Genomic DNA, 43,687 nt, shown 5'->3' with positions numbered 1-43,687 from the left:
TGAAACCGGCCTCGGCGAAACAGGAAGTCAGCTTTGTTCCTGCTTGAGCAGGAATGAGCAAGTCTGACGGAACGGTAGGTCTCCACGCACATGTAGGGCGTCAGGCGCGCCGCGGCGGTGCGGGCAAACTGGATGGCGGCGGACACGGCCATGTGGGACAGCTCGGAACCGTCGACGGGCAGCAGGATGTGCTTGAACATAGGGGCCTCGGTAAAGGGAAAACGGAAGAAATGCGGGAGTAGGGGGCGAGTTCAGTTGGCCAGCGCGCGTCCCACGATCAGCGGATCGGGCTGCCCGATGGCGGTGGTGTCCCGGTTGCCGTAGGGGAAGCGCGACAGGATGGAGCGCAGCGCATTGAGGCGCGCGCGCTTCTTGCAGTCCGAGCGGATTACGGTCCACGGCGCATCGGCGGTGTCGGTGTGGGCGAACATTGCCTCCTTGGCCTCGGTGTAGTCGTCCCATTTGTCCAGCGAGGCAACGTCGACCGGGCTCAGCTTCCATTGCTTGAGCGGGTGGATCTCGCGCTCGCGAAAGCGCCGGCGCTGTTCCTTTTGGCTGACCGAGAACCAGAACTTGAACAGGTGGATGCCGCTGCGCACCAGATGCCGCTCGAAGTCCGGCGCCTGCTGCAGGAAGTCCTGGTATTCGCGCTGCGAGCAGAAGCCCATCACGTGCTCCACGCCGGCGCGGTTGTACCAGGAGCGGTCGAACAGCACGATCTCGCCGGCCGACGGCAGGTGCTGCACATAGCGCTGGAAGTACCATTGCCCGCGCTCGGCCTCGGTGGGTTTTTCCAGCGCAACCACGCGCGCGCCGCGCGGGTTCATGTGTTCCATGAAGCGTTTGATGTTGCCGCCCTTGCCGGCGGCGTCGCGGCCTTCGAACACGATCACCACGCGCTGGCCGGTCTCGCGCACCCAGGCCTGGAACTTGAGCAGCTCCACCTGCAGGCGGTACTTCTGCTTCTCGTAATTGCGCCGCGACATCAGGTTCTGGTACGGGTACGCGCCTTCGCGCCAGCCCGCGGACAGCTCGTCGTCCGGATGGCGCTTGCGGCCGGCCTGCCACGTGGCGGGATCGCCTTCGAGGATCAGGCTGCGCAACTGCGCGGCCTCGTCGGGCGCCAGGCCGTCAAGCAGCGTGCGCATGGCGTCGAGCATGTCGGCGCCGTGGCCGGCGCGGCTGGCCAGGATGTCCTGCATGCTGCTGGCCGCCAGCTGCACCGCGGCGTCGACGGCGCTGTCGACTTCATTGCGCTGGGCTGAAAGCGGCGAGTTGGTTGGCAGCACGTCGCCCCTGGCCGTGGCGCGGGCACGTGGCGGGGTGGTGGTGTGGGAGGACGGGATGGTGTCGCGATCGGTCATCTGCGGTCCTCCGTCAGGCTGCGGTGTTGCGCAGGATCGCGTAGAGCTGGTCCTTGAGCAGGAGCTTCTCTTTCTTCAGCCGCTCGATCTCGAAGGTGGAGGCCGGCACCAGCCCCGACTCCATGTTGTGGATTTCCTGGTCCAGCGCGTTGTGGCGGTGGAACAGGCGCGCGAAGCGGGCGTCCTGCGTCTTCAGGGTGGTGATCTGGTCGCGGTATTCGGGAAACATGCTGGCTCTCCTGCTGGATCCGCGCGCACGGGGCGTGGCGCATGGTTTCATTTTGGGGAGGGCAGGGTGGGGCGGCCTTGACGAGGATCATGGCCGTCTGGGGAATGAGAAAGGTCTGCAGTGCAGGGCGCAGCGGCGGGCGGGGCGCACCATGCAAAACGCCCGCCGGGGTGCGGCGGGCGTCGGGGTATGGCTGATCTGGCCGTCAGGCCATGTGCCGGTATCAGGCGGCGGGCTTGGCGTTGTCCAGCGAGAACGGCGACAGCAGGCGCACCATCTGGGCGAACGCCTTGGGGTTGCCGGCCAGCACTTCGCCCTGTTCCATCTGGCGCGGCTCGCCGGCGTAGTTGCCGACCAGGCCGCCCGATTCGGTGATCAGCAGCATGCCTGCAGCCATGTCCCACGGCTGCAGGCCGCGCTCGAAGAAGCCGTCCAGGCGGCCGCAGGCCACATAGGCCAGGTCCAGCGCGGCGGCGCCCGGGCGGCGCAGGCCGGCGCAGCTGCGCGTCATCAGCGCGAACAATTCCATGTATTCGTCCAGGCCTTCCAGATCGCGGAACGGGAAGCCGGTGCCGATCAGGCAGTCGGCCAGCTTGTCGCGGCGCGTGACGCGGATGCGGCGGTTGTTCAGGAAGGCGCCGGCGCCCTTGCTGGCGGTGAACAGCTCGTCGCGGGTCGGGTCGTAGACCACGGCCTGCACGGGCGTGCCGCGGTGCAGCTGGGCGATCGAGACCGCGTATTGCGGGAAGCCGTGGATGAAGTTGGTGGTGCCGTCCAGCGGGTCGATGACCCAGGTGTACTCGTGGGAGTCTTCGCCCTCGGCCCAGGACTGGCCGGATTCTTCCGCTAGAATGCCGTGTTCCGGGTAGGCCGTGCGCAGGATCTCGATGACCGCGGCTTCGGCGGCGCGGTCCACCTCGGTGACAAAATCGTTGTGTTGCTTGCGCGAGACGCGCACCAGATCGACGTCGAGCGACGCGCGGTTGATGATGGATCCCGCCTTGCGGGCCGCCTTGATGGCGATATTGAGCATCGGATGCATGAATCTCTCCAGGCCGGCCACGACGACGCGGCGGGGCGCAAAAGCGCCGCACGCCCGCTCATGGGCAGCTGACAACACAACGGATTGTAGAAGAACGTCGGGCGTCGCCGGTTCTGCTGCAAATGTGTCGCGAGAGTCTCGCGAGCAAGCAAAAACCTGGCGCCGCGCCAAAGAAGAACCCCGAATTGTATATGAACCCGGCAATTGATACGAGCCAGCCCGCTGCCGATGGCAACAGCGGCGACACCGGCGGCGACGCCTTCGGCCGCGTGCGCTTCGTGCTGGTCGAAACCAGCCACCCGGGCAACGTGGGCTCGGTGGCGCGCGCGGTCAAGACCATGGGCTTCGGCAGCCTGGTGCTGGTCTCGCCACGCGAGCCGGATGTGCTGCGGCACCCCGACGCCATCGCCATGGCCAGCGGCGCCGACGATGTGCTGGCGGGCGCGCTCATCGTCGACCAGATCGACGCGGCGCTGGCCGGCGCCGCGCTGACCGTGGCAATGACCGCGCGCCACCGCGAATTCGGCCCGCCGCGGCTGCTGCCGCGCGCGGCCGCGGAACGCGCGCGCCAGACGCTGTCCGGCAGCGGCGGCGTTGCCTTCGTGTTCGGCAACGAGCGCTATGGCCTGCCCAATGAAGTGGTCGAGCGCTGCAGCGCCGTCACCCATATCCCCGCCAATCCCGCCTATACCTCGCTCAACCTGGCGCAGGCGGTGCAGCTCATCGCCTACGAGATGCGGCTGGCGCTGCTGGAGGCGGCCCCGGACGCCGGCGCCAATATCGGCTATGCTGGTGAGCCGGCCACGGCCGAGCAGGTCGAGGCCATGTTCGGCCATCTGCAGACGGGCCTGGAGGCAATCGGCTTTCTCGATCCGTCCAACCCGCGCAGGCTGATGACCCGGCTGCGCCGGCTGCTGGCACGCAGCGGCCTGGAGCGCGAGGAAGTGAATATCCTGCGCGGCATCGCCAAGCATATGCTGATCGCCGCGCAGAACCAGCCGGGCCCGAACAAGGACCGGTGACAGGAGCAAGGACAGTGGCAGCAAACCGGAGCGATTCGATGCAGGGCGATGCAGGCACGCGCGGCAAGCGCGCGTGCTGTCGTCCCGCGGCTGCGGGTTTGCGCAGGCCCGGGCGATGTTGATCGCAGCATCGCCGCAATGTCCCTGACGGATCAGGGGCCAAACACCGGTACCCCAAGCGGGCCCGGCAAATCACTTACACTCCCTGATCCCGTCCCCACCGGCCACTGACCTCGCCGGCGACCCTGCCCCGGGCACCAGCCCGCGTGGCGCGGCGCACGGCGCGGCAACACGACACGACCAAGATGTTCTCTCGCCTGAAGGAAGATATCGACACCATCATGCTGCGCGATCCCGCCGCGCGCAGCCGCCTGGAAGTGCTGACCTGCTACCCCGGCCTGCATGCCGTGGTGTTCCACCGCTTTGCGCATGGATGCTGGAACGCGGGCTTGCACTGGCTGGGGCGCTGGATCTCGCACTGGGCGCGGTTTTTGACCGGCATCGAAATCCATCCGGCGGTCAGGCTGGGCCGGCGCGTATTCATCGACCACGGCATGGGCGTGGTGATCGGCGAGACCGCCGAGATCGGCGATGACTGCACCATCTACCAGGGCGTGACGCTGGGCGGCACCTCGCTGTACAAGGGCCAGAAGCGGCACCCCACGCTGGGCGCCAACGTGGTGGTGAGCGCGGGCGCCAAGGTGCTGGGCGGATTCGTGGTGGGCGACGGCGCGCGTGTGGGCTCCAACGCGGTGGTGCTCAAGCCGGTGCCGCCGGGCGCGACCGCCGTGGGCATCCCGGCCCGCATCATCCTGCCGGATGCGCCATCGGCGCAGCAGGGTGCCAAGCAGGAGTTCTCGGCCTACGGCATCACGCCCAATGCGGACGATCCGGTGTCGCTGGCGCTCAAGAGCCTGATCGACAATGCGGGGCGCCAGCACGACCGCATCGAGGCGGTGCTGGCCGCGCTCGACCGGCTTGGCGAACACCTGGAGAACACGCCGAACGATCCCTTCGATGCGAGCGAACTGCGCAGGCTGATGAAGTGAGCGGGGAAGGGACTGGGCGGGCGCTGCCGCTCAGTCCGTCTGCGGCAACAGGCGGAAGCCGTCGCGATCCAGTTGCAGCACCGCGGCGCGCGGATGGGCGCCGTCCAGGTCCCAGTCAGTGAGCACCCAGCGCACGCCGGCGGCGTCTTCATGCCGTGCCGGGCGGTGCGTGTGTCCATGCACCAGCAGCGATGCACCGGCGGCGCCGAGCAACTCGGCCGCGGCGGCGGGCGCCACATCCCCATAGATCACCGGTACGGACGCCCCTGCGCTCAACTGCCTGGCGCGATTGCCTTCACTGTCTGCCCGCAGCTTGCGGGCGATCGACAGACGCGCGCTCAGCGGCAGCGCCAGGAACACGCGTTGCACCCAGCCCTTGCGGGTCCAGCGGCGGAAGCGGTTATAGCGTTCGTCGTCGATGCACAGCATGTCGCCGTGGCTCAGCACCACGCGCTGGCCGGCACAGTGGATCACGGTGGGGTCGGGCAGCAGGCTGGCACCGGCCGCGCTGGCGAAGCGCTTGCCCAGCAGGAAGTCCCGGTTGCCGTGCATCAGGTACACGGCCACGCCGCGCGCGGCCAGTGCGCGCAGGGCGCCGGTCACGCGTTGCGCGAAGGGCGAGTCGGTTTCTTCGTCGCCGATCCAGAATTCAAAGAAGTCGCCCAGGATGAACAGCGTGCGCGCGTGCAGCGCGGCGCGCTCGAGCGTGCGCTCGAAGGCCGCCAGCGTGCGGGGCATGCCGGGCGTCAGGTGCAGGTCTGAAATGAACCACGCCGGCGCCTGTGCCTCGAAGGGACCGGCCACCGGCGTGTGGGGGATTGCGGTCATGCGCGGTGTCGGAGGGGGAATGCCGGCACGTGGATGCGCGCGGAACCGCAATCGGCAGGCATCGGCTTACTCGACGATGACGGCCTTCTCGATCACCACGTCTTCCAGCGGCACGTCCTGGTGGAAGCCCGAGCTGCCGGTGCGCACGGCCTTGATCTGGTCGACCACGTCGGTGCCTTCCACCACCTTGCCGAACACGGCATAGCCGAAGCCCTGCGGCGTGGGCGACGAGAAGTTCAGGAAGTCGTTGTCGACCACGTTGATGAAGAACTGCGCGGTGGCCGAGTGCGGGGCGTTGGTGCGCGCCATGGCCACGGTGTAGCGGTCATTCTTCAGGCCGTTGCCGGCTTCGTTCTCGATCGGGGCGTCGGTGCCCTTTTGCTTCATGCCGGGCTCGAAGCCGCCGCCCTGGACCATGAAGTTCTTGATCACGCGGTGGAAGATGGTGTTGTCGTAGTGGCCCTTGCGCACGTACGACAGGAAGTTCTCGACCGACTTCGGGGCCTTTTCGGCGTCGAGTTCAATGGTGATGACACCCTGGTTGGTGTGGAGCTGGACCTTGGACATGGGATTTCCTCTGTTCGGTAATGTTATTTGACGACGGTGGCCGACTCGATCACGATCGGCGCGGCCGGCACATTGCGCATGGGGCCGTAGGCCGTGGTCGGCACGCTCTTGATCTTGTCGATCGTCTCCATGCCTTCCACCACCTTGCCGAAGACTGCGTAGCCGTTGCCGTCCGGCTGCGGGTAGTCGAGATTGGAATTATCCACCACATTGACGAAGAACTGCGCGGTGGCCGAGTTGGGGTCGCTGGTGCGTGCCATGGCCACCGTGCCGGCCTTGTTCTTCAGGCCGCCGCGGGCTTCCAGCGGGATCGGCGCACGGGTGGGCTTTTCCTTCATGTCGCGGTCAAAGCCGCCGCCCTGCACCATGAAGCCATTGATCACGCGATGGAAGATGGTGCCACTGTAGAAGCCGCTCTTCACATATTCCAGGAAGTTCGCGACGGTCTTGGGCGCGGCCTCGGGGTAGAGCTCGATGGTGAACTTGCCGGCACTGGTGACGAACTGGACGCGCTCGGCGGCCTTTTGCTGCGCCAGCGCGCTGAACGAGGACAGTGCCAGGGCGCCTGCGGTCAGGCCGGCCAGGACGATGCGACGGGAACGGATCATGTAGGTACTCCGGTAAGTCTGGATGCACATGGTCCGGGCATGCGGCGCCCGGGCCTTGGGATGGGTGGCCGTCAGTTGGCGGCGGGGGCGCTGGCAGGTGCCTGGCGCTGCGCTGGCGTCGCCTTGCGGCCAGTGCCAGCGGGCGCTGCCGGTTTGGCCGGCGCCGCCGGCGACGCGGCATCAGGGTTCAGCTGGCGCAGGCCGGCGTTGGCGCGGGCATCGCCCGGATTGCGGCGCAGCGCTTCGGTGTAGGCCTGCTCGGCCAGGCGGCGGTAGACGTCGCCGAGGTTGGTGTAGCCAATGGCAAAACCCGGCTTGACTTCGGTGGCCAGCAGCAACTCGGTCTCGGCGCGCTTCAGGTCGCCGCGCTTGGCGTAGAGCAGCGCCAGGTTGTTGTGGGGCTCGGGCAGTTCCGGGAAGTCCTGCGCCATCTCGGCAAAGGCCTGGATGGCGGCGTCCTCGCGGCCGGACTGGGCCAGGGCCCAGGCGCGCTGGAAGCGTGCCTGCGCATTGCGCGGGTTGGCGGCCAGCACGCGGTCGAAGCCCTTGATGGCTTCGTCGTAGCGGCGCGCGTTGGCGGCCTGCTGGGCCTCGCTCATGCCAGGGTCGGTCGACTGGATGCCGCCGACCGGCGCCGTCGGCGCGGCCAGCGACAACGGGCCGTTCTGCGCGTAGGCAGGGGCCGCCAGCGCGGCGGCCAGGGCCAGCAGGGGCAGTACGGCGCGATGGCCGCGTCGGCGCGCGGGGGCGGCGAACATGGCAGAAGACGGGGAGGGCAGCGGCAGGCTCATTGAGGACAGGTCCGTTATACTCCGCGGCATTCTAGCAAAGCGGCAAGTCCGGCACGAAGGGCGATGCCATCGGGGCGGCAGGCGCGGCATCTCGCGCGACGCTGGCGGCGCCGTGCCGGAGGCAACCAGCGCACCGCCTTCCGGTAAGATATGGGGCGCGACGGAAATGCGCCAGTGGCCGCGTTGCCGCCGGCGGCCTGCCAGGCGCCGGGCAACCGGCGCCACGGCCCGCGCTGCCTGCTGTGCGAACCCCGGCAGTCTCCTCTCACCACTCACTTCGTTTCATGCAGCTTCTGAACATCTACAACACGCTCGCGCGTGAGAAACAGCCATTCGTGCCAATCGAACCCGGCAAGGTCCGCATGTATGTGTGCGGCATGACGGTGTACGACTACTGCCACGTTGGCCACGCTCGCGTGATGGTGGTGTTCGACATGGTGCACCGCTGGCTGCGTGCCGCCGGCTACGAGGTGACGTATGTGCAGAACATCACCGACATCGACGACAAAATCATCCGCCGCGCGGCCGAGAACGGCGAGACCATTGGCGAGCTGACCACGCGCTTTATCCAGTACATGCACGAGGATGCCGCCGCGCTGGGCGTGATCCGCCCTGACCACGAGCCGCGCGCCACCGACTACGTGCCGCAGATGCTTGACATGATCGGCAAGCTGGAAGCCAGGGGCCTGGCCTACCAGGCCAGCGACGGCGACGTGAACTATTCGGTGCGCAAGTTCGACGGCTACGGCAAGCTCTCGGGCAAGTCGCTGGAAGACCTGCGCGCCGGCGAGCGCGTCAGCGCCAACGACGCCAAGCAGGACCCGCTCGACTTCGTGCTGTGGAAGTCCGCCAAGGCCAGCGAGCCGCCCGAGAGCAAGTGGGACTCGAAGTGGGGCGCCGGCCGCCCGGGCTGGCACATTGAATGCTCCGCCATGAGCTGCACGCTGCTGGGCGAGCATTTCGACATCCATGGCGGCGGGGCTGACCTGCAGTTCCCGCACCACGAGAACGAGATTGCGCAGTCTGAAGGCGCCAGCGGCAAGCCCTTCGTCAACATGTGGATGCACAACGGATTCGTGCGCATCAACGACGAAAAAATGTCCAAGTCGCTTGGCAATTTCTTCACCATCCGCGAGGTCCTGAAGTCGTACGACGCCGAGGTCGTGCGCTTCTTTATCCTGCGCGCGCACTACCGCAGCCCGCTGAACTACAGCGACGCGCACCTGGACGATGCGCGCCACGCCCTGACACGCCTGTACACGGCGCTCAAGGACAGCCAGCCGGGCGGCTGCGCGGTGGACTGGGACGAGCCGCACGCCAGGCGCTTTGCCGAGGCCATGGGCGACGACTTCAACACGCCGATCGCGATGTCGGTGCTGTTCGACCTGGCCAGCGAGATCAACCGCACCGGCTCGACCGCGGGAGCGCGCCAGCTCAAGGCGCTGGCGGGCACGCTGGGCCTGCTCGAGCGCGATCCGCATACCTTCCTGCAAGGCGGCAGGTCCGACGACGGCATCTCGCCGGAACAGATCGAGACCCTGATCGCCGCGCGCAAGACCGCCAAGGTTGAGCGCAACTTTGCCGAAGCGGACCGCATCCGCGCGCAACTGCTGGAAGCGGGCATCGTGCTGGAAGACAAGCCGGGCGGTGCCACCGAGTGGAGGCGTGCTTGAACGCTGCCGCGCGCAAGCCCGCCACCGCCACGCCGCCGGCCACGCCTCCCGCTACGAGGGCCCGGGCGAAGGCAGCCGGTCCGCGCCCGGGCAAGGCTGGCGCCAGCGAGGCGCCGCTGCCTGACGGCAAGGACACGGCCAGGAGCACGCGCAACGCCAAGGCCGTGCTGCCCGAGGCGGATGCGGTGCCGCTGCCGGTCGAAACCGTCATCGATGCGGTGCGCCCCGCCTACTGGGACGAAGCCTGCGCCGACCTGATGAAGCGCGACCGCATCCTGCGCAAGATGATCCCCACCTACGGCCCGGCGCACCTGGTGTCGCGCGGCGATCCGTTCGTCACGCTGGCGCGCGCGGTGGTGGGCCAGCAGATTTCGGTCAAGGCGGCGCAATCGGTGTGGGAGCGGCTGCATGCGCTCTGCCCCAAGCTGACCCCGGCACAGTTCCTGCGCGCCGGTCCCGAGAAGCTGGCAGGCTGCGGCCTGTCCAAGCGCAAGGGGGAATACCTGATCGACCTGGCCGACCACTTCAAGGCGGGCATGGTGCATGTCGCCGAATGGGCGCAGATGGACGACGAAGCCGTGATCGCGGAGTTGACGCAGATTCGCGGCATCGGCCGCTGGACCGCGGAGATGTTCCTGATGTTCAACCTGATGCGGCCCAACGTGTTGCCGCTGGACGATATCGGCCTGATCAATGCGATCTCCGCCAACTATTTCAGCGGCGAACCCGTTACCCGCAGCGAGGCGCGCGAAGTTGCGGCCAACTGGGAGCCGTGGCGAACCGTGGCCACGTGGTATATGTGGCGCAGTCTCGACCCGTTGCCAGTGACGTATTAGGCATCGCAGCAAGAAAATTTAGTGGCAGGTGCAGTCCGGGCTATCTGGCAGGCGCTAAGATAGCGACCAAATTCCGGTAGAATGCGCCCCTTCACAGACAGGTACGTGTGATTTTATGAAAACCACCTTCCTGGATTTTGAGCAGCCCATTGCCGAACTTGAGGCAAAGATCGAAGAACTGCGCTTTGTGCAGGACGATTCGGCTGTTGATATTTCCGAAGAGATTTCGCGGCTGGCCGGCAAGAGCCAGCAGCTGACCAAAGACATCTACGCCAACCTGACCCCGTGGCAGGTTGCGCAAATCGCCCGCCACCCCCAGCGTCCCTATACGCTGGACTACGTGCGCGAGATCTTTACTGATTTCCACGAGCTGCACGGCGACCGCACCTTTGCCGACGATCTTTCGATCATCGGCGGCCTGGCGCGCTTCAACGGCCAGGCGTGCATGGTCATCGGCCACCAGAAGGGCCGTGACACGAAAGAGCGCGCCCTGCGCAATTTCGGCATGCCCAAGCCCGAGGGCTACCGCAAGGCCAAGCGCCTGATGGAGCTGGCGGACAAGTTCGGCCTGCCGATCTTCACCTTCGTCGACACCCCGGGCGCATTCCCCGGCATCGATGCCGAAGAGCGCGGCCAGTCAGAGGCTATCGGCCATAACTTGTACGTGATGGCCGGCCTTAAGGTGCCCCTGATCGCCACCATCATCGGTGAAGGCGGTTCGGGCGGCGCGCTGGCGATTGCCGTGGGCGACGTGGTGCAGATGCTGCAGTTCGCCACCTACGCGGTGATCTCGCCGGAAGGCTGCGCCTCGATCCTGTGGAAGACCGCCGAGAAGGCACCGGAAGCCGCCGAGGCGCTGGGCCTGACCGCGCACCGCCTGAAGGCGCTGGGCCTGATCGACAAGATCGTGAGCGAGCCGCTGGGCGGCGCGCACCGTGACTACAAGGGCATGGCGGCGATGCTCAAGCGCTCGCTGGCCGAGTCGCTGCGCCAGTTCCAGGGCATGAGCGTGAAGGAGCTGCAGGCCCGCCGCTACGAGCGCCTGCTCGCCTATGGCAAGTTCAAGGAAACCGGCACCCAGGACTGACCCGTCCGCCCGGCTGACCGACAAGGTCGCACAGGCCCTACAGGCCGGTGCGGCCTTTGTTGTTTCTGGTGGCGGCGCGGGCGCGGCGACGATCGCGGTGGCCCTGTCGGGCGGTCGCGATTCAGTCGCGCTGCTGCATGCCGCCCGTGCGGCCGCGGCGGAGTGGGGCGTTGGCGCGCGCGTGGTGGCGCTGCATGTCCATCACGGCCTGCAGGCGGATGCCGACGACTGGGACCGCTTCTGCGCAGCGCTGTGCGCGCAGTGGCAGGTCGGCTATTTCGTGCGGCGGGTATCGGTGCAGCCCGAAGCGGGAGAGGGCGTGGAAGCGGCCGCGCGCCGCGCGCGCTATGCCGCGCTGGCGGCGATGTGCGCCGACAGCGGCGCGCGCCTGCTGCTGTTTGCCCACCACCAGGACGACCAGGTCGAGACCGTGCTGCTGCGGCTGTTCCGCGGTGCCGGCGTGGCCGGCATGGCTGGCATGCCAGCGCTGCGCCCGCTGGACGAGCGCAGCGGCGTGACGCTGCTGCGCCCCTGGCTGGATGTGGCCCGCGCCGAGATCGAGGCCTATTGCGCGGCCAACGCACTGCAATGGGTCGACGACCCGTCCAATGCCGATGACCGCTATGCGCGCAATGCCTTGCGCGCGCACCTGCCGGCGCTGGTGGCGGCCTTTCCGGCGTTGCCGGTCAACGTGGTGCAGGCGGCCGCGCATTTCGCCCAGGCAGGCGCACTGATCGACGAACTGGCAGCCGCCTCGCTGGCGGCGCTGGCACGCCCCGGCCGCGATGCCGACACGCTTTCCGAACTCGATCTGGCAGGGCTGCGCGCCTTGCCCGTGGCACATGCCGATGCCGTGCTGCGCTTCTGGCTGCGCGACCTCGGCGTGCGCGCGCCGTCCACCGCTCGGCTGGCGGCGATGCGCGAGCAACTGGTCACCCACGCTGGCGGCGAGCCCGCGATCGCGCATGAGGGGCTGGTCCTGCGCCGTTTCCGCGACCGCGTGCTGGCCTGCACGCCGCCACCGATCGCTGCACCGGCACCCGTGACGCTGGACTGGCGCGGCGAGGCCCGTATCGTCGTGCCCGCCTGGCGCGGCGAACTCCATTTCTTCCGCGATGACACCTTCGGCGTGCCTGAAGCGGTGCTGCGCCAGCCCTTACACCTGGCTGGCCGCAGCGGCGGCGAGCGGATCGTGCTGCGCCCGGGCGGCCCGGCCCGGGCCCTGAAGCAAGCCTGCCAGGAAGCCGACATCCCGGCCTGGCGCCGCGCCTGGCTGCCGCTGCTGTGGTCTGGTGATACGCTGGTACTGGCCGCCGGCCTGGGCATGCACCGCCGCTGGCCGGACGCCGCGGCGGCGCCGCGCTGGCGCGTGGAATGGCATCCGCGGCCGCCGGCAGTGGCGATGCCGCCGCACTGAAGCCCCCGGATCGGCGCCGGCATCACTTCCGATCTGCAGCCGGAACCCCGCTCCCGCCTTGCCTGACTGGGCTTGTTCGTGTATTTTCAAGGGCTTTGCACAATCGCTGGCGTCGACAAGAAGATGGCTCTCATCGTTCACAAATACGGCGGCACTTCGATGGGTTCCTCGGAACGCATCAAGAATGTCGCCAAGCGCGTGGCCAAGTGGCACCGCGCCGGTCACCGCGTAGTCGTGGTGCCTTCGGCCATGTCGGGCGAGACCAATCGCCTGCTGGGACTCGCCAAGGAAATTTCGCCGCAGCCCAATCCGCGTGAACTGGACATGCTCGCCTCGACCGGCGAACAGGCCAGCGTGGCGCTGCTGGCCATCGCGCTGCACGGCGAGGACATCGACGCGGTCAGCTACACCGGCTGGCAAGTGCCGGTGAAGACCGACTCGGCCTATACCAAGGCCCGTATCGAGTCGATCGACGACGAGCGCATCCTGGCCGACCTCGACGCCGGGCGCGTGGTCGTGATCACCGGCTTCCAGGGCATCGACGACGACGGCAACATCACCACGCTGGGCCGTGGCGGCTCGGACACCTCGGCCGTGGCCATTGCCGCCGCCATCGAGGCCGACGAGTGCCTGATCTACACCGACGTCGACGGCGTGTACACCACCGACCCGCGCGTGGTCGAAGACGCCCGCCGCCTGGACCAGATCACCTTCGAAGAAATGCTGGAAATGGCCAGCCTCGGCTCCAAGGTGCTGCAGATCCGCTCCGTGGAGTTCGCCGGCAAGTACCGCGTGAAGACCCGCGTGCTGTCGTCGCTGACCGACCCGCTTATGCCGCTCGAGCAGGAAATGCACTCGGGCACGCTGATCACTTTTGAGGAAGACTCCACCATGGAAGCAGCCGTCATCTCCGGCATCGCCTTTGCCCGTGACGAAGCCAAGATCACCGTTCTGGGCGTGCCGGACAAGCCGGGCATCGCCTACCAGATCCTGGGCCCGGTCGCCGACGCCAACATCGACGTCGACATGATCATCCAGAACCAGTCCGTCGACGGCAAGACCGATTTCACCTTCACCGTGCCGCGCGGCGACTACCAGCGCGCGCTGGCCATCCTGAACGACGGCGTGAAGTCGCACATCGGCGCCGGCAGCGTGTCGGGCGACCCGAAGGTGTCGAAGGTGTCGGTGGTGGGCGTGGGCATGCGCTCGCACGTGGGCATCGCCAGCAAGATGTTCCGCACCCTCTCGGAAGAGGGCATCAACATCCAGATGATCTCCACCTCGGAAATCAAGATCTCGGTGCTGATCGACGAGAAGTACATGGAACTGGCCGTGCGCGCGCTGCACAAGGCCTTCGAACTGGAACAGGCCTGATCCGTTCGTGAACACTTCTGGCGGGGCCGCGATTTTTGTGTTGAGTGATCGATTTTTCGTTGACCAACACGTGTGGCGCCGCTAGAATACGCGCTTCGTTGTGTGGCTCCCTCACACAACGCAAGTTTGGGAGACGTGGCCGAGAGGTCGAAGGCACTCCCCTGCTAAGGGAGCATCCGGGCCAAAACCTGGATCGAGGGTTCGAATCCCTCCGTCTCCGCCAGCAATGGCGGCGAACCCCGGAAGATCGCGGTCTTCCGGGGTTTTGTTTTTTGCGGATCCGGATTTCTACTGTCCGAGCAGATACCCGCCACTTCTCTGCTGCTGCCCGTGTCGTTGCATGGGGCAGCGCCAACGATTCTCCCTCGAAGACCTTATTGCAATCCGGCGACGAGAGTGCGCCAGATTCTGCAGATACTCCCCTCAAGGCCGTTGATCTGATTTCGCAGTCAACGGCAAGCGCTTGCCTGGATAACTCGCGAATTCAGTGTTTACGCTTGCGGCGACTTTCTGCTAATTCACTGCCCCACAACACTGCCACCCCACTTAAGTTGGGTGTTTACGCCGCGATATTCAGGGCCCGTTTTTCCCCGCTTGTTATAGATTGTTAAGACATATAAGAGGCTGGATTCCGAATAGGACCCTAGCCAATAAGTGCACTATTAGCATCAGTCGTTGGTGACGGCCGCTCAGCCGCATGGCTGCCATCGACATCCGGGGGGAAAACAATCTTGCGCCAGACGCTTGCGCGCGCGCTGCGCCCGCTTGGACGCCTTGGGTCGCGCACCATCACCGCGGGCACCTTGCTGCTTGGCGTGATGACGACGGCTGTCGTCTATGCGTTCTGCACCGACCTGCTGGAAAAGGACGTCCGCCTGCGTTTCGAGAACGATACCGGCGACGTGATCCAGCAGATCGATACACGGATCCGCCTCTATACCGATGTACTCGTGACCATGCAGGCGCTGTTCGGCGCCAGCGACCATGTCTCGCGCGGCGAGTTTCGCGATTTCGTCAGCGGCTTGAACCTGCCGCAGCGCTATCCCGGTTTCCAGACGCTGAACTACGCGCCGTACGTGCCGGCGGCCGAGATCGACGCCTTTGTCGCCCGGCAGCGCAGCGATCCGATCCTGCGCGAGGCGGGCGTGACGTTCAACGTGCGGCCCCCCGGCCGGCGGCCGGGCCATTTCGTGCTGACCTATGTCGAGCCGCTCGACATCAACCTGGCGTCGATCGGCATCGACATGGGCGCCGAGCCTCGGCGCCTGGCCGCGCTTGAACGCGCGCGCGATACCGGGCAGTCAGTCAGCAGCGGGCGCCTGATCTTCAGCGAGGCAAAGAACCCGCATGTGGGCATCGCCCTGCGCCTGCCGGTGTACCGCAAGGTGCCCGACCTGGATTCCGTGGAAGCGCGCCGACGCGCCTATGTCGGCTCGGTTGGCGCGGGGATCCGGGTGGATGACCTGCTGAAGGACCTGGTCAGCAATGAGAACCTGCGCCGGATCCGGTTCCGCGTGCATGACGCCGGAGACTTCGCCGAGGCGGCGGTCCCGTCCTCCGCCGCCAACCTGCTCTATGACAGCCTGACCGGCCTGGCGGTCGGGGAGCGCAGCCGGGTCGCTGGCGGCAGCGCCGTCCACGCCAGTGCCGCGCGTGGCGCGACGGCACTGGCGGACGGCCAGGCGGCCCCGGGCCAGCATGACCTGGTCAAGAGCGTGGTGCGGAATTTCGGCGGACGGCGCTGGGTGATCGCGTTTGCTGCCGATGCCAAGGCCATCAGTGGTCCCCAGCGCTACCTGCCGGCGCTGGTGGTGGTTTCCGGCCTGATCATCAGCGTGCTGCTGGGGTGGCTGGCCTATGCGCTGTCGAGTTCGCGGGCGCGCGCCGTGGCCGTGGCCGACCAGATGACGCACAGCCTGCGCGACAGCCAGGCCGCGCTGGCCGAGGCGCAGCAGATTGCCCGCCTGGGCGACTGGCGCATCGACCTGGACAAGGACATCGCGCATTTTTCCCGGGAAATGGCGCGCCTGCTGGGCTTGCGCGGCGACAAACCGACTCCGGAAGCGCTGTTCCAGGCGATCGACGCCGGCCATCGCGCCGTGCTGCAGGAAAGGATGCGGGTAGCCCTGCAGGATCGCCAGCCGTTCGAGTTCGAGTGCCCCTACCATTCGCGGCGCGGGCGGCGGGGCTGGCTGCACCTGATCGGCCACGCGCATGGGGCGGCGGACAGCGCCGTGCTGCGGGGCACCGCGCAGGACATCAGCCAGCGCAAGTCCGCCGAGCAGGCCAGGATGCAGGAACACCAGATTGCCCTGCACCTGGCCACCGCCACCAGCGAAACCGAGGTGCTGGAGGAGATTGTCCACACGCTGCTCGAAGGCATGGACTGGGAGGCGGGTGCCTTCTGGCCGGGCGATGACAGCCAGGGGCTGAAGCTGCCACCGGTCTACCTGGCCCGCGTCAAGGCGCTGCAGCCCTGGTTCGCCGAGCGCCCCGCAGGGCCGGCCGTCGCTGCGGTCTTGCCGGCGCCGCAATGGTATGCAAGCCGCAGCGCGATGGCCCGGCATCCGCAAGCCAGGTGGCTCGACGCGGGCGGCATCCGTACGGTGTTCGCCTTCCCGCTGAGCAGGGGTCACGTGACGCTCGGCGTGGTCGAACTCTATTCGCGCAGCAAGCGCAGCCCCGATACGCATGCGCTCGCGATGGCGGGCGGCATTGCCAATCAGACCGGGCACTTCCTGCTGCGGCGCCAGGCCGAGGAGAACCTGCGCTTCCTCGCCAATCACGATGCCCTCACCGGCCTGCCCAACCGCCTCATGTTCAAGGCCGAGTTCGAGCAGGCGCTGACCCGTGCCCGCGCCAGCGGCCAGGCCCTGCATGTCATTTTCGTGGACCTGGACGAGTTCAAGGTCGTGAACGACACGATTGGCCACAACGCCGGCGACATCGTGCTGCGCGAGATGGCCGACCGGTTGCGCGGGAGTCTGGAGGAGGTGGAGCTGATCACCCGCTTCGGCGGCGATGAATTCGTCGTGCTGCTGGACCCCAAGGGCGATTCGACGCTCCTGGAGCGGACCATCGCCAGGATCCAGGCTGCGCTCGCGCCAGGCTTCGTCGTCAACGAGTCGGAGCTGCGCATGACGGCAAGTATCGGCATCAGCTCCTTCCCCGAGGACGGCAGCGACTGGCAGACCCTGCTCAAGCATGCCGACCTGGCCATGTATGGTGCCAAGCAGCTCGGCAAGAACGGCTACCAGTTCTACTGCCGGGGCATGAGCGCGTCCCTGCAGCGGCGCATCGACATGGAATCGCACCTGCACCGCGCGCTCGAGCAGAACGAGTTCATCCTCTACTACCAGCCGCGCATTGCGCTCGCGTCGGGAGCGTGCACGGCGGTCGAGGCACTGATCCGCTGGCGCCACCCGGAACTGGGCCTGGTCATGCCCGGAGATTTCATTCCCTTCGCGGAGCAGAGCGGCGCCATTGTCGAGATCGGCGCCTGGGCGCTGCGCGAAGCGTGCCGGCAGAATGCCGCATGGCGCGCGCAGGGGCTGCCGCCGGTGCGTGTTTCAGTCAATCTTTCGGCACGGCAGTTTGCCGACAAGTCGCTCAGGCTGACCATTATCGATGCCCTGCGGCAAGCGGCGCTGCCTGGCAACCTGCTGGAGCTGGAGCTTACCGAAAGCATGATCATGCGCGATGCTGAACAGGCTTCCAGCTGGCTCTCGCGCCTGAAGCGCACCGGCGTTCGACTGGCGATCGACGACTTCGGCACCGGCTATTCCTCACTTGCCTACCTGAGCCGCTTCCCGATCGATACGGTCAAGATCGACCGTAGCTTCGTCCGCTACGTACCGGAAAGCCGCAGCGACACGCAGATTACCAGCGCGGTGATCGGGCTCGGCCACCGGCTCGGCCTGGAAGTGGTCGCCGAAGGCGTGGAGAACGAGGCGCAACTCGAATTCCTGCGCCGCGAAGGCTGCGACGAGGTGCAGGGCTACTACTTCAGCCATCCGCTGCCGCCGGCGAAGATCACTGCCTTCCTCGCCAGCCGCATGGAGAACGGCCCCGCTATCGAGCACGGGCCGCAACCACTGCGCGCCTGACTGCCGGCAATCCGGCGCGCGCTTATGCAAGTCCAATAAAAGGCAGTCAAATAAAAATGGGAGCATGAATCATGCAGGTCCGTACTATTGAAATCATGTGGCAGGCCATCGACGCCCTGGACTTTTCCAGGATGAAGGCCAAGCTGCTGCACCAGAAGCATGCGCACTGGTCGCCAGAATCGCTGGAGCAGGCGGAGAGCGGCTACCGGCAATTCCTCAAGCTGGCGGCGAAGCATCCGGACACGCCCGCCGTCCCCAGCGAGCAGGTGGATGCCTTCTGGCATGCCCACATCCTGGACACCAGGCGCTATGCCAGCGACTGCGAGCGCATCTTCGGCTATGTCCTTCACCATGACCCCTACGTTGGCATCGACGGCCCGGAGGATGAGGCCCGCCTCCTGCAAATGGCCGCGGCGAGCGATGCGCTGAGCATGCGCGAATTCGGCAGCCCGCTGACGTCTGCCGCATATTGTGCCCGGGCAGCAGCTGACGAGGCCGCGTACTGTGCGCGCATGGCGAAGGCGGAGGAACCAGCGTACTGCGCGCGCATGGCGAAGGCGGAGGAACCAGCGTACTGCGCGCGCATGGCGAAGGCGGAGGAGCCCGCGTACTGTGCACGGATGGCCAAGGCGGAGGAGCCGGCGTACTGCGCACGCGTGGCCAAGGCGGGGAAACCGGCGTACTGCGCACGCATGGCCAAGGCGGACGATCCCGCGTACTGCGCCCGCATGGCCAAGGCCGGCGAACTGGCTTCGCCCCAGGCCACGGCCTGCTGAAGGCCTGGCATTCGTGGCCGGGCGGGTGTCGTCAGCCTGGCCACGTTGCCCACGCCGGCACTATCGGTTGCCGCGCGGCACAGGTGCTGCATCGCGCATTGGCCGCGGCATCGATGAAATGAAAAATTTCATTTCTGAAATCCGATAGGCTGGCCTCGGAAGAAAATCCTCCACTAAATCAAAGGGATGGTGCCTGAATCGGCCGTGGCCCGCTTCTTGCGGCAGCAGGCCGGGATGGGCGCGTATTTCATCGTGCCTGCAAACCTGCCGTCGCCCTCGCCATCGCGCTGCGTCGCGGGCAGGCGAACCTGGTCTTGAAGAGGAAGGCACCACGATGTACTACGGAAGAAACGGAGCCCGCGGGCACAGCCGCGAGCTTGCCGGAGATGGCGATCAGCCGCTTGCCGGCCAGAATCAAAGCGAGCATGGCGAGCGGGACCAGCCGTCGCCAAAGCGAGCCAACTGGGCATGGGCCGCTGCATCGGCGCACTATGACTGGATGGACTCGCACGCCCCATTTGCCCATTTCGACTAGCGGCCCAGGCAAGCCTCGCGCCCGTGCTGCATCCCTGATCACCTGACCCTGCCGTGGCAGTTGCGCACGGCTGGTTCGTTTCCCTGCGCCCCATGGACTACGCCCCTATCCGTTCCCTGCTGATTGCCAACCGTTCCGAGATCGCGATCCGCGTGATGCGCGCCGCCGCCGAGATGAATGTGCGCACGGTGGCGATTTATTCGAAGGAAGACCGCCTCGCGCTGCATCGCTTCAAGTCCGATGAGAGCTATCTGGTCGGCGAGGGCAAGAAGCCGCTGGCGGCTTACCTCGACATCGACGACATCCTGCGCATCGCCAGGCAGGCAAAGGTCGACGCCATTCATCCGGGCTATGGCTTCCTCTCGGAAAACCCGGACTTCGCGCAGGCCGTGATCGACGCGGGAATCCGCTGGATCGGCCCGTCGCCCGAGGTCATGCGCAAGCTTGGCAACAAGGTGGCGGCGCGCAACGCGGCGATCGAGGCGGGCGTGCCGGTGATGCCGGCAACCGATCCGCTGCCGCATGACCTGGAGACATGCAAGCGCCTGGCCGCCGGCGTCGGCTATCCGCTGATGCTCAAGGCAAGCTGGGGCGGCGGCGGACGCGGCATGCGGGTCCTGGAAAGCGAGCAGGACCTTGAGGGGGCGCTCGCCGCGGCGCGGCGCGAGGCGCTGGCTGCGTTCGGCAACGACGAGGTGTATGTCGAAAAGCTGGTGCGCAACGCGCGCCATGTCGAAGTGCAGGTGCTCGGCGACACGCACGGCAACCTCGTGCATCTCTATGAGCGCGACTGTACCGTGCAGCGGCGCAACCAGAAGGTGGTGGAGCGGGCGCCCGCGCCTTACCTCGACGATGCCGGCCGGGCCGCGCTGTGCGAATCGGCCCTGCGGCTGATGCGCGCGGTCGGCTACACCCATGCCGGCACGGTCGAATTCCTGATGGATGCCGATTCCGGCCAGTTCTACTTCATCGAGGTCAATCCGCGCATCCAGGTCGAACACACGGTCACGGAGATGGTCACCGGGATTGATATCGTCAAGGCGCAGATCCGCGTGACCGAAGGCGGCCATATCGGCATGACCGAGAACACGCGCAATGAAAACGGCGAGATCGTCGTGCGCGCCGCGGGCGTGCCGGTGCAGGAAGCGATTTCGCTCAACGGTCACGCGCTGCAATGCCGGATCACCACCGAGGACCCGGAGAACGGCTTCCTGCCGGACTATGGCCGCCTCACCGCCTACCGCAGCGCGGCCGGCTTCGGCGTGCGCCTGGACGCCGGCACTGCCTACGGCGGCGCGGTGATCACGCCGTACTACGATTCGCTGCTGGTCAAGGTCACCACCTGGGCGCCGACCGCGCCCGAATCGATCCGGCGCATGGACCGTGCGCTGCGCGAGTTCCGCATCCGCGGCGTCGCGTCCAACCTGCAGTTCCTCGAGAACGTCATCAACCATGCCGCGTTCCGGTCCGGCGATGTCACCACGCGCTTTATCGACCTGACGCCGGAACTGCTGGCCTTCACCAAGCGCCTGGACCGCGCCACCAAGCTGCTGCGTTACCTGGGCGAGGTCAGCGTCAACGGGCACCCGGAGATGAGCGGCCGCACGCTGCCATCGCTGCCGCTGCCCGCACCGGTCCTGCCCGCCTTCGACACCAGCGGTGCGCTGCCCTACGGTACGCGCGACCGGCTGCGCGAGCTGGGCGCGGAGAAGTTCTCGCGCTGGATGCTGGAGCAGAAGCAGGTGCTGCTGACTGACACCACCATGCGCGACGCGCACCAGTCGCTGTTCGCCACGCGCATGCGCACCGCCGACATGCTGCCGATCGCGCCGTTCTATGCGCGCGAACTGTCGCAGCTGTTCTCGCTGGAGTGCTGGGGCGGCGCCACCTTCGACGTGGCGCTGCGCTTCCTCAAGGAAGACCCGTGGCAGCGCCTTGAGCAACTGCGCGAGCGCGTGCCCAACGTGCTGTTCCAGATGCTGCTGCGCGGCTCCAACGCGGTCGGCTACACCAATTATGCCGACAACGTGGTGCGCTTCTTCGTGCGCCAGGCGGCCAGCGCCGGCGTGGATGTGTTCCGCGTGTTCGATTCACTGAACTGGGTGCGCAACATGCGGGTCGCGATCGACGCCGTCGGCGAGAGCGGCGCGCTGTGCGAAGGCGCGATCTGCTATACCGGCGACCTGTTCGACAAGTCGCGCGCCAAATACGACCTGAAGTACTACGTCGGCATCGCGCGCGAGCTGAAGCAGGCCGGCGTGCATGTGCTGGGCATCAAGGACATGGCCGGCATCTGCCGACCGCAGGCCGCGGCGGCACTGGTCAGGGCGCTCAAGGAAGAGACCGGGCTGCCGGTGCATTTCCATACCCACGACACCAGCGGCATCTCGGCCGCTTCGGCACTGGCCGCGATCGAGGCCGGCTGCGATGCGGTCGACGGCGCGCTCGACGCCATGAGCGGGCTGACTTCGCAACCCAACCTGTCGAGCATCGCAGCGGCCCTGGCCGGCAGCGAGCGTGATCCCGGCCTCAGCCTGGAGCGCCTGCACGAAGCGTCAATGTACTGGGAAGGGGTGCGCCGCTTCTACGCGCCGTTCGAATCCGAAATCCGCGCCGGCACCGCCGACGTGTACCGCCACGAGATGCCCGGCGGCCAGTACACCAACCTGCGCGAGCAGGCGCGCTCGCTCGGCATCGAGCATCGCTGGACCGAGGTATCGCGTGCCTATGCCGAGGTCAACCAGATGTTCGGCGACATCGTCAAGGTGACGCCGACGTCCAAGGTGGTCGGCGACCTGGCATTGATGATGGTGGCCAACGACCTGAGCGCCGCCGACGTGTGCGATCCGGCCAAGGAAACCGCCTTCCCTGAATCGGTGGTGTCGCTGTTCAAGGGCGAACTGGGCTTTCCGCCCGACGGCTTCCCCGCGGCACTGTCGCGCAAGGTGCTGCGCGGCGAGCCGCCCGCGCCGTACCGGCCCGGCGACCAGATCCCGCCGGTCGACCTCGACGCGGCGCGCGCCGCGGGTGAAGCCGCGTGCGAACAGCCGCTCGACGACCGCCAGCTGGCTTCGTACCTGATGTACCCGAAGCAGGCCGGCGAGTACCACGCGCATGTGCGCAACTACAGCGACACCTCGGTGGTACCCACGCCGGCATACCTGTACGGCCTGCAGCCGCAGGAAGAAGTGGCCATCGACATCGCCGCCGGCAAGACCCTGCTGGTCTCGCTGCAAGGCACGCACCCCGATGCCGAAGAGGGTGTCATCAAGGTCCAGTTCGAGCTGAACGGGCAGTCGCGCACCACGCTGGTCGAGCAGCGCAGCACCACGCAAGCGGCGGCGAAGCGCCACAGCCGTCCGGTTGCCGAGCCCGACAACCCGCTGCATGTCGCCGCGCCCATGCCTGGCTCGATCGTGACGGTGGCGGTGCAGCCAGGGCAGCGCGTGGCCGCGGGCACGACGCTGCTGGCGCTGGAGGCGATGAAGATGGAGACCCATATCGCGGCGGAGCGGGACTGCGAAATCGCCGCAGTCCATGTTCAGCAGGGCGATCGCGTGGCGGCGAAGGATCTGCTGATTGAACTGAAGAATTGACGCTGGCTGGCAGGCGCGGGCTCCGATTCGCATCCCGCAGCGAACCGTCCGCCACTTCCACCACGCCGTGCAGACAGATTCCCGGCTACGTGCAGTTGTCCCGGTACGCCTGCTGCAGTTGCTTGCGCGTCTTGTCGCGTTCGATCTTGGGGATGGTGCGGCCTTGCGCGTTCTGGGTGGCGGGGCCGGATGATTGATAGGAGCGCTTCTTGGAGGTGGCGTTGTATTGCTCCTTCAGGGCTTCGCACTTGGCGCGCGCGGCCTCTTCAGGATCGGGCGAGGCGGCTGACGGGGGGCGATAGGGACTGGCCCCGCCTTGCACCGCTTCCGATATGGCGCCGGCGGCACCACCTGCCGGTGCGGGCTGCGCCAGGGCAGGCGAGGCCCACGCCAGGGCCAGCAGGCCGGTTGCCAGGCATCTCGTCGATATCGGCATCTTGTCTCTCCCCGGTGCAAAGGCATTCCGCTGGGCGCGGGAACCCTGTCGGACTACAGGCTGGCTTGCCAGACCATCATACGTCCCATTACCGGGATTGTCAGAAGCGAATGACCCGGGCGGTTCTTCCCCGTAGCCAGATCGGGAGCGCGGTGCGGCAAGCAGGCAGCATTGCATTGCAGCATCCGAGGCGCTTCGCGGCACCCCGACCAGGGCGTTCCAGGGCAGGCTGATCCACTTCTTTCTTTGATCCGGCGGGGCGGCACCCTCTATAGTCGATGTATGCCAAGGAGATGCCCCCCATGGAGCCTCAGAACCTGACTCCCGCCGCGCAGCGCGAAGCCGACAAGGCACCCGGGTGGTTGCGCTGGCTCCCCGGGGTCCAGATGCTGAAGTCATACCAGCCGGGCTGGCTGCCGAACGACCTCGCCGGCGGGCTGGTACTGACCACCATGCTGGTGCCGGTCGGCATCGCCTACGCCGAGGCCTCCGGCGTGCCCGGTGTCTACGGGCTCTACGCCACCATGATCCCGATGCTGGTGTATGCCGTGTTCGGCCCGAGCCGGATCCTTGTGCTGGGGCCGGATTCGGCCCTGGCTGCGCCGATCCTGGCTGTGGTGCTGCAGGTCTCCGGCGGCGATCCGGCGCGCGCCATCATGGTGGCCAGCATGATGGCAATCGTTTCGGGCGTGGTCTGCATCGTGATGGGGCTGTTGCGGCTGGGGTTCATTACCGAGTTGCTGTCCAAGCCGATCCGCTATGGCTACATGAACGGGATCGCGCTCGCGGTGCTGGTCAGCCAGTTGCCCAAGCTGTTCGCCATCTCGATTGAGGACGCCGGCCCGCTGCGGGAGATAATCAGCCTCGGCCGGGCGGTTCTGGCCGGCGAGACCAACTGGTACAGCTTTGCGGTCGGCGCGGGCAGCCTGGTGCTGATCCTGTTCCTGAAGCGCTTCGAGCGCATTCCCGGCATCCTGATCGCGGTGATCATTGCCACGCTGGTCGTCAGCGTGCTGCACCTGGACCAGTCCGGCGTGAAGGTGCTGGGCCAGATCCCGCAAGGCTTGCCGGCCTTTGTCGTGCCCTGGGTGAGCGATGCGGACCTGGTGAAGATCCTGCTGGGCGGGTGTGCCGTTGCGCTGATCTCGTTCGCGGATACCAGCGTGCTGTCGCGCACCTTTGCCGCACGCACCAACACCCGCGTCGACCCGAACCAGGAGATGGTCGGGCTGGGCGCCGCCAACCTGGCCGTGGGCTTCTTCCAGGGCTTTCCGATCAGCAGCAGCTCGTCCCGAACGCCGGTGGCCGAAGCCGCGGGCGCGAAGACCCAGCTTACCGGCGTGGTGGGTGCGCTGGCCGTGGCGGCGCTGCTGATGTTCGCGCCCAACCTGCTGCAGTACCTGCCAAACAGCGCGCTGGCCGCGGTGGTGATCGCGGCGGCCATCGGCCTGTTCGAGGTGAATGACCTCAAGCGCATCTACCGGATCCAGCAGTGGGAGTTCTGGCTTTCCATGGTGTGCTTTGCCGCGGTGGCAGTGTTCGGGGCCATCCAGGGGATCATCCTGGCCGTGGTCATCGCCGTTATTGAGTTCCTGTGGGACGGCTGGCGGCCGCACTATGCCGTGCTCGGCCGCGTCGAAGGCCTGCGCGGCTATCACGACATGCAACGTTACCCGCATGCGCAGCGCATCGACGGCCTGGTGCTGTTCCGCTGGGATGCGCCGCTGTTCTTCGCCAATGCCGAACTGTTCCAGGAGCGGCTGATGGAAGCGATCGATGCATCGCCGACACCCGTGCGCAGGGTCGTGGTGGCGGCCGAACCGGTGACCAGTGTCGATGTCACCTCGGCCGACATGCTGCGCGAACTGAGCCGGACCCTGGACGCGCGCGGCATCGCGCTGCATTTTGCCGAGATGAAGGATCCCGTGAGAGACAAGCTCAAGCGCTTCGAGCTGATGGAAGCGATTGGCGACAAGAACTTCCATCCGACCGTGGGCAGTGCGGTGGATGACTACCTTGGCCTTGATGACGGCCCGACCGGCACGGGCAGCGGAAGTCCGCCTGCGGCGCCGGCCGGCCACTGAAGAGCCCTGCGCCGCATGCTTCGTTGCCGGCGCTGTGCTTACGAGAGCCGGCGGCCGAGCGTTTCCGGCACCATGGCCAACCCGAGCAGCGAGACCAGGCCGCAGCCGATCAGGTAGAACGCCGGCGCATTGGGACTGCCTGTCAGGTGGATCAGCAAGGTCGAGAACAACTGGGCAAAGCCGCCGAATATCGCAATGGCCACATAGTAGGTCACGGACATGCCGGTGGCCCGCAGGCGCTGCGGCAATACCTCGCTCACCAGCACCAGCGTGGCGGGCGAAGTCATGGCCATGGGGATGGCCAGGCACCCGACCACCACCAGCAGGCAAGTCAATGACGGAAAGGTGTTGAGCACGAAAAAGGCTGGATAGGCCATCAGCAGCAACACCACGCGCGACCACCACACCATGGTGCGGCGCCCGACGCGGTCGCACATCCACCCGGCGATCGGGCCAAACACCACCATCATGGCCGCGGCCACGAAGCCGGCCCAGACCGCCTCCCCGCGCGGGATATGCAGCTGGAAGGTGGCGTAGTTCGGCAGATAGTAGGCGATCAGGTGTACCGCCGCCGCGAGGCCGGTCATCAGGAGCACGCTGGCCACCAGCTCGCGCCAGTGCTGACGCATCAGCTGCCATCCGCCGGCAGCGGCCTTCTTGCGCGGCGGCGGCACCAGCGTTTCCTCCAGGCGCCGGCGGATCAGCTGGCCGATGGGGATTACCAGGATGCCGAGCAGGAATGCAGCGCGCCAGCCCCAATGCTCGAGGGCATCGGCGCTGAGCGTATGGCTGAGCGAGAGCGCCACCAGCGCTGCGAACACGGCGGCAATACCCTGGCTGGCCGTCTGCCAGCTGGTGTAGAAGCCGCGCGAGCGTTCGTCCGCGTACTCCAGCAGCATGGCGCTGGCCGAGCCCATCTCACCGCCGATTGCAAAGCCCTGCAGCAGGCGTGCGAGGATCATCAGGACCGGGGCCAGGTAGCCGATCTGTGCATAGGTCGGCGTCACCACGAGGATCAGGGCGCTGAACGCCATCAGCCACATCGACAGCAGCACCGCGGGCTTGCGGCCATGGCGGTCGGCGTACGCGCCGATCACCAGTCCGCCCAGGGGCCGCATCAGGTAGCCCGCGCCAAAGGTGCCGAACGACAGTAGCAACTGGCCGAGCGGATTGCCGACAGGAAAATAGAGGGGAATGATCAGGGTGGCGAAGAAGTTGTACACCCCCGAGTCGTATAACTCCAGGGCACCGCCGATGGTGATGGCGGTGACCGCAGAAGCCTTGGACATGGGCTTGGGGTTGTCCTCGGCCGGCGCGGGCGTGGATACTGGCGACGCCATGGTGGTGGTGGGATCGAGGGGCAAAGCTGTCTCCTGGCGCGGCCATTGCTGGTACGAATGCGGGCAAGACGCCGCCGCGCGCGGTTGTTAGTCTGATGAAGTGAGTCGGTCGAGGCGGGTCGCGGCCTGGCGCCGCCAGGCCGCGCTGCCTTATTCCAGCCGGAACCCGGTCTGCTTGATGGCGAGCGCCCATTTCTTCTGCTCGGCCGCCATGAAGCTGGCAAACTGGTCTGGGGAACTCTGGCTGGCGGGCTCATAACCCCTGCTGACGAGTTGCTGGCGCACGCCAGGCGCATTCAGGGCCTTCTCGATCTCCTTGCCGAGCAGCGCGACGATTTCCTTCGGCGTGCCGGCGGGTGCCACCAGGCCATACCATTCGCTGGCCTCGATACCGGGGAAGCCCGCCTCCGCCATGGTTGGCACATCCGGGAACAACGGCAGCCGCTGCTTGCTGGCCACGGCGATGCCCTTGAGCTGGCCGCCCTTGACGAACGGCATCACCGCCGGCACGCCGTGGAACATCATCTGGATATGGCCACCCACCATGTCGGTCAGCGCCTGCGGTCCGCCCTTGTAGGGCGCGTGCACGACATTGATATGGGCGGTCTCCTTGAACACCTCGGTGATCACGTTTTGCTGGGTGCCCGGGCCGACCGATGCATAGCTGAGCTTGCCGGGCTCCGCCTTGGCGCGTGCCACCAGGTCCTTGACCGAGCCGCCCACGGACGGGTGGATTACCAGCATGTACGGCGAGCTTGCCATCAGCCCCAGCGGCGCGAAGTCCTTGCCCATGTCGAAGGGCAGGTTCTTGTGCAGGCTGGCGTTGATCGCCATCGGCGCGCTGGCGACCAGCAGCGTGTAGCCATCCGGTGCCGCCTTGGCGCCCATGCCGGCGCCGATATTGCCGGTTGCCCCGGGCCGGTTGTCGACCACGACTTGCTGGCCCAGGCTGGCCGTCATCTTCTCGGCCACCGTGCGGGTGACCGCATCGACGCCGCCGCCCGCCGGCCAGGGCACGATGATGCGGATCGGGCGGTTGGGGTATCCGCCTTGTGCCAGCGCGCAGGTGGCGCAGGCTGCAAGTGCGATCGCGCCCAGGGTACGGCCAAAACGGTTCAGTACGGATTTCATCTGTTGTCTCCTCGCTGTCTCTGACGGGCCCCGGTGAAGGTGACGGGGCTTTCGTTGGTTCAGTCTTTGATTTATGCCGCTTCAGTAGCTTTGATTTGTCCCGGCTGCGCGCCTGCTTGCTGCCATTGCGCCATCAGCCGCTCCCAGCGCGTGCGGGTGGCCGCCAGGTTGCGCGCCTTGACGTGGCCGTAGCCGCGGATTTCCTGCGGCAGCCGGGCAATCTCCAGCGCCAGGTCAAGGTTTTGCGCGGAAAGTGCCGGCAGCAAGGCTTCCACGCTGCGCCGGAATTCACCGATCAAAGCCCGCTCTTCCTTGCGCTCCAGGGTGTAGCCGAAGGGATCGAATGCCGTGCCGCGCAGTCCCTTGAACCGGGCCAGTACGCCGAACGCGCTGCGCATCCACGGGCCATAGGCGCCTTTCACCGGTTCGCCGGCCTGGTTCTTCCGCGCAAACAGGGGAGGGGCCAGGTGATGGACCAGCCGGACCTTGCCTTCGAACATCGACTCGATCTGCTGGCGGAATGCGGCGCCGGTATGCAGGCGAGCCACCTCATATTCGTCTTTATAGGCCATCAGCTTGAACAGCGAGCGGGCCACGGCTTCGGTCAGGCGGGTGCCGCCGACGACCGATTCCGCCGCCTTCACGCGGCCGACAAACGACTCGTATTGCGCCGCATAGGCCCGGTTCTGGTAGCCGGCCAGGAAGTCGGCGTGCTTCTTCATCAGTTCCTCGACCGGAACCTTGCGCACGAACTGGATCACCTGCGAGCCGGCCGGCTGCGCGGGTATCTTCGACATATCGTGGGCGCACAGCCGGCCCCATTCGAAGGCCGCCTTGTTGCTGTCGACCTGCACGCCGTTGAGCTCGATGGCGCGCATCAGCGCGGCGTGCGACAGCGGCACCTTGCCCTTCTGCCAGGCGAAGCCGAGCAGCAGCAGGTTGGCGTAGATCGACTGGCCGAGCAGCTGCTTCGCCACCTGTTCAGCGTCGAAGCTGGCGAGCTGGCCTTCGCCGACGGACTGCGCGATCCGCGCCACGGCCTCGCCGGTCTGCGGGTCCCAGTCCGGGTTGCGGACAAAGGCCGCGGTCGGGGTGATATGGCTGTTCAGCACCACATAAGTCCGCGCCGGCGACATCGCAGCCAGCGAGGTCTTGCTGGCGGCGACCACGGTATCGCAGGCGATCACCAGGTCGGCCATGGCCATGTCGACACGGCTCGCATGCAGGGCGTCCGGGCTGGCGGCGATCTGGATGTGGCTCCAGGTGGCCCCGCCCATCTGCGCCATGCCGGTCGCGTCCTGGGTGATCACGCCCTTGCCTTCGAGGTGGGCGGCCATGCCCAGCACGCCGCCGATGGTGACGATGCCGGTGCCGCCGATCCCCGCCACCACGATGCGCTGCGGCTTGCCGGCATCCGGCAGCGTGGGCATCGGGATGGCCGGAGGCGTGGCGCGGCCGCTCGCGGTGGTGGCGGGCTTCTTCAGTTGGCCGCCCTCGACCGTGACAAAGCTCGGGCAGAAGCCCTTGGTGCAGGAGAAGTCCTTGTTGCAGGTGTCCTGGTTGACCTTGCGCTTGCGCCCGAAGTCGGTTTCCACCGGTTGCACCGCCAGGCAGTTGCTTTCCACCGAGCAGTCGCCGCAGCCTTCGCACACCAGCTCGTTGATGACCACGCGCTTGGCCGGATCGACCATGGTGCCGCGCTTGCGCTCGCGGCGCTTCTTGGTGGCGCAGGCCTGGTCGTAGATGATCACGGTCACGCCGGACACCTCGCGCAGCTCGCGCTGCACGGTATCGAGTTCGTCGCGGTGGCGCACGGTGACGCCGGCGGCGAGGCTGCTGACGCCCTTGTACTTGCCCGGCTCGTCCGTGACCACGACGATCTGTCGCGCGCCTTCGGCGGCCAGTTCGCGCGTCATTGCCGGCACGTCGAGCTGGCCGTCCACCGGCTGCCCGCCGGTCATGGCCACGGCGCTGTTGAACAGGATCTTGTAGGTCAGGTTCACGCCGGCATGGATCGACTGGCGCACCGCCAGCAGGCCCGAGTGGTTGTAGGTGCCGTCGCCCAGGTTGGCGAACATGTGGGTGCGCTTGCTGAACGGCGCCTGGCCCATCCAGTGCACGCCTTCGCCGCCCATCTGCGACCAGGAAGTGGTCGAGCGGTCCATCCACACCACCATGCCGTGGCAACCGATGCCGGCGGTCGCGACCGAGCCTTCCGGCACCTTGGTGCTGGTGTTGTGCGGGCAGCCCGGGCAGAACCACGGCAGGCGGTCGGTGGCGCGCGTATCGCCCTGGGCGGTGGCGTGTTCCTTCGCTTCGATTTCCTGCAGGCGCACGTCCATGCGCGCGGCCACGTCGGCCGGCACGCCCAGCGCCTTGAGCCGCTGCGCGATGGCCTTGGCCACCAGCGCGGGCGAGAGATCGGCCTTGGCGCGCAGCAGCCAGTCCTCGGCGGGCTTGCGGTGGCTCCATTCGCCGCCGGCGCCGTCGGTGTGGTGGAACTTGCCGAAGACGGCAGGGCGGGCGGCGGGCGCGTAGTGGTACAGCTCGTCCTTGAGTTGCTGCTCGATCACGGGACGCTTCTCCTCGACCACCAGGATTTCGCGCAGCCCGCGCGCAAAGTCGCGCACGCTGTCGGGCTCCAGCGGCCAAACCACGCTGACCTTGTGCAGCCGGATGCCGAGCGCGCGGCAGGTGGCGTCATCCAGCCCGAGGTCGAGCAAGGCCTGGCGCGTGTCGCTGTAGGCCTTGCCGCTGGCGATGATGCCAAGGCGGTCGCCGGATCCCTCGATCACGTTGCGGTTCAGGCGGTTGGCGCGCACATAGGCGAGCGCGGCCGGCCACTTGAACTCCATCATGCGCGCCTCGGCCGCGAGCGGATCGTCGGGCCAGCGGATATGCAGGCCGCCGTCGGGCAGGGCAAAGTCTTCCGGCAGCACGATGTGCACGCGATCCGAGTCGGTGATCACCGAGGCGCCCGATTCCACCACCTCCTGCACGGTCTTCATGCCGGCCCACAGCCCGCTGAAGCGGCTCATGGCCAGGGCATGCAAGCCCAGGTCGAGGATGTCCTGCACATTGGACGGGAAGAACACCGGCAGCCCGCACGCCATGAAAGTGTGGTCGCTCTGGTGGGCCAGCGTGCTGCTCTTGGAGACGTGGTCATCGCCGGCGAGCGCGATCACGCCGCCCAGCGGCGAAGTGCCGGCCAGGTTGGCATGCTTGAGCGCATCGCCGCTGCGGTCGACGCCGGGGCCCTTGCCATACCAGATGCCGAACACGCCGTCGTAGCGCTTGCTGGCGGCATCGAAGTCCAGTTGCTGCGAGCCCCAGACCGCCGTGACGCCGAGTTCCTCGTTGACGCCGGGTTTGAAGACCACGTGGTTATCGGCAAGATGCTTCTTTGCCTGCCACAGCGCCTGGTCATAGGTGCCGAGCGGCGATCCGCGGTAGCCGGAAATAAAGGCGGCGGTGTTGTGGCCGGCCTCGGCATCGCGCTTGCGTTGCAACAGCGGCAGGCGTACCAGCGCCTGCACGCCGCTCATGTAGGCACGGCCGGAGTCCAGTGCGTACTTGTCGTCGATCGACACGGCTTGCAACGCCTGCCGGGCCGCGTCGGGGAGGATTGGAGCATTCATAAGGGCGGTTTTCAGGCAAACAGGGTTGAACGGGGCCTGCCGGCGTGCCTTGGCACCCGGATTCCAGGCAATACAGGTGATGGAAGCGGCGCTAGCCGGGGAGGGGGATGCCGAGTTCGCGGCCTAGCGCATCCAGTTCCCGCACGACCGCGTCGGGCAGGGCGATGCCTTGCTCGCGGCCTTCGCGTTCGAGCGCTTCGCCACGGTGTCCGGGGAGCCGGGCATCGGCGCCGCCGGCGGCAAGATAGTTGCCGGTCCACTGCGCCATGTAGTCGGCGAACAGCTCCTTGCCGGCAAAGGCGTCCGGCTTGACCAGCCAGACAAAACCGCCCTGGCGGCCGACCGCGCCGGCGCCTGCGACGGTGTTGCGCGCGGGAGAAAGCGAGTCTGCGGTGGCGGCCATGGCGCCGGCCAGGCACTCCACCATCATGGCGATGCCGATGCCCTTGTGCCCGCCGGTGGGCAGCAGCGAGCCTTCCAGCGCGCGTTGCGCATCGGTGGTCGGATGGCCGTCGGCGTCTAGCGCCCAGCCCTCAGGAATCGGCTTGCCTTCACGGGCGGCCAGCAGGATATGGCCGCGCGCGGCGACGCTGCAGGCGACGTCGAACACGATCGGCGCCGCGCCCGGCAACGGGCAGCCGAAGGCGATGGGGTTGTGCCCGATCGCGGCGCGGGCAAATCCTTCCATGCCCAGCACGGGCGGGGTGCGCTGTCCGACCATGCAGAAGGCACCCGCCTCGGCGGCCAGCAACGCCGGGATGCCCAGCGCGCCGAGATGGCCGCACGATTGCACCGCGACCAACACGGACGCGCTCGACTGCAGCGCCTCCAGCCCGAGTTGCACGGCGCGCGGGCCCGCGATCTGGCCCATGGCGCCGTCGGCATCCAGCACGATCCCGCCTGGGAAGGCCTTGTGCGACATCTCGGGACACGGGTTGAAATCGCCGGCACGCAGGCGTTCGACATAGGAGGGGACCCGCGTCAGGCCATGAGTCTTGTAGCCACGCAGTTCGCTGCGCACCAGCGCGGCGGCGGCTTCGCTCGCGTGGTCGGGCGCGACGCCGCACGACTCGAACACGGCGGCGGTCCAGCGCGCAAGGCTGTCGGTGTTCCAGCGGATACTCATGTGGATTTCTCCCGCATGATCATCAGGCGCTCCGCGAACGGGGCGGCATAGATCGACTGGTAGTAGAGCGGCTGGTCGCGCAGCGTGTAGCCGCGCAACTCCATGATGAATGCCGGCGCTTCCGGGTCGAGCCCGAGTTCCTGTGCGGCCACGGCCGGCGCCTGGCCGAAGCGGATCCACTGGTCCACGCGAAGCGTTGGCAGCGACAGGCGCTGGCCGATCAGCTCGCGCAGGTTCTTCTCCAGGGCATCGCGGTCCAGCCCGCCGAGCTGCGCGAAGTCTTCCTCGCGCAGCCAGAACTCGCTGTAGAGGTCGAAGTGGCCGCCGACGCTGATCACGCGCTCGATGCGCACGTAGCCGTCGCCGGCGAGGAACTCCGACCACGGTCCCTTGCGCTTGATCCGCTTTACCGAGCGCGCGTGGACGTAGGACGGCAGTTCGTTCCCCTGTTCATCGCGAAAGCGCAGGTAACGGACATCCGCCGGCGCAACGCGCGTCCCGGAGACAAAGGTGCCCCGTCCCTGTTCACGCGTGATCAGTCCGGAGTGCGTCAGCCGCGCCAATGCCTTCTGGATCGTGCCGACGCTGACCCCATGGAAGCTGGCGAGCTCTCCCTCGGAGGGCAGGCGGTCGCCCTCGCGCAGTGCGCCGGATTCGATGGAGCGGATGATCGCGTCGGAGACGCTGCGAAGTTTGGTCATGGTTGTTCAGAGGCTCAGTGCGAATCGACTGACCGCGGTCTCCCGGATATCGAGCACCTCGCTGGTCAGCCGCGTGCCGGATGCGACGTCCATCGCATAACCAAACAGCTGCTCGCCGAGGTCGGAGATCTTGTCCCCGTTCTGCAGGACTCCGCTGACGTCGAAGTCAATGTTGTCGGCCATGGTGTGCAGGGTATTGACGTTGCCGCACACCTTGACGGTCGGTGCCACCATGCTGCCGATGGGGTTGCCCACCCCCGTGCCGAAGAAGGTGAGCTGGCATCCGCCGGCGGCCAGCGCAGTGAGATTTTCCACTGCTGCGGCCGGCGCGTCCATGAAATGCAGCCCCTTCTTCTGCGGCGCCTCGCCGTAGCGCAGCACGCCCACCAGCGGGCTGGTGCCGGCCTTGGCCATGGCGCCCAGCGCCTTTTCCTCGACCGTGGTCAGTCCGCCGCGCTTGTTGTCGGGCGAAGGCTGGTCCTCGCGCATGTCGACGCCGCGCGAGATCGCCAGGTTTTCCATGTTGCGCACCGCCGTGACAAAGGCCTCGCGCACCCGGCCATCGGCCGCGCGCTCGGCGAACAGGTGCTCGGCGCCGATGAACTCCGAGGTCTCGGAAATGATCACGGTGCCGCCGCCGGCGATCACCATGTCCGCCATGCGGCCGATCACCGGATTGCAGCTCAGTCCGGAAGTGGTGTCTGAACCGCCGCACTCGACGCCGATCACCAGCGATGACACCGGGCACGGCACACGGCGCGCCTTCGACGCGGCCAGCGACAGTCGGCTGGCCTTGCGAGTGCCTTCGGCGATGCATGCGACCGTGCCGTCGGGCTGCAGGTGCACGCATTCGACCGGCTTGCCGGTGCTGCGGATGCGGCGTGCGACCTCTTCCGTCGACGATTCTTCCAGGCCCACCAGCAGCACCGCGGCGATATTGGGATTGCGGCCAAGACCGGCCAGCGACTCGAACGCGAAATCCAGGTCGGCGCCGAACTGTCCGCGCACGAACAGCGTCGTGACCGGGATGCAGCCGCCTACGGTGCGAGCAATGGTGCGGGTGACCGGATTGCAGTTGTCCATCACGGAAACCACCGCGACCCAGTTGCGCACACCGACCGCGCCGTTTTCGCGCGGGTATCCGAGGAAAGTTGTTGTCATCTGCATTACCCCTTTTGCAGGTCGCCGCGGGCACGCGCCGACTCGATGTTGTGAACGTGCATGTGTTCGCCGGCGCGCACCGCGCGGCTGGCGCGGCCGATGACCTGGCCGTACTTCAGGATGGTTTCTCCCTCGACCGTGTCGGCGATGCAGATCTTGTGGCCGAACGGCACGTCTTGCAGCAGCACAAGCCTGCCTTGTCGCTCGCCTTCCAGTGCGCAGGCTTCGCCGGCCTGGCCGGCGTCCAGCAGGGTGGCCACATTGTCGGCCGGGTTCAGTACGATGGCTCGGGGCATTGATCAACTCCTGTATAGGTGTTGGGATCAAATGTAGGGAGCCGACTGCCATGTAGTCAAGGATAAATAGGGGAACTCAGCGAAAACCACTACTCATACAGTGAAAGTCCTATATAGAAGTTTGTTGACATCGACCCGGCCGCTGTCTATCGTCATGTCAACGGCGATGTTGTTTGCGCCGGAGCATCGATGCAGTGAATCAATGGAGAAGGCGGACATGAACGTCATGTCACACAAGGAAAAGATTGCGAAGCTGCAGGCCCTGCGCGCACGCCTGGATCCCCTGGAGGACTTCGGCCTGTGGTTCTGGGCAGGCATGACCGCCGGCACCCATGCCGTCAATGCAGCACTGCACCAGGCCGGCATCACGCTGGCCGACGACCGGTTTCCGACGCAACCCGGCGTCTACCTGGTGCCGCAGCCCGACGGCAGCCTGAAGCCGGCGTTCCAGCCGCTGGGCGACGTCCTGCATGTCGGCCGCCCGAAAGTGGAGGGGCCGGTGCCTGCCGATATCGCCGAGATGATGGAAGCGATGGAGCACATCGAGCACTACCGTGATCCCTGTCTGCGCGAAGGGATGGCGCCCACTGGCGAGATTGCCGCGGGTTGCGACGCCGCGCTGCGCCGCTGCCTGGACTTGCTGGAAGCGCGTCTAGAGGGAGACAGCCATGGACATTGAGCAGCACATGGCGATGGCGCGCAGTCTCGAGGCGTCGCTGCAGAAGTGCACCAGCGCCGACTACGAGATGACTATCGAAGGCGCGATGCTGGCGGGCACGCACTGGCTGAACGCGCTATTGCACAAGCTGGGCGCGACGCCGCCGCAGGCGGATGTGTTCCACACCTACCTGCTGACGGTCAATGAATTCCGGCGGCTGGCGGTGGCGGCGGAGAAGCCGCTGCACGCCCTGGCCGCCATCGAGGATACGCGGGCGCCGTTTGTACGCGGCAACCATCCGGGTGGAGAAGCTGCCGCCGAACGGGCGCTGGAGCTGCTGTCGCTGATCCGCGCGACGGCGCTGGGTAGCGCATAGCAAGTACTGACACAGCAAGAGACACGTCGAGAGACAGGAAAAGGAGACAACAGTGAAGGCAGTCCGTGTAGTGCCGGGCCCCGAGGGCGGCAAGGTCGAAGTGCAGGATATCCCCGTGCCGGTGGCGGCAGCGGGGCAGGTACTGGTGAGGGTGCGCGCTGCGGGCCTCAACCGTGGCGAAATCAACCAGGCGAAGGAGCTGCGCTCGGGCAACACCATCACCACCGGCGTCGAATTTGCCGGCGAGATCGCGGAAGTCGGCGAAGGCGTCAGCGGCTGGCGCAAGGGCGACCGCGTGATGGGCCATGGCCGCGGCTGCCAGGCGGAGTACGTGGTGGCCGACCCGTTGGCGCTGATCCCGGTGCCGGACGGCCTGTCGTGGATCGATGCCGCGGCGTTCCCCAACGTCTTTATCACCGCGCATGACGCACTGGTCACCAATGGCCGCCTGGTGGCGGGCGAGTCGGTGCTGGTCAACGGCGCCTCGGGCGGCGTGGCGATGGCGGCGATCCAGATCGCCTCGCTGATGGGCGCCCGGCCCGTGATCGCGTCCTCGCGCTCGGCGGCCAAGCTGGACAAAATCAGCCAGTTCGGCATGGATGTCGGTATCGACGCCTCGAAGGACGACCAGGTCGAGGCGGTCTTGCAGGCCACCGACAACAAGGGTGTCGACATCATCATCGATACCGTCGGCGGCCCGGTGTTCGAGGCCAATATGAAAAGCCTGGCAATCAAGGGCCGCCTGGTGAACATCGCGCGGCTGGGCTCGGCAACCGCCCAGATCGACCTGGCGCAGCTCTGGCTCAAGCGCCTGCAGCTGATCGGCGTGACCTTCCGCACCCGCACGGAACAGGAGCGGCTGGAATGCATCCAGGCCTGCGCGCGCGACATGCTGCCCTTTTTGCGCGCGGGCCGCGTGCGCCTGCCGATCGACCGGACCTTTGCCATGACCGACATCGACGCCGCGCATGCGTACATGAAGCAAGACCAGCACGTCGGCAAGATCGTGTTGCTGGTCGACTGATTCCACAGAAAGCGATAGATAAGAGGAGACATGATGACAATCCAGATCAAGCCGCTGACCGGCTCCGTGGCCGCAGCCGTGACCGGTGTCGACCTGAACCAGCCGCTCGACGACGCCAGCTTCGAGATCCTGCACCGGGCCTTCCTGGAGCATGGCGTGCTGGTGTTCCGCGGCCAGCAACTGCAGCCGGCCGCGCAGGTCGCGTTCGCCCGGCGCTGGGGCAAGCCGGTGCAGGGCAACCCGCTGCTCAAGGGCCTGACCGAGTTCCCGGAACTGGCCCAGGTCACCAGGATCCCGAAGGAAACCGCCTCGACCGAGGCCTGGCATTCGGACTCGATCTATACCGAGGTGCCGCCGAAGATCTCGATCCTGTCGGCGGTCACCATCCCCATCGGTGGCGACACCATGTGGTGCAACCAGTACGTCTCGTACGACCGCCTGTCGCCGGCGATGCAGCGCATGATCGAAGGGCTGCGGGCCCGCTTCTCGGGGGCGCGGCTGGCCAGGATGACGGGTTCGGACAAGGTGCCGACGGCCGTGCACCCGATCGTGCGCACGCACCCGGAGACCGGGCGCAAGGCGCTTTATGTCGGCCACCCCGACACCGCGCAGTGCATCGAAGGCATGACCGAAGCGGAGAGCCGTCCGCTGCTCGACTTCCTGTATGAGCACTCGGTGACGCCGGACAACGTCTACCGCCATATGTGGCAGGAGGGCGATGTGGTGATGTGGGACAACCGCTGCACCATGCACTACGCCGTGCACGACTATGGCAATGCCGACCGCGTGCTGAACCGCGTCACGCTGGAAGGGGAAGTGCCCCGCTGAGCTGTACCGCCAAGACCGGCGCCGCGCCTTGCCGTTGATCCGGCATGCGGCGCCCGGCACACAGGTTGCCCGTCCACCCCCGACGCACGGAATGCACGGGACCAAAGGAGATTGAAATGCAGATAGGGATCCCGACTGAGACGCGGGCGGGGGAGGCGCGCGTTGCCGCAACGCCGGAGACCGTGAAGAAATACGTGGCACAGGGCCACCAGGTCGTATTGCAGGCTGGCGCCGGCGCGCGTGCCAGCCAGACCGACAGCGCCTATGAGGCCGCGGGCGCGCGCATCGGCAGCGCCGCCGAGGCGCTGGGCGCGCAACTGGTGCTGAAGGTGCGCGCACCGGACGAAGCCGAGCTGGCGCAGATGAAGCCGGACGCCGTGCTGGTCGGCATGCTCAATCCCTTCGACGCCGAGAACAACGCGCGCATGTCCGCCGCGAACATCACCGCCTTTGCGCTTGAAGCCGCGCCGCGCACGACGCGCGCGCAGAGCATGGACGTGCTGTCGTCGCAGGCCAATATCGCCGGCTACAAGGCCGTGCTGGTGGCGGCGCACCATTACCAGCGCTTCATGCCGATGCTGATGACCGCCGCGGGCACCGTCAAGGCGGCGCGCGTGCTGATCCTGGGCGCCGGCGTGGCCGGCCTGCAGGCCATCGCAACGGCCAAGCGGCTGGGCGCGGTGATCGAGGCCTCCGACGTGCGCCCCGCGGTGAAGGAGCAGATCGAATCGCTCGGCGGCAAGTTCCTCGATGTTCCCTTCCTCACCGACGAAGAGCGCGAGATCGCGCAGGGCGTGGGCGGCTATGCCCGCCCGATGCCGCCGGACTGGATGAAGCGCCAGGCCGAACTGGTCCACCAGCGCGCGATCCAGGCCGACATCGTCATCACCACCGCACTGATCCCGGGCCGCAAGGCGCCCACGCTGCTGCACGAAGCGACCGTGCAGCAGATGAAGCCGGGCTCGGTGGTGGTCGACCTGGCCGCGGCACAGGGCGGCAATTGCCCGCTGACGGTGGCCGACGAAGTGGTCGAGCGCCACGGCGTCGTGCTGATCGGACACACCAACCTGGCCGGCATGGTCGCGGCCGACGCCTCGGCACTGTATGCGCGCAATGTGCTGGACTTCCTCAAGCTGGTCATCGACAAGGACGGCCAGTTCACGCTGAACCTGGAAGACGACATCGTCGCCGCCTGCCTGATGACGCGGCGCGAAGAACTGGCGCTGGCCAGCTGAACCGGCAATCAAGGAGATCTCGATGGAAATGGTTAGCCACACGGTGATCAACCTGATCATCTTTGTACTGGCGATCTACGTGGGCTACCACGTGGTCTGGACGGTAACCCCCGCGCTGCACACGCCGCTGATGGCGGTGACCAATGCGATCTCGGCCATCATCATCGTCGGCGCCATGCTGGCCGCCGGCCTGACCGAGGGCTACGTTGGCCGCTCAATGGGGACGCTGGCGGTGGCGCTGGCGGCGGTGAATGTGTTCGGCGGCTTCCTGGTCACGCAGCGCATGCTGGAGATGTTCAGGAAGAAGGCACCCAAGGCGCAGCCCGAAGCCAAGGGGCAGCCTGGCGGCAAACTGGCGGAGGTAGCGCAATGAATGGCCTGTCGATGAATATGGTGACGCTGTCCTACCTGGGCGCGTCTGTTTGCTTTATCCAGGCGCTCAAGGGGCTGTCACACCCGACCACGGCGCGGCGCGGCAATACCTTCGGCATGGCCGGCATGTTGGTGGCGGCGCTCACCACGGTGGCGCTGATCTTCAAGCTGAAGAGCGAGCTGCTGTCCGGCGGGGCGGACCCGTCCGCGCCGGGCACCGGCCTGGCGCTGATCCTGGCCGCGCTGGTAGTGGGCGGGGGCATCGGCGCCTACGTGGCGAAGAAGGTGCAGATGACCAAGATGCCCGAGTTGGTCGCAGCGATGCACTCGCTGATCGGCCTGGCCGCCGTGTTTATTTCGGTGGCGGCAGTGGCGGAGCCCGCTGCCTTCGGCATCACGGCTGCCGGTTCGCATGACATTCCGCTGGGCAACCGCATCGAACTCTTCATCGGCTGCTTCGTCGGTGCCATCACCTTCTCGGGCTCGGTGATCGCCTTCGGCAAGCTGGCCGGGCGCTACAAGTTCCGGCTGTTCCAGGGCGCACCGGTGGTATTCGCCGGCCAGCACTGGCTGAACCTGCTGCTGGCGGTGGCGATGGTGGGCTTTGGCATTGCGTTCTTCCTGACGCAGGCGTGGATGCCGTTCCTGGTCATGCTTGCGATCGCCTTCGTGTTGGGCGTGCTGATCATCATTCCGATCGGCGGTGCCGACATGCCGGTGGTGGTGTCGATGCTGAACTCGTACTCGGGCTGGGCGGCGGCGGGCATCGGCTTCTCGCTGAACAACCCGATGCTGATCATCGCCGGCTCGCTGGTGGGCTCCTCCGGTGCGATCCTGTCGTACATCATGTGCCGGGCGATGAACCGCTCGTTCTTCAACGTGATCCTGGGCGGCTTTGGCAGCGACGCCGCGGCCGCGAGCGGCCCGGCAGGGCAGGCCCAGCGCAACGTGAAATCGGGCTCGGCGGACGACGCCGCCTTCCTGATGGGTAACGCCGAGACGGTCATCATCGTCCCGGGCTATGGCCTGGCGGTGGCCCGCGCGCAGCACGCGCTGAAAGAACTGACCGAAGCGCTCACGGAGAAGGGCGTGACCGTGAAGTACGCAATCCACCCGGTGGCGGGCCGTATGCCGGGCCATATGAACGTGCTGCTGGCCGAGGCCGAGGTGCCGTACGACCAGGTCTTCGAGATGGAAGACATCAACAGCGAGTTCGGCCAGGCCGACGTGGTGCTGGTGCTGGGCGCCAACGACGTGGTCAACCCGGCGGCCAAGAACGACCCCAAGTCGCCGATCGCCGGCATGCCGATCCTGGAGGCCTACAAGGCCAAGACCATCATCGTCAACAAGCGCTCCATGGCCGCCGGCTACGCCGGGCTGGACAACGAGCTGTTCTACATGGACAAGACCATGATGGTGTTCGGCGACGCCAAGAAGGTGGTCGAGGACATGCTCAAGGCCGCCTGAGCCCAATGCAGAGGAGACAAGCAATGAACCAGCAAGAACGCAACCTCGGCCTGTTTGCCGACCTGGAGGGCAAGGTAGCGCTGGTGACCGGGGCCTTTGGCGGCCTGGGCCTGCATTTTGCGCAGACGCTGGCGCGCGCCGGCTGCAAGGTGGCGCTGGCGGGCCGGCGCGTGGCCGAAGGCGAGGCCGTGCTGGCGGACCTGCGCAAGCAGGGCGGGCAAGGCTGCGTCGTAGCGCTCGACGTCAGGGATCCTGCATCGGTCGGTGCGGCGTTCGAGACGGCGCGCCAACAGCTCGGCCCGGTCCAGGTGGTGGTCAACAGCGCCGGCATCGCCACCACCGGGCCGGCCATGGAGGTGGATGAGGACGCCTGGCAAGGCGTGATCGATACCAACCTGAACGGCGCCTGGCGCGTGGCGCAGTGCGCGGCGCGGATGATGCGCGAGGCCGGCAGCGGCGGCAGCATCGTCAATATCGCGTCGATCCTCGGCCTGCGCGTGGCGCAGCAGGTCCCGGCCTACACCGCCGCGAAGGCGGGCCTGATCCACCTGACGCGCTCGCTGGCGCTGGAATGGGCGCGGCACGGGATCCGCGTCAACGCGCTGGCGCCGGGCTATTTCGAGACCGACATCAACCGCGGCTTCTTCGAGACCGACAGCGGCCGGGCCATGATCGGGCGCATTCCGCAGCGCCGGCTCGGCCAGCCGCGCCAGCTCGACGGCGCGCTGCTGCTGCTGGCCTCGGATGCTTCCGACTACATGACCGGTACGGTGCTGCCCGTGGACGGCGGCCATGCGGTCAGCTCGCTGTGAGCCCACCGGCAATCGAGGAGAGCAATCCGATGCAACCAGCCCTTGCAGTTCCCGCCGCCACTGGCGGATCGGGTTTCGACAGCGCAGCCTTGGCGACGCTGCTGCACGCAGAAGGCCTGATCGACCGGCCCGAACTGACCCTGGAGCGCCTTGCCGGCGGCCAGTCCAATCCGACCTACCGGCTGGCCTGCGGCGCGCAGCAGTACGTGCTGCGCACCAAGCCGCCGGGCCAGTTGCTGTCGTCTGCCCATGCCATCGACCGCGAGTACCGCGTGATGCACGCGCTGCGCGACAGCGACGTGCCGGTGCCGCGGGTCTACCTGTACAGCGAAGACACCACGATCCTTGGCACGCCTTTCTACGTGATGGGATTCCTGCAGGGCCGCGTGATCTATGACCAGTCCCTGCCGGGCCAATCCCCGCAACAGCGCGCCGCGATCTACCGCGAGATGAACCGCGTGATCGGCGCCTTGCACCGGGTGGACTATCGCGCCGCCGGCCTGGCGGACTATGGCAGGAGCGGCGGCTACGTGGCGCGCCAGGTTGCCCGCTGGGCCGGCCAGTGCCGAGACACCGGCATGGGCGACAACAAGGCGCTGGCGGCGCTGGCAGAGTGGCTGCCGCAGCACGTCCCGGACGCGGAGCAGACCAGCGTGGTGCATGGCGACTACCGCATGGACAACCTCGTCTTCCATCCCACCGAGCCCCGCGTCATCGGCGTGCTTGACTGGGAGCTGTCCACGCTCGGCCACCCGCTGGCGGACCTGGCCTACCACTGCATGAGCTGGCATATCCCGGCCGACCTGTGGCGTGGTATCGGCGGCCTCGACCTGAAGGCGCTGGGCATTCCGGATGAGGCGACCTACCTGCGCTGGTATGGCGATACCAACGGCACGCACGCGCTCGAGCACTGGGACTTCTATCTTGCCTACAACTTCTTCCGGCTGGCGGCGATCATGCACGGCATCGGGCAGCGCGCCAGGAGCGGCAACGCCGCCGCGGCGGATGCCGTGGAGACCGGCAGGAAGGCGGTGCCGCTGGCCGAGCTGGGGTGGCAATTCGCCAAGCGCTACCGCGCGGCAGGGCGTTAGCGTCGGCGCACGATCCGGCGCCAGCCGGATCGAAGCCTCCGCAGGTGATGGAATCTGCCCTGGGTTCCTTATCGGGAATCAAAGTTTGCCTTCCGATCCAGCCTCGCTTAAAGATAGGAAGGGGAGATGGGCCCGCGGATTCATGGCCGCATCGGAACCGGGCATCCCGAGCCTTCAGGAGACGTCAATGAGTGTGCTGATGCTTGTGAATATCGATACGGCGACAACCGACGAGGAAATCCAGGAGTTCATCGGTCGCTACGGCTTCCCGGCCTGCGATGAGATCGAACGCGTGCCGGGAGACGGCACCCGCCCGGCGGTGTCGCTGCATTTCAATTCGGTCGATGGGGCCGCGCTGCGGCTGCTGCAGCCGCGCATCAACCACCTGTTCTGGAAGCAGCGCAAGGTGGACGCGATGGTGCTGACCGAGCGCTTCGAATAGGCCGCTGGCGCGGCTGGCGGGCATGTGGGTCCGGTGCTTCCTCGCTTGCCCGCCTCGGGGCAGGCCATGGCGGAGGAGGCAAGATGAACAGGCGATACAGGATCCTGCACGCGCTGGCATGCAGTGCCGCAATGCTTGCGGGTGCAATGCCGGCGGGGCCGGCCGTTGCCTATTTTGACCACTACCTTGGCGGCACCATCGTCGGCACGCTTACCCAGGACCAGCTCACGGCGTTGACGGATGTCTTTCGCAGGACCCTGGAGCAGGGCGCCGATGGCGCCCGCATGCCGTTCAGGCTGCCGCCCGACACGCGCGAGCGGCAGGTCGAAGGTTCCTTCACGGCATTGCAGTCCCGGCGCGACCACGGCGACCGCTGCCGGCAACTGCGCAGCGAATTCCGCCGGGCCGGCGAAACCGAAGCCTGGACCGGGTGGTACTGCAAGGAGAAGGACGGCAGCTGGAAGTCGCGCAAGCTGCCGAAGTAGCTAGTACCGCTAGTCCATCGCGTCATTGAATTGGCACCGGGCGAATTCGCCGCGCTGGATCGTCGTACTTCCACTTGATTGGCT

General features: G+C 66.9%; 38 protein-coding genes and 1 tRNA gene. 23 read left to right on the top strand and 16 right to left on the bottom strand.

Annotated elements, in window-relative coordinates:
• The 4 genes from AC07UK_RS36780 to AC07UK_RS36765 form a co-directional block, all read right to left on the bottom strand.
• Positions 1-200: universal stress protein (locus AC07UK_RS36780; RefSeq protein WP_494687987.1), on the bottom strand; the 200-nt coding region annotated here is incomplete at its 3' end.
• Between the two features lie 51 nt (positions 201-251).
• Entirely contained in the window at positions 252-1,364 is a 1,113-nt protein-coding gene (gene ppk2, locus AC07UK_RS36775; RefSeq protein WP_436221238.1) for a polyphosphate kinase 2, read from the bottom strand.
• A gap of 13 nt (positions 1,365-1,377) precedes the next feature.
• Positions 1,378-1,593, bottom strand: a complete 216-nt coding sequence (locus AC07UK_RS36770) for an HP1242/YdcH family protein (RefSeq protein WP_010808971.1) — start codon at positions 1,591-1,593, stop codon at positions 1,378-1,380.
• Between the two features lie 223 nt (positions 1,594-1,816).
• Positions 1,817-2,635, bottom strand: a complete 819-nt coding sequence (locus tag AC07UK_RS36765) for an inositol monophosphatase family protein (RefSeq protein ID WP_035825162.1) — start codon at positions 2,633-2,635, stop codon at positions 1,817-1,819.
• A 191-nt stretch (positions 2,636-2,826) separates the two neighbouring features.
• On the opposite strand from AC07UK_RS36765, the gene AC07UK_RS36760 reads away from it, so the two are divergent.
• Complete coding sequence (locus tag AC07UK_RS36760) at positions 2,827-3,657, top strand: RNA methyltransferase (protein ID WP_494687988.1); 831 nt, start codon at positions 2,827-2,829, stop codon at positions 3,655-3,657.
• A 305-nt stretch (positions 3,658-3,962) separates the two neighbouring features.
• Positions 3,963-4,706, top strand: coding sequence for a serine O-acetyltransferase (gene cysE, locus AC07UK_RS36755; RefSeq protein ID WP_436221241.1), 744 nt, complete (start codon positions 3,963-3,965; stop codon positions 4,704-4,706).
• Positions 4,707-4,736: 30 nt separating this feature from the next.
• Here cysE and AC07UK_RS36750 read toward each other — a convergent pair whose 3' ends face one another.
• The 4 genes from AC07UK_RS36750 to AC07UK_RS36735 all read right to left on the bottom strand — a co-directional run bounded on the left by AC07UK_RS36750 (position 4,737) and on the right by AC07UK_RS36735 (position 7,500).
• Positions 4,737-5,534: a UDP-2,3-diacylglucosamine diphosphatase gene (locus AC07UK_RS36750; RefSeq protein ID WP_436221242.1), complete on the bottom strand. Its 798-nt coding sequence runs from the start codon at positions 5,532-5,534 to the stop codon at positions 4,737-4,739.
• 66 nt (positions 5,535-5,600) lie between these two features.
• Positions 5,601-6,101 carry a peptidylprolyl isomerase gene (locus AC07UK_RS36745; protein WP_340521180.1) on the bottom strand — a complete coding sequence of 167 codons (501 nt, stop codon included), beginning with the start codon at positions 6,099-6,101 and terminating at the stop codon, positions 5,601-5,603.
• Positions 6,102-6,124: 23 nt separating this feature from the next.
• Positions 6,125-6,709, bottom strand: coding sequence for a peptidylprolyl isomerase (locus AC07UK_RS36740; RefSeq protein ID WP_316149024.1), 585 nt, complete (start codon positions 6,707-6,709; stop codon positions 6,125-6,127).
• Between the two features lie 71 nt (positions 6,710-6,780).
• Positions 6,781-7,500 carry a tetratricopeptide repeat protein gene (locus AC07UK_RS36735; RefSeq protein ID WP_436221244.1) on the bottom strand — a complete coding sequence of 240 codons (720 nt, stop codon included), beginning with the start codon at positions 7,498-7,500 and terminating at the stop codon, positions 6,781-6,783.
• 284 nt (positions 7,501-7,784) lie between these two features.
• On the opposite strand from AC07UK_RS36735, the gene cysS reads away from it, so the two are divergent.
• The 9 genes from cysS (at position 7,785) to AC07UK_RS36690 (ending at position 22,900) form a co-directional block, all read left to right on the top strand.
• The gene (gene cysS / locus AC07UK_RS36730) at positions 7,785-9,173 is read left to right on the top strand and encodes a cysteine--tRNA ligase (RefSeq protein ID WP_436221245.1); all 1,389 of its coding nucleotides are present in this window, start codon (positions 7,785-7,787) and stop codon (positions 9,171-9,173) included.
• Complete coding sequence (locus AC07UK_RS36725; RefSeq protein ID WP_436221246.1) at positions 9,170-10,009, top strand: DNA-3-methyladenine glycosylase family protein; 840 nt, start codon at positions 9,170-9,172, stop codon at positions 10,007-10,009. Before cysS ends, AC07UK_RS36725 begins: the two co-directional genes overlap by 4 nt.
• A 115-nt stretch (positions 10,010-10,124) precedes the next feature.
• Positions 10,125-11,096 carry an acetyl-CoA carboxylase carboxyltransferase subunit alpha gene (locus AC07UK_RS36720; RefSeq protein WP_035825182.1) on the top strand — a complete coding sequence of 324 codons (972 nt, stop codon included), beginning with the start codon at positions 10,125-10,127 and terminating at the stop codon, positions 11,094-11,096.
• Positions 11,062-12,513 (top strand): tRNA lysidine(34) synthetase TilS, encoded by a 1,452-nt coding sequence (gene tilS, locus AC07UK_RS36715; RefSeq protein WP_436221247.1) that lies wholly within the window; start codon positions 11,062-11,064, stop codon positions 12,511-12,513. The genes AC07UK_RS36720 and tilS overlap by 35 nt, the downstream gene beginning before the upstream one ends.
• 123 nt (positions 12,514-12,636) lie before the next feature.
• Positions 12,637-13,887, top strand: coding sequence for an aspartate kinase (locus AC07UK_RS36710; protein ID WP_436221248.1), 1,251 nt, complete (start codon positions 12,637-12,639; stop codon positions 13,885-13,887).
• A gap of 129 nt (positions 13,888-14,016) precedes the next feature.
• Positions 14,017-14,110, top strand: a tRNA-Ser gene (locus tag AC07UK_RS36705).
• Between the two features lie 508 nt (positions 14,111-14,618).
• Positions 14,619-17,993: a bifunctional diguanylate cyclase/phosphodiesterase gene (locus AC07UK_RS36700; RefSeq protein ID WP_436221249.1), complete on the top strand. Its 3,375-nt coding sequence runs from the start codon at positions 14,619-14,621 to the stop codon at positions 17,991-17,993.
• A gap of 71 nt (positions 17,994-18,064) precedes the next feature.
• Positions 18,065-18,769 carry a glycine-rich domain-containing protein gene (locus tag AC07UK_RS36695; RefSeq protein WP_494693914.1) on the top strand — a complete coding sequence of 235 codons (705 nt, stop codon included), beginning with the start codon at positions 18,065-18,067 and terminating at the stop codon, positions 18,767-18,769.
• Between the two features lie 627 nt (positions 18,770-19,396).
• Positions 19,397-22,900 (top strand): pyruvate carboxylase, encoded by a 3,504-nt coding sequence (locus AC07UK_RS36690; RefSeq protein ID WP_494687990.1) that lies wholly within the window; start codon positions 19,397-19,399, stop codon positions 22,898-22,900.
• An 85-nt stretch (positions 22,901-22,985) separates the two neighbouring features.
• On the opposite strand, the gene AC07UK_RS36685 is transcribed toward AC07UK_RS36690, so the two are convergent.
• Entirely contained in the window at positions 22,986-23,336 is a 351-nt protein-coding gene (locus AC07UK_RS36685; RefSeq protein ID WP_436221252.1) for a hypothetical protein, read from the bottom strand.
• Between the two features lie 302 nt (positions 23,337-23,638).
• Here AC07UK_RS36685 and AC07UK_RS36680 point away from each other — a divergent pair, with 302 nt between their 5' ends.
• Entirely contained in the window at positions 23,639-25,420 is a 1,782-nt protein-coding gene (locus AC07UK_RS36680) for a SulP family inorganic anion transporter (RefSeq protein ID WP_494687991.1), read from the top strand.
• Between the two features lie 38 nt (positions 25,421-25,458).
• Here the strand turns inward: AC07UK_RS36680 and AC07UK_RS36675 are convergent, their stop codons facing one another.
• From AC07UK_RS36675 to AC07UK_RS36645, 7 genes are all read right to left on the bottom strand, one after another.
• Positions 25,459-26,784 (bottom strand): MFS transporter, encoded by a 1,326-nt coding sequence (locus AC07UK_RS36675; protein ID WP_436221254.1) that lies wholly within the window; start codon positions 26,782-26,784, stop codon positions 25,459-25,461.
• Positions 26,785-26,910: 126 nt separating this feature from the next.
• Positions 26,911-27,891 (bottom strand): tripartite tricarboxylate transporter substrate binding protein, encoded by a 981-nt coding sequence (locus AC07UK_RS36670; protein ID WP_494687992.1) that lies wholly within the window; start codon positions 27,889-27,891, stop codon positions 26,911-26,913.
• Positions 27,892-27,962: 71 nt separating this feature from the next.
• Entirely contained in the window at positions 27,963-31,529 is a 3,567-nt protein-coding gene (locus AC07UK_RS36665) for an indolepyruvate ferredoxin oxidoreductase family protein (RefSeq protein ID WP_494687993.1), read from the bottom strand.
• Positions 31,530-31,620: 91 nt separating this feature from the next.
• Complete coding sequence (locus tag AC07UK_RS36660; RefSeq protein WP_494687994.1) at positions 31,621-32,655, bottom strand: Ldh family oxidoreductase; 1,035 nt, start codon at positions 32,653-32,655, stop codon at positions 31,621-31,623.
• Positions 32,652-33,356 (bottom strand): GntR family transcriptional regulator, encoded by a 705-nt coding sequence (locus tag AC07UK_RS36655; protein ID WP_436221258.1) that lies wholly within the window; start codon positions 33,354-33,356, stop codon positions 32,652-32,654. Before AC07UK_RS36655 ends, AC07UK_RS36660 begins: the two co-directional genes overlap by 4 nt.
• Positions 33,357-33,362: 6 nt before the next feature.
• The gene (locus AC07UK_RS36650) at positions 33,363-34,517 is read right to left on the bottom strand and encodes a UxaA family hydrolase (RefSeq protein WP_013956247.1); all 1,155 of its coding nucleotides are present in this window, start codon (positions 34,515-34,517) and stop codon (positions 33,363-33,365) included.
• Between the two features lie 5 nt (positions 34,518-34,522).
• Positions 34,523-34,813: a UxaA family hydrolase gene (locus AC07UK_RS36645; RefSeq protein ID WP_436221259.1), complete on the bottom strand. Its 291-nt coding sequence runs from the start codon at positions 34,811-34,813 to the stop codon at positions 34,523-34,525.
• Positions 34,814-35,030: 217 nt separating this feature from the next.
• On the opposite strand from AC07UK_RS36645, the gene AC07UK_RS36640 reads away from it, so the two are divergent.
• The 11 genes from AC07UK_RS36640 to AC07UK_RS36590 all read left to right on the top strand — a co-directional run bounded on the left by AC07UK_RS36640 (position 35,031) and on the right by AC07UK_RS36590 (position 43,603).
• On the top strand, positions 35,031-35,492 hold the full coding sequence (locus AC07UK_RS36640) for a hypothetical protein (protein WP_436221260.1): 462 nt from the start codon (positions 35,031-35,033) through the stop codon (positions 35,490-35,492).
• A complete protein-coding gene (locus tag AC07UK_RS36635; RefSeq protein WP_436221261.1) occupies positions 35,482-35,847 on the top strand; it encodes a hypothetical protein in 366 nt (121 codons plus the stop codon). The genes AC07UK_RS36640 and AC07UK_RS36635 overlap by 11 nt, the downstream gene beginning before the upstream one ends.
• A gap of 52 nt (positions 35,848-35,899) precedes the next feature.
• Positions 35,900-36,871, top strand: a complete 972-nt coding sequence (locus AC07UK_RS36630) for a zinc-binding dehydrogenase (RefSeq protein ID WP_436221262.1) — start codon at positions 35,900-35,902, stop codon at positions 36,869-36,871.
• A 33-nt stretch (positions 36,872-36,904) separates the two neighbouring features.
• Entirely contained in the window at positions 36,905-37,699 is a 795-nt protein-coding gene (locus tag AC07UK_RS36625; protein ID WP_436223058.1) for a TauD/TfdA dioxygenase family protein, read from the top strand.
• A gap of 116 nt (positions 37,700-37,815) precedes the next feature.
• Complete coding sequence (locus AC07UK_RS36620; RefSeq protein ID WP_436221263.1) at positions 37,816-38,934, top strand: Re/Si-specific NAD(P)(+) transhydrogenase subunit alpha; 1,119 nt, start codon at positions 37,816-37,818, stop codon at positions 38,932-38,934.
• Between the two features lie 22 nt (positions 38,935-38,956).
• Positions 38,957-39,307 (top strand): NAD(P) transhydrogenase subunit alpha part 2, encoded by a 351-nt coding sequence (locus AC07UK_RS36615; RefSeq protein ID WP_436221264.1) that lies wholly within the window; start codon positions 38,957-38,959, stop codon positions 39,305-39,307.
• Positions 39,304-40,773: an NAD(P)(+) transhydrogenase (Re/Si-specific) subunit beta gene (locus AC07UK_RS36610; protein WP_494693913.1), complete on the top strand. Its 1,470-nt coding sequence runs from the start codon at positions 39,304-39,306 to the stop codon at positions 40,771-40,773. The genes AC07UK_RS36615 and AC07UK_RS36610 overlap by 4 nt, the downstream gene beginning before the upstream one ends.
• Before the next feature lie 23 nt (positions 40,774-40,796).
• Positions 40,797-41,585 carry an SDR family NAD(P)-dependent oxidoreductase gene (locus AC07UK_RS36605; RefSeq protein ID WP_436221266.1) on the top strand — a complete coding sequence of 263 codons (789 nt, stop codon included), beginning with the start codon at positions 40,797-40,799 and terminating at the stop codon, positions 41,583-41,585.
• 29 nt (positions 41,586-41,614) lie between these two features.
• Positions 41,615-42,676 carry a phosphotransferase family protein gene (locus tag AC07UK_RS36600; protein ID WP_436221267.1) on the top strand — a complete coding sequence of 354 codons (1,062 nt, stop codon included), beginning with the start codon at positions 41,615-41,617 and terminating at the stop codon, positions 42,674-42,676.
• A gap of 187 nt (positions 42,677-42,863) precedes the next feature.
• The gene (locus AC07UK_RS36595) at positions 42,864-43,118 is read left to right on the top strand and encodes a hypothetical protein (protein ID WP_010808930.1); all 255 of its coding nucleotides are present in this window, start codon (positions 42,864-42,866) and stop codon (positions 43,116-43,118) included.
• 83 nt (positions 43,119-43,201) lie between these two features.
• A complete protein-coding gene (locus tag AC07UK_RS36590) occupies positions 43,202-43,603 on the top strand; it encodes a hypothetical protein (protein ID WP_436221268.1) in 402 nt (133 codons plus the stop codon).
• The last annotated feature ends 84 nt before the right edge of the window (positions 43,604-43,687 follow it).

It is taken from the genome of Cupriavidus sp. GW821-FHT07C08 (assembly GCF_059419025.1).
Note: the sequence above shows the minus strand (reverse complement) of the source record. Positions and strands in the feature narration are given on the sequence as shown.

Excerpts from the sequence above, each read along its gene's own strand:
- AC07UK_RS36690 (WP_494687990.1), top strand. The coding sequence starts at position 19,397 with ATGGACTACGCCCCTATCCGTTCCCTGCTGATTGCCAACCGTTCCGAG.
- AC07UK_RS36625 (WP_436223058.1), top strand. The coding sequence starts at position 36,905 with ATGACAATCCAGATCAAGCCGCTGACCGGCTCCGTGGCCGCAGCCGTG.
- AC07UK_RS36590 (WP_436221268.1), top strand. The coding sequence starts at position 43,202 with ATGAACAGGCGATACAGGATCCTGCACGCGCTGGCATGCAGTGCCGCA.
- AC07UK_RS36685 (WP_436221252.1), bottom strand. The coding sequence starts at position 23,336 with ATGCCGATATCGACGAGATGCCTGGCAACCGGCCTGCTGGCCCTGGCG.
- AC07UK_RS36750 (WP_436221242.1), bottom strand. The coding sequence starts at position 5,534 with ATGACCGCAATCCCCCACACGCCGGTGGCCGGTCCCTTCGAGGCACAG.
- AC07UK_RS36720 (WP_035825182.1), top strand. The coding sequence starts at position 10,125 with ATGAAAACCACCTTCCTGGATTTTGAGCAGCCCATTGCCGAACTTGAG.
- AC07UK_RS36695 (WP_494693914.1), top strand. The coding sequence starts at position 18,065 with ATGCAGGTCCGTACTATTGAAATCATGTGGCAGGCCATCGACGCCCTG.
- AC07UK_RS36765 (WP_035825162.1), bottom strand. The coding sequence starts at position 2,635 with ATGCATCCGATGCTCAATATCGCCATCAAGGCGGCCCGCAAGGCGGGA.
- AC07UK_RS36595 (WP_010808930.1), top strand. The coding sequence starts at position 42,864 with ATGAGTGTGCTGATGCTTGTGAATATCGATACGGCGACAACCGACGAG.
- AC07UK_RS36650 (WP_013956247.1), bottom strand. The coding sequence starts at position 34,517 with ATGACAACAACTTTCCTCGGATACCCGCGCGAAAACGGCGCGGTCGGT.
- AC07UK_RS36620 (WP_436221263.1), top strand. The coding sequence starts at position 37,816 with ATGCAGATAGGGATCCCGACTGAGACGCGGGCGGGGGAGGCGCGCGTT.
- AC07UK_RS36670 (WP_494687992.1), bottom strand. The coding sequence starts at position 27,891 with ATGAAATCCGTACTGAACCGTTTTGGCCGTACCCTGGGCGCGATCGCA.
- AC07UK_RS36610 (WP_494693913.1), top strand. The coding sequence starts at position 39,304 with ATGAATGGCCTGTCGATGAATATGGTGACGCTGTCCTACCTGGGCGCG.
- AC07UK_RS36740 (WP_316149024.1), bottom strand. The coding sequence starts at position 6,709 with ATGATCCGTTCCCGTCGCATCGTCCTGGCCGGCCTGACCGCAGGCGCC.
- AC07UK_RS36710 (WP_436221248.1), top strand. The coding sequence starts at position 12,637 with ATGGCTCTCATCGTTCACAAATACGGCGGCACTTCGATGGGTTCCTCG.
- AC07UK_RS36615 (WP_436221264.1), top strand. The coding sequence starts at position 38,957 with ATGGAAATGGTTAGCCACACGGTGATCAACCTGATCATCTTTGTACTG.
- ppk2 (WP_436221238.1), bottom strand. The coding sequence starts at position 1,364 with ATGACCGATCGCGACACCATCCCGTCCTCCCACACCACCACCCCGCCA.
- AC07UK_RS36735 (WP_436221244.1), bottom strand. The coding sequence starts at position 7,500 with ATGAGCCTGCCGCTGCCCTCCCCGTCTTCTGCCATGTTCGCCGCCCCC.
- AC07UK_RS36605 (WP_436221266.1), top strand. The coding sequence starts at position 40,797 with ATGAACCAGCAAGAACGCAACCTCGGCCTGTTTGCCGACCTGGAGGGC.
- AC07UK_RS36660 (WP_494687994.1), bottom strand. The coding sequence starts at position 32,655 with ATGAGTATCCGCTGGAACACCGACAGCCTTGCGCGCTGGACCGCCGCC.
- AC07UK_RS36640 (WP_436221260.1), top strand. The coding sequence starts at position 35,031 with ATGAACGTCATGTCACACAAGGAAAAGATTGCGAAGCTGCAGGCCCTG.
- AC07UK_RS36645 (WP_436221259.1), bottom strand. The coding sequence starts at position 34,813 with ATGCCCCGAGCCATCGTACTGAACCCGGCCGACAATGTGGCCACCCTG.
- AC07UK_RS36635 (WP_436221261.1), top strand. The coding sequence starts at position 35,482 with ATGGACATTGAGCAGCACATGGCGATGGCGCGCAGTCTCGAGGCGTCG.
- cysE (WP_436221241.1), top strand. The coding sequence starts at position 3,963 with ATGTTCTCTCGCCTGAAGGAAGATATCGACACCATCATGCTGCGCGAT.
- AC07UK_RS36760 (WP_494687988.1), top strand. The coding sequence starts at position 2,827 with ATGAACCCGGCAATTGATACGAGCCAGCCCGCTGCCGATGGCAACAGC.
- AC07UK_RS36745 (WP_340521180.1), bottom strand. The coding sequence starts at position 6,101 with ATGTCCAAGGTCCAGCTCCACACCAACCAGGGTGTCATCACCATTGAA.
- AC07UK_RS36665 (WP_494687993.1), bottom strand. The coding sequence starts at position 31,529 with ATGAATGCTCCAATCCTCCCCGACGCGGCCCGGCAGGCGTTGCAAGCC.
- tilS (WP_436221247.1), top strand. The coding sequence starts at position 11,062 with ATGGCAAGTTCAAGGAAACCGGCACCCAGGACTGACCCGTCCGCCCGG.
- cysS (WP_436221245.1), top strand. The coding sequence starts at position 7,785 with ATGCAGCTTCTGAACATCTACAACACGCTCGCGCGTGAGAAACAGCCA.
- AC07UK_RS36770 (WP_010808971.1), bottom strand. The coding sequence starts at position 1,593 with ATGTTTCCCGAATACCGCGACCAGATCACCACCCTGAAGACGCAGGAC.
- AC07UK_RS36680 (WP_494687991.1), top strand. The coding sequence starts at position 23,639 with ATGGAGCCTCAGAACCTGACTCCCGCCGCGCAGCGCGAAGCCGACAAG.
- AC07UK_RS36655 (WP_436221258.1), bottom strand. The coding sequence starts at position 33,356 with ATGACCAAACTTCGCAGCGTCTCCGACGCGATCATCCGCTCCATCGAA.
- AC07UK_RS36600 (WP_436221267.1), top strand. The coding sequence starts at position 41,615 with ATGCAACCAGCCCTTGCAGTTCCCGCCGCCACTGGCGGATCGGGTTTC.